Origin of the sequence: Bacillus sp. A260, from assembly GCF_009861435.1 — a bacterium.
Lineage (GTDB): Bacteria > Bacillota > Bacilli > Bacillales > Bacillaceae_G > Bacillus_A > Bacillus_A cereus.
The window spans coordinates 730,001-786,996 of the sequence record NZ_CP046398.1; the positions used below are offsets into that span (position 1 = coordinate 730,001).

A 56,996-nucleotide genomic window follows, 5' to 3' on the forward strand; every position below is an offset into this window, starting at 1 on the left:
TTAGAAGTGAGAATGCCGGTATGAGTAGCGAAAGACGGGTGAGAATCCCGTCCACCGAATGCCTAAGGTTTCCTGAGGAAGGCTCGTCCGCTCAGGGTTAGTCAGGACCTAAGCCGAGGCCGACAGGCGTAGGCGATGGACAACAGGTTGATATTCCTGTACCACCTCTTTATCGTTTGAGCAATGGAGGGACGCAGAAGGATAGAAGAAGCGTGCGATTGGTTGTGCACGTCCAAGCAGTTAGGCTGATAAGTAGGCAAATCCGCTTATCGTGAAGGCTGAGCTGTGATGGGGAAGCTCCTTATGGAGCGAAGTCTTTGATTCCCCGCTGCCAAGAAAAGCTTCTAGCGAGATAAAAGGTGCCTGTACCGCAAACCGACACAGGTAGGCGAGGAGAGAATCCTAAGGTGTGCGAGAGAACTCTGGTTAAGGAACTCGGCAAAATGACCCCGTAACTTCGGGAGAAGGGGTGCTTTCTTAACGGAAAGCCGCAGTGAATAGGCCCAAGCGACTGTTTAGCAAAAACACAGCTCTCTGCGAAGCCGTAAGGCGAAGTATAGGGGGTGACACCTGCCCGGTGCTGGAAGGTTAAGGAGAGGGGTTAGCGTAAGCGAAGCTCTGAACTGAAGCCCCAGTAAACGGCGGCCGTAACTATAACGGTCCTAAGGTAGCGAAATTCCTTGTCGGGTAAGTTCCGACCCGCACGAAAGGTGTAACGATTTGGGCACTGTCTCAACCAGAGACTCGGTGAAATTATAGTACCTGTGAAGATGCAGGTTACCCGCGACAGGACGGAAAGACCCCGTGGAGCTTTACTGTAGCCTGATATTGAATTTTGGTACAGTTTGTACAGGATAGGCGGGAGCCATTGAAACCGGAGCGCTAGCTTCGGTGGAGGCGCTGGTGGGATACCGCCCTGACTGTATTGAAATTCTAACCTACGGGTCTTATCGACCCGGGAGACAGTGTCAGGTGGGCAGTTTGACTGGGGCGGTCGCCTCCTAAAGTGTAACGGAGGCGCCCAAAGGTTCCCTCAGAATGGTTGGAAATCATTCGTAGAGTGCAAAGGCATAAGGGAGCTTGACTGCGAGACCTACAAGTCGAGCAGGGACGAAAGTCGGGCTTAGTGATCCGGTGGTTCCGCATGGAAGGGCCATCGCTCAACGGATAAAAGCTACCCCGGGGATAACAGGCTTATCTCCCCCAAGAGTCCACATCGACGGGGAGGTTTGGCACCTCGATGTCGGCTCATCGCATCCTGGGGCTGTAGTCGGTCCCAAGGGTTGGGCTGTTCGCCCATTAAAGCGGTACGCGAGCTGGGTTCAGAACGTCGTGAGACAGTTCGGTCCCTATCCGTCGTGGGCGTAGGAAATTTGAGAGGAGCTGTCCTTAGTACGAGAGGACCGGGATGGACGCACCGCTGGTGTACCAGTTGTTCTGCCAAGGGCATAGCTGGGTAGCTATGTGCGGAAGGGATAAGTGCTGAAAGCATCTAAGCATGAAGCCCCCCTCAAGATGAGATTTCCCATAGCGTAAGCTAGTAAGATCCCTGAAAGATGATCAGGTTGATAGGTTCGAGGTGGAAGCATGGTGACATGTGGAGCTGACGAATACTAATAGATCGAGGACTTAACCATATAATATGTAGCAAATGTTATCTAGTTTTGAAAGAATATAAAAAACTTGTTGACTTTCGAGGTCAAATGAGTTAAAATGATTCTTGTCTTAAATGAATACAGTCTGGTAATGATGGCAGAGAGGTCACACCCGTTCCCATACCGAACACGGAAGTTAAGCTCTCTAGCGCCGATGGTAGTTGGGACCTTGTCCCTGTGAGAGTAGGACGTTGCCAGGCAAAATGGAGGATTAGCTCAGCTGGGAGAGCACCTGCCTTACAAGCAGGGGGTCGGCGGTTCGATCCCGTCATCCTCCACCATATATGTCGGAGGGGTAGCGAAGTGGCTAAACGCGGCGGACTGTAAATCCGCTCCTTCGGGTTCGGCAGTTCGAATCTGCCCCCCTCCACCATTCTTAATTAATGGGCTATAGCCAAGCGGTAAGGCAACGGACTTTGACTCCGTCATGCGCTGGTTCGAATCCAGCTAGCCCAGCCATTAAGAGCCATTAGCTCAGTTGGTAGAGCATCTGACTTTTAATCAGAGGGTCGAAGGTTCGAGTCCTTCATGGCTCACCATTTTAATGAAATATGCGGGTGTGGCGGAATTGGCAGACGCACTAGACTTAGGATCTAGCGCCTTTGGCGTGGGGGTTCGACTCCCTTCACCCGCACTTTCAATAAAATAACTCATACATGTCTTGCGGAAGTAGTTCAGTGGTAGAATACAACCTTGCCAAGGTTGGGGTCGCGGGTTCGAATCCCGTCTTCCGCTCCAATTTTCAATATGACATGCCGGGGTGGCGGAACAGGCAGACGCACAGGACTTAAAATCCTGCGGTGGGTGACCACCGTGCGGGTTCGACCCCCGCCCTCGGCACCATATGCGCCCGTAGCTCAATTGGATAGAGCGTTTGACTACGGATCAAGAGGTTAGGGGTTCGACTCCTCTCGGGCGCGCTTTTATTAACGGGAAGTGGCTCAGCTTGGTAGAGCACCTGGTTTGGGACCAGGGGGTCGCAGGTTCAAATCCTGTCTTCCCGATATTCCCAAAAAACATGGGGCCTTAGCTCAGCTGGGAGAGCGCCTGCCTTGCACGCAGGAGGTCAGCGGTTCGATCCCGCTAGGCTCCACTTTATTTAATATATGTCTCGGAGGTATACCCAAGTTCGGCTGAAGGGATCGGTCTTGAAAACCGACAGGCGGTGAGAATCGCGCGGGGGTTCGAATCCCTCTACCTCCTCCATTTTTTCTTTAATGGTTTAGACATATAATAATAAAATATTTATTTTTTCCTTCATGGAGGTATACCCAAGTTCGGCTGAAGGGATCGGTCTTGAAAACCGACAGGCGGCGAGAGTCGCGCGGGGGTTCGAATCCCTCTACCTCCTCCATTTTTAAAACTTTATATTGTCGCGGGGTGGAGCAGCACGGTAGCTCGTCGGGCTCATAACCCGAAGGTCGCAGGTTCAAATCCTGTCCCCGCAACCAAATGGTCCCGTGGTGTAGTGGTTAACATGCCTGCCTGTCACGCAGGAGATCGCCGGTTCGACCCCGGTCGGGACCGCCATTTATGTTGGCTCGGTAGCTCAGTCGGTAGAGCAGAGGACTGAAAATCCTCGTGTCGGCGGTTCGATTCCGTCCCGAGCCACCATTTTTTTATGCCGGCTTAGCTCAATTGGTAGAGCAACTGACTTGTAATCAGTAGGTTGGGGGTTCAAGTCCTCTAGCCGGCATCATTTAGGGGCATAGTTTAAAGGTAGAACTGAGGTCTCCAAAACCTCCAGTGTGGGTTCGATTCCTACTGCCCCTGTAAAGTATATGGGCCTATAGCTCAGCTGGTTAGAGCGCACGCCTGATAAGCGTGAGGTCGATGGTTCGAGTCCATTTAGGCCCACCATATATTATTCCGCAGTAGCTCAGTGGTAGAGCTATCGGCTGTTAACCGATCGGTCGTAGGTTCGAGTCCTACCTGCGGAGCCATGGCCCGTTGGTCAAGTGGTTAAGACACCGCCCTTTCACGGCGGTAACACGGGTTCGAATCCCGTACGGGTCATACAAAAAAGAGTCAGCATTATGCTGGCTCTTTTTTATTTTGTTAATCCTTTTTATTACGTTACTTTCCAGAAATAAATAAAGGAATTTTGGAAAAGCTATGGTATGTATAAAAAGGAGGAAATCATAATGACACGAGTGAGAGACTTAATGAGTACCCATATTGTACATTGTACACCGCTAGACAATGTATATGAGGCAGCTGTAAAAATGAAGGAAGAATCGGTTGGATTAATTCCTGTTGTTGAAAATGAGCAAGTTGTTGGGCTTGTTACTGATCGTGATTTAGTCGTTCGAGGGATTGCTGAAAAACATCCTGGATCTAATAAGATTACAAATGTAATGACAACAAATATTATCTCAGTTTCTCCAAATGATTCTATTGAAAAAGCTACAGAGCTAATGGCACAGCATCAAATTAGACGATTACCAGTAGTTGATAGTGGTCAACTTATTGGCATGTTAGCACTAGGAGATTTAGCTATAAGGGAATCAGCAGATGATCAAGCTGGATTTGCCTTGAGCGAAATCTCAGAGCGTACAGAGTAAATTGAAACTTTCATTAACCGAGAGTTTAATGGTCACTCATAAAGAGCTAAATTATATATAAATTTCAGATACATTATTCTAGTATATATGGATTAAACTAATATGTTAGCGTGATGTATCTGAGACATTATATAATAAGTATGTGGTTAATAATTTCGACATTTTTTTAAAATTTGTTATTCTTAATTTTTAATAAGAGAAAAGATGATATACTGATAGATATAAGTCTTATGAGAGATTTTGAATATAACAATATTAATTTTTAGTGGTGCGATAATAAATTAATATTTCCTACATAGATGAAAAGGGAAGGGGAATTATATGAAGGCTGTACAGGGCGATCCAAATTGGAATTTGGTTACAGATACATATATAGAACCAAATAATTTCGCTGAATTATTTTCTTTGCTTGTACCTTGTCACCCAAAAGGTGAGGGGAAAGAACGAACTATATTAGTATGGAAAGAGAAAGAATTTTATAAAGAAGAAAATTTAGCGGCATTTATCGTATATGGCATGAATAAAGCAAAGAAATTACCGCAGTTTCATAAAGATGAAATTCCAACTTTAGTGCGTATTCTTCGCTTATGCCAAGAGATTGGTTGGTATGAAGAGGCAAATGATTTTATGATAGCGCAAGGATTAGCTGAGTTTGTTCATACTTCATTGGAATATGAAACATGGGATCTTTTGACGCAATCAGTTGCTTTAAATTATTTAATTATTAAATATCGTATAGGTGAATTGATAGATAGGGATATTGAAATTTGGGATAGAGTTAAATTTAATGAGAAGTGTATAACCGATTGTAAACATTTATTATCTCATAAAGAAGTATTGGAATTTACATTCTTTTATATGTGCAAGAGAGCGAAATCATTATCAAAAGAGCAATTAAATAGTGATATGATGAGTTTAGCAATGTATTGTAATACTTTTGTATATGATTTGTATACACATGATTTATTACGGAAATATCGTAAGTGTACAGATTTCCTATCATATTATGGACCTAGTCAGGCAGTTTTAGCATGTCAAAGAGCTGTATTATCTCAAATTTCCGATCGCTTAGACCCATTAAAGACAACGCATGTAGATGATTATTTATATGTGATGAAAGAAATGATGGAGCATATGACGATAGGAGTAATGGATCGATATGGTCATTTTATTGGAAAGCTACTATCTTATGTGCCATTTTTCGAAATGATACAAGTTCCACAGCATGCATATTATTGTGAAGAATTACTGTATATTTGTAAGGGGATTGAATATAAAGAAGAAACACTACGCAATTATATATTTATACAATTACATGATTGTTTACCATCATTCTTTAGGCTATTTCTTAAAAATAAGCGTTACGCAACGATTCATGATATTCTTTTCTATTGGTGCGATGACGAACAACGAATGAGCTTAGAGAAAAAATATAATCTGAGCTTTATTTATGAAAAATATGCTTGTGGATAAACAATATTTTCGATATGAAAAATTAATATAAATTAAAAAGGATCTCCAGTTTATGTGAGATCCTTTTTTGTTAGTAAAACAAGGAGAAAGTGATTAAGACAAGAAACAACATTCCATATAGGAGAAGTTGTGCAGTATAACTTCCTTGTATACCAAAAAAAGTATTGGCTTTCTTATACAAATGCAATATGTATTTTATTGGAGCATCTTTGAAAGATTGGTACACAGTGTCTCCTCTTTCTAAGCTTCTTGTTCTTGTTCTTGTTTTTGGTTATAAGGGACATTAATATATCTAGCTACAAATAATAAAACAGCCATAAAGAATACTGGAAATACAGTAGATAAATAAAAGCCATTACTAATTATATTTGTTATGAGAGCACTCAAAAGAAATATAGCGTTATAAATATGGGCAATTTTTTGTTTTAGTTGCACTTGAAATGATTCCATCATAATTTCTAATGCAACAAAAGCAATAATAATAGATAAAAATACAATGTTTGTATTGTAAATGATTAAACAACAGATTAAACCTAAAAAGGCTGCGTATTCAATTATAAGAGGTATATTGCGTGGCATACAATTTACCTAACTAAATATGGCAGTGGATTTACTGCATTTGTTTTTTCAAAATTCCATTCTCCATTATGTAATTCAAAATGAAGATGTTGCCCGTATGAATGACCTGTGTTTCCCATATGACCTATTAATTGTCCAGTTTGTACTTGATCACCAGCTTGTACAGTGCGATCCTTCATATGAGCATAAACAGTTGTATATAATTTCCCATTGATTTGATGCGCAATGAAAACAACATTGCCATAGCTAGCTGAATAATAAGATTTCACAACTTTACCTGCAGCAGCAGCTTGGATAGAGACGTTTCCTGGAGCGGCAATATCTATACCATAATGCATTTGTTCCCAGCGTATATCAAAGGTTGAGCTAATTCTTCCTTGAGCGGGGAATTTGAAAGCAGCTGGAATTGATGAAGGCTGATCTGTTTTAGCTTGTGGTTGATTTTGTACTACATAGTGTTTTGCTACATATCCGTATCCTGTGCCAAAACGAATTTTATACCAAGTACCTACAGTTTCTACTACTTGTACTTGTGTACCGTTTTGTAATGAACCGAGTAGAGCGCTACTTGTACTAGCGGTGCTACGTACATTTAGATTAGGTGTTGCAACAGTATATTTTGTATTATTTTGAACGGTGATTCCTTTTACTAAGGGTTGTGAACCATTAGAGATGAATGCTTTTTGTACGTAACCTGTTTGGCCATTATGTGATATTTTATACCATTCGCCTTGATCTTCTTGAACGGTAATAAACTTACCATTTGGTAATACATCTAAAATGGAAGATTCTAAATTAGGTTCAGAGCGAACGTTTAATGCATTAGCATTAACGATGTATTGATCATTAGTTTGAAGTTTGTTTTTTAGTAAAATAGCATCTTTTTGTACATAACCTACTTTATTATGAACAGATACTTTATACCAACCATTAGTTGTTTCAAGGATGTTCACTTTTGTATTAAAGCGAATTGTATCAATTGATGTGCTTTTTACGTTATCTTCTGTATGTAATGCTACTTGATCGACTTTGACATACCCAGTTTTAATATTAGATAATTGTTCAGCGTTTGCTTTTTGTACATTTATTTCACCCATAGAAGGAAGTAAAGAAGCAATCGCTACAGTAGTTGCTGTTAAAGCAGTAGCTTTCATATTCATGGAATAGAGACCTCCTCTAGTTGTATAGTTGTAATTTTATTATAGTATAAAGATATAATATAGTGGGGGTATTCACATAAATGTAATATGAAATCAATATAAAAATAAATTTTTTGAGGATAATGATTCCTTTTTATACAATTAATTGGGGTTTTATTTTCTAAAATAGAATGTATGTATTGTATAATTTTGATATTATGTTGATAATTAAGAAAATTAAAAAAGTTGATGATGTCTTATTAGGGTGTTATACTGACAGTGATAATTTTATAGTTTGCTAGGAGAGCTGGTGTTGCCAGCTGAGAGTAGGCCGTAAGCCTTTGATCCTTTTTATTACCTGATCTAGATTATGCTAGCGTAGGGAAGCAATTCGGACACTAACAATGAGTCCCCGTTTCTTTGCGTATAGAAACGGGGCTTTTTTATTTGAAAATTTCATATTGAAACCACTAGGGGTGCTTGACTTGCTGAGAGAGGAATAATCCTTAACCCTTACAACACCTGATCTAGGTAATACTAGCGAAGGGAAGTGGAACATCGAATAAATGTATAACTTTATTTGCTGTAACCACTTCTTATATATAGAAGTGGTTTTTTATTTAGATACATATATTGAAAGGAGATAGAGAAATGAAATTTTGCGATAGATTATTAGAAACTGTGCAACCGGTTTGGGAGATGAGTCATAATCATCCGTTTGTAGTGGGTATGGGAGATGGCACGTTAGAAAAAGATAAATTCCAGTATTATATTATTCAAGATTATTTATATCTGCTAGATTATGCAAAGTTATATGCGATTGGTGTTGTAAAAGCAACGAATCCACAAGTAATGGGAAAGTTCGCTGAACAAATTGATGGAATATTAAATGGCGAAATGACAATCCATAAACAATATGCAAAAAGACTTGGAATTTCTATAGAGGAGATAGAGTCTGCGAAACCATCTGCTAAAAATTTAGCTTATACAAATTACATGATGTCTGTATCTCAAAATGGCACACTTGCGGAATTAATAGCAGCGCTTCTTCCATGTATGTGGAGCTATTGGGAAATTGGAAAGCGTTTAAATGATATTCCTGGAGCAAGAGATCATGAGTTTTTTGGTGAGTGGATTCAAGGATATAGTTCGGAAGAATACGGTAATCTTTGTATTTGGTTAATAGATTTATTAAATGAAATGGCAGTTGGAAAGTCTGAGAAAGAACTAGAAAGATTAGAGGAGATCTTCTTATATTCCAGTCGATTTGAATATTTATTCTGGGATATGTCCTATCGTAAGGAGATGTGGGGATTTGAGGAGCAAGAACATACTACAGTTTCATAATGTTTCTTTTCATTACGATGAGAAACCAATCATCCATGAATTAAATGCTTCTATACATGAGAAAGAGTTTGTCAGTATTATCGGACCGAGTGGATGTGGAAAAAGTACTTTATTTCGCCTTATTACAGGTCTAGAAAAGGTAAGTACTGGACAGATAGAACTGACAGAAACAAAGAACCATCCTGTAGGATATATGCCGCAAAAAGATATGCTTTTGCCGTGGAGAACAATTATTGAGAATGCTGCCCTGCCGCTAGAGTGCCAAGGTGTACAGAAGAAAGAAGCAGAAGTAAAGGCAAAGGAACTGTTACATAAATTTGGTTTGCAAGGGTATGAGAAAAAATATCCGAAAGATTTATCTGGTGGTATGAGACAACGTGTATCTTTTATTCGAACTTTATTAACAGGCGGGGAGATATTGCTGTTAGATGAACCATTTAGTGCGTTGGATGCTTTAACGAAGACCTCTTTGCAAGAATGGTTGTTTGAACAATGGCAAGAGTGGGAAAAAACAATTTTATTCATTACTCATGATGTTGAAGAAGCGTTATTTCTTTCAAACCGAGTTTTAGTAGTGGAACAGCAGCCGATAACGACTTTGACTGAGCGGACTGTACCGCTTGATCATAACAGAACACGAAAAGATTTATATAAACCGGAAGTATTAGCGCTGAAAGATGAGCTTCTTAGTATGTTACAAAGGCAGGTACTTGTGTGATGAACCGATTGAAAGAATTAGTTCCTGCTATTACACTTTCTAGTATTTTACTAGCTGTGTGGGAAATAGGAGCAAGAATTGTAGATGAGATGTACATTTTACCGTCACCTTCTGCGATTTTAATGAAGATATGGAAACTAAAAGACATATTATTTACAGTTCATTTACCTGCAACGTTATACGTCGTTTTAATAGGTGTTGTTATCTCTATCGTATTAGGTGTAGGGCTAGCGATGTTAATGAATGCGAGTACATGGATGGAGAGAGCATTTTATCCATTATTAGTTGCTTCACAAACGATTCCGATTACTGCGCTTGCTCCGCTATTTGTTTTATGGTTTGGATATACAATTTGGAGTAAGGTTGTTGTCACAGTTTTAATTACGTTTTTCCCAATTGCGGTCAATACGTATGATGGACTGCGTAGTACGAAAAAAGAATGGGAGGAGCTCTTAGTTACATATGGAGCAACAAAAAGAGATATTTTTCTTAAATTAAAGTTGCCGTCTGCTCTTCCTTATTTTTTCTCAGCTTTAAAAATTGCAGTTCCGCTTAGTGTTATCGGAGCAGCAATTGGAGAATGGCTCGGTGCACAAGCTGGGCTTGGATATTTCAGTAAGAGAATGATGACGCAGTTAGATGGAGCTGGCGTATTTGCACCTATTGTATTGTTATCATTATTAGCTATTTTCTTCGTCGTAATTATTTCCATATTAGAAAAGAAATTCATTAGTTGGAGGAAGCATTCATGAAATTTTTAAAGCGCATCTTTGTGTTTACATTATTAATTGCAATAATTGCAGGATGTTCGAGTAATTCAGCATCAGACAAAAGTAAAAAAGAGAAAGAAATAACAGTCATGTTAGATTGGTATCCAAATGCGGTACATAGCTTTATCTATGCAGCAATTGAAAAAGGATACTTTAAAGAAGAAGGTGTAAAGGTAAATATTAAATTCCCTTCTAATCCGACTGATCCATTAACGCTGGCAGCAGCAGGGAAGGTGACAGTTGGCTTGTATTATCAGCCAGATGTTGTTATGGCGAAAGCGAATGAGCAAATTCCAGTGAAATCAATTGGGGCTGTCGTACGTTCACCATTAAATCATGTTGTATCACTGAAATCAGCGGGCATTCAATCACCGAAAGATTTAGAAGGAAAAACAGTAGGATACTCTGGAACACCATTAAGTGAGATGTATTTAAAAACGATGGTAAAAGAAGCTGGTGGTAATCCTGATACAGTGAAAGTAGTAGATGTTGGCTTTGATTTAGTACCAGCATTAATTACGAAGAAAGTAGATGCGGTAACAGGGGCATACATTAACCATGAAGTACCTGTTATGCGTCATGAAGGCCATGAACCAGCGTACTTTAATCCAGCTGATTACGGAGTACCAAACTATCATGAGCTTGTGTTTGTAACAGGTGATAAAACGTTGAAAAAAGATAAAGAGGCGTTGCAAGCTTTCTTACGTGGTACGAAAAAAGGCTATGATTTCATGAAGAAAAACCCAGATGAAGCATTGAATATTTTATTAAATCATCAAGAAAAAGAAAACTTCCCACTTGTGCCAGAAGTTGAAAAGGAAAGTATGAAAATTTTATTAGAGAAGATGGAAACGAAAGATGAGCCATTCTTATCAGATTCAAAAGAATCTTGGGAGAAACAAAATAAGTGGCTGAAGGACAAAGGAATGACGAATGAAACCGTCCCAGCCGATGAATTATTCGAAAATATTTTAAAGTAGGCGAATGAATATGAAAAATGAGCTCCACGTAATCTCAAATGGCCATATGCCATTCGAAGAGTTAGTGAATGTAGCGATGCAAATTGAGAGTGAGATTGATTATTTGCATATTCGTGAGCGTGAGAAGAGTACGAAGGAATTATATGAAGGTGTGGAAAGTCTATTAATGGAGGGCTTTCCAGCTTCTAAAATTGTCATAAACGATCGAATTGATATTGCAATTTTATTAAATATTCCTCGTGTTCAACTAGGATATCGAAGTACAGATGTAAAGTCAGTGAAAGAAAAGTTTTCGTATTTGCATGTCGGTTATTCTGTGCATTCGCTAGATGAAGCAATAGTAGCTTTTAAAAATGGAGCGGATTCACTCGTTTATGGCCATGTATTTCCGACAGATTGTAAAAAAGGTGTGCCAGCGAGAGGGCTTGAAGAAATTTCAGACATTGCAAGGTGTTTATCTATACCGATTACAGCAATTGGAGGAATTACCCCAGAAAACACAGTGGATGTTCTTACTAACGGTGTAAGCGGTATAGCAGTTATGTCTGGAATTGTAAGTAGTAGTAACCCGTATAGTAAAGCGAAATCTTATAAGGAATCAATAAGAAAGTGGGCGGAAAAACATGTGTGAGAAGTATGATGTAGCGATTATTGGTGGTGGTGTAATTGGTAGTTCAGTTGCACATTTTCTAGCAGAAAGAGGACATAAAGTAGCGATTGTGGAGAAGCAAAGTATTGCATCGGAAGCTTCAAAAGCAGCTGCTGGTTTACTTGGTGTTCAGGCAGAATGGGATGCGTATGATCCGCTATTTGAACTTGCTAGAGAAAGCCGAGCTATATTTCCACAACTTGCAGCAGTTTTACGTGAAAAGACGGGTGTTGATATTGGATATGAAGAAAAAGGAATTTATCGTATTGCTCAAAATGAAGATGAGAAGGAAAGAATTCTTCACATTATGGATTGGCAGCAGAAAACAGGTGAAGATTCTTATTTTCTAACGGGAGACCATGTGCGGGAAAAAGAGCCATATCTATCCGAATCTATTATAGGAGCAGTATATTATCCGAAAGACGGTCATGTTATTGCACCAGAGCTTACGAAAGCATTCGCACATTCTGCAGCGATTTCCGGTGCTGATATATATGAACAGACAGAAGTATTTGATATCCGTATTGAAAATAATAAAGTGACTGGAGTTATTACAAGTGAAGGTATTGTCACATGTGAGAAAGTCGTTATTGCAGGAGGTTCATGGAGCACGAAGTTACTCAGTTATTTTCACCGCGATTGGGGTACATATCCAGTTAAAGGAGAAGTGGTTGCGGTAAGAAGTAGAAAACAACTTTTAAAAGCACCTATTTTTCAAGAAAGATTTTACATTACTCCAAAGCGCGGTGGACGTTACGTAATTGGGGCAACAATGAAGCCACATACGTTCAATAAAACTGTGCAGCCAGAAAGTATAACTTCTATATTAGAGCGTGCTTATACAATATTGCCAGCTTTAAAAGAAGCAGAATGGGAAAGCACGTGGGCAGGATTAAGACCACAATCGAATCATGAAGCTCCTTATATGGGAGAGCATGAAGAAATAAAAGGTTTATATGCTTGCACGGGCCATTATCGAAACGGTATTTTATTAAGTCCTATTTCTGGCCAATATATGGCTGATTTAATAGAAGGAAAGCAAGAGAATCATTTGCTAGATTCATTGCTTTCTAGAAGAGTTTAGAAAGGGGATGGGAGTTTGAATTTAAAAATTAATGGTAACCAAATTGAAGTGCCAGCGAGTGTAAAAACAGTAGCTGAGCTACTTACACATTTAGAGCTAGATAACAGAATTGTTGTAGTAGAGCGTAATAAAGATATTTTACAAAAAGATGATCATACAGATACATCTGTTTTTGATGGAGACCAAATTGAGATTGTAACTTTCGTAGGAGGCGGTTGATTATGTTAAACATTGGACCATTTTCATTTCATTCTAGACTTTTATTAGGAACAGGTAAATTCCCTGATTTTGACGTACAGCAAAAGGCAATTGACGTTTCTGAAGCTGAAATTTTAACGTTTGCAGTACGTCGTATGGATATCTTTGATGCAAAGCAACCTAATTTATTAGAGAAACTTGATGTGAAAAAATATACGTTATTACCAAATACAGCAGGAGCAAAAAACGCTGAAGAGGCTGTTCGTATTGCAAAATTAGCAAAAGCTTCTGGGCTTTGTGACATGATAAAGGTAGAAGTTATTGGTGATGATAGAACGTTATTACCTGATCCGGTAGAAACGTTAAAGGCATCTCAAATGTTACTGGAAGAAGGATTTATCGTACTTCCGTATACATCTGATGATGTTGTATTAGCACGTAAATTACAAGAGCTTGGCGTGCATGCGATTATGCCAGGAGCATCTCCAATCGGATCAGGACTTGGTATTGTAAATCCATTAAATTTGAGCTTCATTATTGAACAAGCGACAGTACCAGTTATCGTTGATGCCGGTATTGGTAGCCCAGCTGATGCGGCATTTGCAATGGGATTAGGAGCAGATGGCGTGTTATTAAATACAGCTGTATCAGGAGCAAAAGATCCTATTAAAATGGCACAAGCAATGAAATTAAGTATTGAAGCAGGCCGTTTAGGATTTGAAGCAGGTCGCATTGCACGTAAGCGTTGTGCAACTGCAAGTAGTCCTTTAGAAGGAATGAGCGTAGTTGAATAATCGATATTCACGCCAAGAACTATTTTCTCCAATTGGAGAAGAAGGACAGCAAAAGATAAGAGAAAAGCATGTGCTTATTATCGGTGCAGGTGCATTAGGTAGTGCAAATGCAGAGATGTTTGTAAGAGCAGGTGTTGGCAAGATAACAATTGTTGACCGTGATTATGTAGATTGGAGTAATTTACAAAGACAACAATTGTATGCAGAGAGCGACGTAAAGAATAATCTTCCAAAAGCTATAGCGGCTAAAAAACGTTTAGAAGAGATTAATAGTGATGTAACAATAGAAGCTCTCGTTCAAGATGTAACAGCTGAAGAGCTAGAAGAACTTGTTATAAATGTTGATGTAATTATTGATGCGACTGATAATTTCGAAACGCGCTTTATTGTAAATGATATATCACAAAAATATTCTATTCCATGGATTTACGGTGCATGTGTAGGTAGTTACGGTCTTTCTTACACAATCCTTCCTAGTAAAACACCATGTTTATCATGTTTATTACAGTCGATTCCGCTTGGCGGGGCAACATGTGATACAGCGGGTATTATATCACCTGCTGTATCTCTTGTCGTTTCTCATCAAGTAACAGAAGCTCTTAAACTGTTAGTAGAAGATTACGAATCACTTCGAGATGGGCTTGTATCGTTTGATATGTGGAAGAATGAGTATTCATGTATGAATGTGCAAAAACTTCGCCAGCATAATTGTCCTTCATGCGGAGAGAATGCATTATATCCGTATTTAAATAAAGAAAACACATCAAAAACAGCAGTTTTATGCGGGCGAAATACAGTTCAAATTAGACCACCTCATAAAGATGAAATGAATTTTGAACAATATAAAGAGTTGTTGGAAGGTCGTGTAAATGATTTAAATATAAATCCATATTTACTATCATTTTCTGTTGAAGACAAGAGGTTAGTAGCCTTTAAAGATGGCCGTGTGCTCGTACATGGAACGAAAGATATAAGCGAAGCAAAAACAATTTATCATCGCTATTTTGGATAGAAAAGGATGAGTGGGATGAAAGTGAATAAAGCTTTAACAATTGCAGGGTCTGATAGCGGCGGCGGTGCTGGAATTCAGGCAGATTTAAAAACATTCCAAGAGCTTGGTGTATACGGAATGACGGCTATTACGGCAATTACTGCTCAAAACACGCTTGGCGTTCAAGGGGTATATCCTGTTCCGTTAGAAGGTATTACAGAACAGCTGAATTCAATTGGTACGGATTTAACACCAGATGCAGTGAAACTAGGAATGTTATTTAGTAGTGAAATAATTCAAATTGTTGCAGAACAAATTAAAAAATTTGGCTGGAATAATATTGTGCTAGATCCCGTTATGATCGCAAAAGGCGGTGCATCATTATTACAGCAAGAAGCAGTTCATGCATTAAAAGAATATTTATTACCAGTAGCAACCGTTATAACACCGAATGTTCCAGAAGCAGAAGTGTTAACTGGGGTGGAGATTCATAATGTTGAAGATAGTAAGGAAGCTGCAAAAGTATTGCACGAATTAGGTGCTAAATATGTGCTTATGAAGGGCGGACATGCAGAATATCAAGGTAATGAAGTAATTGATTTCCTCTTTGATGGAGAAGAATTTATTGAGTTTAGAAGCGAGCGAATTCCTTCAAAGCAAACGCACGGAAGTGGGTGCACATTTGCTTCAGCGGTTACAGCAGAACTTGCGAAAGGATACTCAATTGAAGATGCTGTTCAAGAAGCAAAACGATTTATTAGTATAGCAATTGAAGAGCCATTGAATATTGGTAGTGGTCATGGACCAACGAATCATTTTGCGTATAAAGTGAATAGAACGCGTGTATAGATAAGTGAAAAGCCAGTTTTATAACTGGCTTTTTTTCTGTTTACTTTTTCAAAATACAGGAGTAATATATCAGCCAGAATATATTTTTTTGTAAACGCTGAGTCCAATTATATGGAGCGGAGGAACCAATTTGTGCAGTGTCACTAGGGGTGAATCTTTCAAATTTGAAAGTAGGGCTACTCTCAAAGCCCGAATCCGACAGCTAACTTCGTAAGCGTCTTGAGAGAGGACGGTGCCATGATGGATACATCACTTCATCGATCTGATTAGTATAGGGGAATATCAATCTATGTTTGATTTCTTTTATACTAAGGAGGATGAGGTACATGGAACTAACACTTATTTGTGTTGGAGAAGAAAGTAAGGTAAATAGTTTAAGAGATCTAGTTGCATTTCAACATGAGTTAGTTATTTTTACAGCAAATGAAGAGGTAGCGGCTGAAGTTAGGAATTGTGGGTTTGATTGGACTTATAGTTGTAGTAAGGAGCAGGATTTTACTAGTATTTGTGAGTGTATTAAGAAGGTCATTTTACTAGGGGATGAGCTTCCAATCGTTAGTTTCTTCACAGAACACATTCGTTTTTCTTTTCAAGCACCTATTACTGTTGTTACAAGGAATAAACGATATCCAGCGAGGCTCTATGAAACCATTGGAGCTAAGTTTGTCGTGTTTACAAATTGTGATAATATTTCTTTTTTATTTTTTGAATAGGGCGGGGGAAGAAATGATGAAGGTACTATTACTTGGAGATATAGCAAATCGTTGGGCAGTATCGGTAGAGCGAGTTCAAGAATTGGTCCAGATTGATCCCCTTTTTCCAGGGCCATATATTATATTACCATCAAAAGATGCTTTGTATTTAGAGATGGATATTACCGAGTATGAGCAGCTACATGCAGAATTGACACAAGTTTATATTCGTGGGAGAAATTTACGTGCATTTTTACGAGGAGAATAAAGGTTGAATAAAAAAGAGCGAATGCTGAGTGCAACAAGCTATGCACTTCATGTCATTCGCTCTTTTTATTTCATATTTAAAAGGTCATTTTTAAGAAAAGAAAAGAGAAATAAAGAAAATAGATGAAATAACAGTAATAATCTTCAATGTAAGCGTTTAAATGAATGTAAATATTATTATTTTCAGTAATTTACCCCTTTACAAGTGAAATATAGAGGAGTATATTTACTCTCATAAATCATTCATAAAATTTCCAAAAAAACCTAAAATCGCTGAGTTCCAGAAATGGAGCGGGGGAACCAATTTTGTGCATCGTCACTTGGGGTGAATCTTTCAGTTTTGAAAGTAGGGCTACTCTTTAGGCCCGAATCCGACAGCTAACCTCGTAAGCGTTTAGAGAGGAGGTTTACTTTTTGTTGTTCATTTTTTGAACACTGAGTAGAGCTCAGTGTTCTTTTTCAATATTTAAATGGTAAATTTTAACAAAAAGAGAGGGGATAGTTATGTTAGATGTTGTAATGGTCGGGATTTTTATTTTATTAGTTGCATCGATGGCAAGTCTTGCAAGTTGGTCAGATAAAGTTGTGAAAGAAGGAAAACAATCATGATGATTGTCTTATCGGTTATTGTCGCAGCAATTACAGTGTATTTAGTGTATGCATTATTAAATCCAGAGAAGTTTTAATTAGGGGGAATCATTCATTATGATTTGGGTTGCAGTCATTATTACAATGCTCTTGTTTATTTTAGTAGCAAAGCCAACGGGGATTTATTTAGAAAAAGCTTTTCAAGGTAGCAAAACGTTAGATAAAGTATTCGTGCCTTTTGAAAAACTTATTTTTAAAATTACGGGTGTAAAAGCATACAATCAAACGTGGAAACAGTACGCATTATCATTAGTTTTATTAAATGGATTTATGATCGTTGTCGTATACTTCATTTTCAGATTACAAGGTGTGCTGCCGCTAAATCCAGCACATATTGAAGGGATGGAGCCTACGCTCGCTTTTAATACAGCGATTAGTTTTATGGCTGATACAAATTTACAGCATTATAGCGGTGAAAATGGTTTATCCTATTTATCACAATTAATCGGGATTACATTTTTAATGTTTGCGGCACCAGCAACGACATTAGCGCTCGTTATGGCTTTTATAAGAGGACTTGCTGGAAAAGAACTTGGTAACTTTTTCGTTGATTTTACGAGAGCGTTAACGAGAGTGTTTCTTCCTATTGCATTTATTGCGGCACTAGTTTTTGTCGCACTTGGCGTACCACAAACGTTAGATGGGGCGGTTACAGCACAAACGATTGAAGGTGCAAAGCAAAGTATTTTACGTGGACCTGTTGCATCATTCGTTTCCATTAAGGAACTTGGAAATAACGGCGGTGGATTTTTCGGAGCAAACTCTACGCATCCTTTCGAAAATCCAGGACAAATGAGTAATATTTTGCAAATGATGCTTATGATGTTATTACCAACAGCACTTCCATTTACGTACGGACGAATGGTCGGAAATAAAAAACAAGGCCGCATCCTTTTCGTGTCACTATTTATGGTATTTTTACTAGGGTTTATAACGATTACGACATCTGAACTAAACGGGAACCCGGCATTAAATGGAATGGGTATCGAACATGTACAAGGAAGTACAGAAGGGAAAGAAGTACGATTTGGAACAGTATTTTCTTCACTATACGCAACGGTAACGACAGCTGCTGAAACAGGCGCTGTTAATACGATGCATGATACGTTAACACCAATTGGCGGTTTAGTTCCGCTTGTAAATATGATGTTAAATACTGTGTATGGCGGCGTTGGAGCAGGTTTTGTAAACATTATTATGTATGCAATTATCGCGGTGTTTATATCTGGGTTAATGGTTGGACGGACACCAGAGTTTTTAGGTAAAAAGATTGAAGGTAAGGAAATGAAATTAATCGCGGTCACGATTTTATTTCATCCATTGCTCATTTTAGGATTTTCGGCATTAGCTCTTTCAACAAATTTAGGGACGGATGCTATTTCTCATTCCGGTTTCCACGGTTTGACGCAAGTGGTATATGAATATACATCGTCAGCTGCGAATAACGGATCTGGATTTGAAGGATTAGGAGATAATACACCGTTTTGGAATATTACGACTGGTTTAGTTATGTTTTTAGGACGTTACTTCAGTTTAATTACGATGCTAGCTGTGGCAGCTTCATTGAAAGAAAAAACGGTAGTGCCAGAAACAGTCGGAACGTTCCGTACAGATAATAGTTTATTTGGTGGCATCTTCATCGGAACAATTGTAATTGTCGGTGCATTAACATTCTTCCCGATGTTAGTACTCGGTCCAATTGCAGAATTTCTTACATTGAAGTAATGGAGGGTAAATGATGAGACCGGTAGTAGTAAAAGAAAAACAATTAAATGAGTCACAAATACATGCTGTAGAAGATGAAGTTAGACAAGCGAAAACGATGGATCGTGATATCGTAACACATGCGATGAAGCAATCCGTTGCGAAATTGAATCCGAAAGTCATGATAAAGAATCCGATTATGTTCGTTGTGGAAATTGGATTTATCATTACGTTCATTTTATCTTTTCTTCCAAGCAGTTTTAGTAGTATACCAGGATGGTTTAATATAACAGTTTCTCTCATTCTATTATTTACAGTTTTATTTGCGAATTTTGCAGAAGCATTAGCAGAAGGTCGTGGTAAAGCGCAAGCCGATTCTTTAAAGCAGTCGAAGAAAGATGTGTTTGCAAATGTAGTAAAAGAAAATGGAGACATTGTCCAAGTTTCAGCAACTGATCTTAGAAAAGGTGACGTTGTTATCGTAAAACAAGGAGAAATGATTCCAAGTGATGGCGAAGTAATCAAAGGATTAGCATCTGTAGATGAATCTGCAATTACAGGTGAATCAGCTCCTGTTATAAAAGAAGCAGGCGGTGATTTTTGTTCCGTAACAGGTGGAACGATGGTCGTAAGTGATGAAATTACAATTGTCATTACGAGTAATCCTGGTGAATCATTTATCGATAAAATGATTTCTTTAGTAGAAGGAGCTGCTCGTCAAAAAACGCCGAATGAGATTGCTTTAAATACAGTATTAACGAGCTTAACTCTTATTTTCTTAATCGTCGTTGTGACGTTGCCGATTTTTACAAATTATTTAGGTTTTCAAATTGATACTGCTGTACTTGTAGCGTTGTTAGTATGTTTAATTCCAACGACAATTGGTGGTTTGCTATCAGCGATTGGTATTGCGGGGATGGATCGGGTGACAAAATTTAACGTGCTAGCGATGTCAGGGAAAGCAGTAGAAGCTGCGGGCGATATTAATACAATTATTTTAGATAAAACAGGTACAATTACTTTTGGGAACCGAATGGCTCATACATTATTGCCTGTAGGAAATGAAACGATTGAGCAAGTTGGAAAGTGGGCCGCTATTAGTTCTGTTTTAGATGAAACACCAGAAGGTCGATCTGTTATCGAGTATGTGCAGGGAAAATCTATATCATATAATAGAGAACTTGCAGAACAAGGTGAGTTTGTTCCGTTTAAAGCAGAAACGAGAATGAGTGGTGTTGATTTACAAGACGGAACAAAAGTGAGAAAAGGTGCTGTAGGTGCCGTTATTGAATGGGTTGAGTCACAAGGCGGAACAATTCCGAAAGATGTAAATCAAAAAGCAGACTTAATTTCAAAAGAGGGCGGAACACCACTTGTAGTTGCAGTAGATAATCGTATTTACGGTTTAATTTATTTAAAGGATACAGTAAAACCGGGTATGCGTGAGCGTTTTGAACAGTTACGCCAAATGGGGATTAAAACGGTTATGTGTACAGGTGATAATCCGTTAACAGCAGCAACCATTGCAAAAGAAGCTGGAGTAGATGAATTCGTTGCCGAGTGTAAACCGGAAGATAAAATTGCTGTCATTAAAGCAGAGCAAGATAAAGGGAAACTTGTAGCGATGACAGGTGATGGTACAAATGATGCTCCAGCATTAGCACAGGCGGACGTTGGATTAGCGATGAACAGTGGTACGACAGCAGCGAAAGAAGCGGCAAACATGATTGATCTAGACTCGAATCCAACGAAAATTATTGAGGTTGTAGGAATCGGTAAGCAATTGTTAATGACGCGAGGTGCTTTAACGACGTTTAGTATTGCGAATGATATAGCAAAATATTTTGCAATCATTCCAGCAATGTTTACACTTGCGATTCCGCAAATGGAGGCATTGAACATTATGAAATTAACATCACCACTGTCAGCGATTTTATCAGCATTAATATTTAACGCTGTTATTATTCCATTACTCATTCCGTTAGCGATGAAAGGTATTGCATATAAACCGATGAGTTCTAATGCATTGCTTAGCCGAAACTTACTTATTTATGGGCTTGGCGGAGTTATCGTTCCGTTCATTGGAATTAAAGTAATTGATATAATTGTCGGCTTGTTCATATAAGGAAGAGGGGAAAAAGATGAAGAAGAAACAAAGTATACTATCACCAATTATCCGTATTACTTTTACATTTCTAGTGTTGTGCGGACTTGTATACCCGCTTATTGTTACTGGTATTGCACAAGCCGTGATGAAGGATAATGCGGATGGAAGTCTAATATATAATGATAAAAATGAAGTGATTGGTTCTAAATTAATCGGGCAAAACTTCACGGATCCACGTTATTTTCAAGGGCGTGTTTCTAGTATTGAATATAAGGCTGAAGCATCTGGTTCAAATAACTATGCACCATCTAATCCAGATTTAGAGAAACGAGTAGAGAAAAGTATTGAAGAGTGGAAGAAACAAAATCCGAGCGTTCCAGTTACAGAAGTACCGATTGATTTAGTGACAAATTCAGGTTCAGGGCTTGATCCTGATATTAGTCCGAAGGCAGCTTCTGTGCAGGTGGATCGCATATCGAAATTAACGAATATTCCGGAAGAAAAACTTAATCAATTGATTAAAGATCAAACAGAAGGTGCTGCGCTTGGTTTATTTGGAGAGACCCGCGTAAACGTCTTAAAGCTAAATTTGGCATTACAGGAATTAATGAAATAGTAACAGTGCTACCTCAATCTAACGGATTGAGGTAGCGTTGTTTCGAATGAAAGGTAGTGTTTATTTTGTATGCAGATGATTATGAACCGAAGTTTCAAAGGCGAACGCCAGAGGAATATTTAGAATATATTCGTCAGCAAAATCGCGGAAAGTTAAAGTTATATGTAGGAGCAGCTCCAGGCGTAGGAAAAAGTTATAAAATGCTCTTTGATGCAAGGGAAATGAAAAAAGATGGAATTGATATTGTAATTGGTTTAATTGAAACGCATGGAAGAAAAGAGACGGAAGAAGCAATTGCTGATTTAGAAAAAGTTCCTTTGAAAGAAATACAGTATAAAGGAAAGGTATTTTATGAGCTTGATGTGGAAGGAATAAAAAAACGCGCGCCTCAAGTAGTCGTAGTGGATGAACTTGCGCATAGTAATGTTCCTGGTTCTAAACATAAGAAACGTTATATGGATGTGCAGGAATTGTTAGAGGCTGGTATATCGGTATTATCAGCTTTTAATATTCAACATTTAGAAAGTGTTCATGATATTGTAGCTCAAATTACGAATGTAAAAGTAAGAGAACGAATTCCAGATTTTATTTTACAAAAAGCAAATGAAATTCAGCTCGTTGATGCAACACCGGAAGTACTTCGGAAGAGGTTAATAGACGGAAAGATATATAAAGAAGAAAAAATTCAGCAAAGCTTACAAAATTTCTTTACGCTTAATAATTTAGGAGCACTTAGGGAATTATCGCTTCGTGAAGTCGCTGACGATATGGACGAAAAGATTAGTCAAACAGTGATAGAACCAATCGGAGTGAAAGAAAAAATTCTCGTTTGTGTACAATACAGTTCAACAGCGGAGAAATTAATAAGACGGGGATGGCGCATGGCTGATCGGTTAAACGCTGAATTGTACGTATTAAACGTTGAGAGGGAAAATATAGATTCTATTTCAGCTGGAAAAAAGCAGACGATTGAAGAGTGGAAGTTGCTAACGAATCAATTTGATGCAAGTTTTGTATTAGAAGAAGCAAAGGGAAGAAAGCCAGCAGATGTTATTATTGAAGTGGCAAAAAGATTACAGGTGACGCAAATTTTACTTGGACAATCGGCTAGAACAAGGTGGGAAGAAATACGAAAAGGCTCTATTGTAAATGAAATTATGAGACAAACAAAGTATATTGATATTCATATTGTTGCGGATCAAAGAGGATAAATAGAGCCGACCTTTTTGGGGGCTCTATTTTGCTTTTTGTACAGAATGAAAACTTAGCATTTTCATTGTATATAAGATTACAAGTAAAAACATAATTGCGCCTAGGAAGAAAATCCAAAAGTAATTTTGGTTAAATAAAAGAAATCCACCTATAAGTGGCCCTGTGCCCATACCAAGATAGCGGATGAAGTTGTACATACCGATAGCTGTTGCGCGTTCTTGTACGAATTCTTCTGTTAATAAAGTAGTGTGAGTTGGCATAGAAAGTCCCATACTAAAACCGTACAAAGATGTAACGATAATGATGAATGGGATATTGATGTTATATGTGAAAGAGAATAAAACGACACATATAATATTGAAGAAACTCGTAATAAATAAAGCTTGCTTTGTTGTGAGTCGTTTTTGCAAAAACTTGTAGCAAAAACTTCCTAGCATGATAGAAAGAGACATTGGTACAAACATAAGACCAATTTTATTTACAGTTAAATGAAATGAATTTGTTAAAATACTCGGTAAAAAAACGAGAAAGCAAAAGTAAATACAAAATTGAATGAAGCCAATAAGAGTAATAGAAAATCCAGTTTTATTTTTTAAGATAAGAGAGTAATTCTTTTGTGCTTTAGATTGTTTAATTATATTTGGCTTTGTTTCTGGGAGTAGTGAAATGTTTATAATTAATAAGATAATGCCAAGTGTAGATAAAAAGAGAAATACAGATAAGTGACCATTTATACTGCCAAGATAACCACCTATGAGAGGAGCCATTGCAGGTGCGAGGGCAAGTAACATTTGGTATAGGCTCATCGCTTCTCCGCGTTCTTTTCCTTCAAATAAATCGCCGATAATCGTTGCTGAAACTACAGGTATAGCCGCTATTCCTATAGCTTGAACAGCTCTAAAAAAGAGAAATAAATAAATGTTTGCCGAAAAGGCACATCCGATTGAACCAATTGTACTAATGACTAAACTAGGGATAAGGACAGATTTTCTCCCTTTTGTATCAATTAAAGGTCCATATACGAGCTGCATAATTGCAAGAACGAATGTGAAAAGTGAAACTGTTACATTTACAAGATAAAGAGAAGTGTGAAAAGAATTTTGAATCATCGGTAAGATAGGTGTGTAAATATTTTGAGCGAAGGAACCGAGTAAGGCACTAATACAGACAACATATAAAATGAAAGTTAGTTTAGATTTTTTCATCTTGTTAACCTCCTTGTATTTTAGTTTCCTTGGAAACTAAATTTATTTTAACATGATTTTCTCACTTGTAAAGATGAAAAAATAATTTTAAAATGGTATATAGTTAAATTGTTTCTTTGGAAACTTAGGAGGCGAACGGATTGAAGCATACAACGAAGCAAATGGAAATACTGTCGGACATTCGTACACTTTTGCATAAAAAAGAAGAACATTTAAAACGACAAAACGAGAAGTTTCTTCGTGAGACAGGTGTAAGTAGTATGTCTTTATCTGAGTTACATGTAATCGAATGTATCGGAAAAAATGGTTTGATGAATGTAACGGCAATTACGACAGAAATGGGCATGACGAAGGGAGCAATCTCTAAAATTTGTACAAAGTTGTTTCAAAAGCAATTCGTTGAGAAGCTGCAAATGTTAGATAATCAAAAAGAAATCTTCTTCAGCTTAACGGAGAGTGGGAATGAAATATATAAAGCTCATGAAAAATTGCATAAGCAAGCTGAAGAAAAGTGGTTGTTACTTTTAGATGGATATACGAAAGAAGAGCAAGACTTTATTCAAAGGTTTATAAAGGATGTCTCCGGTCATTTGGAAATATAATTGGAAGAAAAAACTCCTTTTTCTCAAGTCTTTTAAATATAATTTCTGAAAGAACTCATATATAATAGAAAAAGATACTTAACATGGTGAATAATTAAAGAGTCAATATATATAGAGGAGAGAGTAACATGCTTGAAAATACGGGGTTAGTATTAGAAGGCGGCGGTATGCGTGGTGTATACACGGGCGGGATATTAGAATACTTTATGGAACAAGATTTATATTTTCCATATGTAATCGGTGTATCAGCTGGTGCTTGTCATGCAGCGTCGTATCTTTCCAGACAAAGAAATAGAAATAAAACGGTCAATATTGATTATGCATCACATCCGAAATATTTATCGTATAAAAACTTATGGAGAAAACGTCAGCTATTTGATATGGATTTCATTTTTCACGAAATCCCAGAAAAGCATGTGCCGTTTGATTTTGAAACATACTTTAATAGCCCGGAACGTTTCCTTGTAGGAACGACGGATTGTGAAACAGGGCAATCAGTTTATTTTGAAAAAGAAGGCACGAATGATGATGCGCTAAATTTATTACAAGCGTCTAGTTCATTGCCTTTCATTGCACCAGTAGTAAATTACCGCGGTAAACAACTGTTAGATGGCGGGATTTCTGATCCAATTCCAGTTCGTAAAGCGCAAGAGGATGGATTTAAAAAATCAGTCGTTATTTTAACGAGAAATCATGGCTACGCGAAGAAAAAATCAAAGTTTGGATGGGTTGCAGCGAAAGCTTATAAAAAATATCCGAACCTTGTTAACACGATGCTAAATCGTTATGAAGTGTATAATGAAACACTTCACTATATTGAAAAAGAAGAACAAGCTGGCAATTTATTTGTTATTCGCCCAGAAGTGCCGCTTCAAGTAGATCGTATGGAAAAAGATACAGCAAAACTACAAAATTTATACGAGCAAGGCTATGAAGATGCAAAGAGGCAATTTGCAGATTTGCAGGCGTTCTTGCAAAAATAAATATTAGGCTGTGGAGAAGAATTTCTCTGCAGCCTTTTTATATTGCTACTTATACGTTCCTTTTTAAAAATGTATGAATGTTTAAGTGTTTAAAGAGTTTGTAAAACATCGGGGTTTCTTGTTGAGGAGAATTTATTTGAAGGATATTATGATGATGTAGCGCTACTAAAATATTAGATTTATGAGGTGATTGTTAATGAAAGGAAAAGTTTTTTCAATTACGACTTTAGTATTATTAGCAACATCAATCTCAACAAGTGCATTCTATCCAACTCTAAGCGGTCACAAAAGCGGTAACCTACTATCTTATAGAGCTCAAACTACTACGAATCAAAATGCATCTCGTTGTTCAGTAGCAATTTCTTTTATTAAATCAAATGGAAATAATTCATATATTGAAAGCGCTTCAGACAAATTAGGGTCCCATGAATCTGGAAGAGCATTAAACGCAACTGTGAGTAATGGTGCATATAACGCCTTTGGTGCAAAAGGACTATACTCGGAGCATTATGCAAATGAGAATAATGACTATCAAGAAGATACACACAAAGGTACTTTTGATAGTAACGGTAACTTACGATTACAGTGGTAAAAAGCATTAAACAGTTGTCTTTATAAATATTTGGATAAGGAGAAGGGGATGTTCATCATCTCCTTCTTATTTAAAAGGAGCACAGACATGTACCTAGCTTTTAAAAATATAAAAAGCAATAAACTGTTTTTCTTAATTCTCCTTATGTCATTTTTTATTTCTTTTCTTTCTATATCAATAGCCGCACTTTTAACAGAATCTAAACGAAACTTTATATCTGCTTTTCAAATCGGTTTTCCAGAGAAGAATCAAATTTTAACTGTTCCGATAGCGAATGCAACTGAATTGGAAGAGATAATTCCTTTCATACAAGATATTTTTGTTAAAAGTGATATTTATGTAGAGCATTTAAAAGCATTAAATAGTTCAGGGGCAACAAAGATTATAGCTGTGAACTTAAAAGATGATTATTATTGGAAGCCATATATTTCTGAAGGACAATATTTTCATCGTGAAAATGTAAACAATATGGTTGTTGGCGATCAAACGAATGTAGAGGAGTTATATGAATTTGATGATACATATAAAAAAATAGGAACTATATCAAGAAAAGACAGTGACGTCGGTGTAGCAGGTATATACGTTCCACTTCAAAACTTACCTACTATATCTAAAAAAGGTATTATCGCGAGTAAACAATTACAATTAACAGTTGTTAATCCTACATCATCTATTCATAACGAAATAAAAAAGTTTATGGATAGGAGTAAAGAAGTGCTTTCGGGAGATGTTCAAATACTGAATGAACGAGATCTTCAGGAACTACATGTGACACATATAGATCCAGCAAATAAGTATTATTATAAATTCATTCTTGTTGCAATTGTTTCTGGCATTTCTGCGGTTTTATTTTGGATTTATAAAAAAGAAAGAGAGATTTCATTAAAAAAAGCAGTAGGTGCTTCTAATATATCTATTTACTGCGAACTATATATTCAAATTTTGTTTATTTCTCTAGTGGCGATGCTGTTGGTTTTTCTGGAACAATTCATACGTATTTTCAGACATACTTATTAAAACCGTTAACACCATATGTATTGGTATGTAATATTGTTTTTATAATTTTTCTTACAATGTTTGTTACTGTAATTCCAATCAAGCACATTATAAATATATATCCCGGAAAACATTTAAGAACGTAGGAGGTCTTCATGTTTTTTATATTTGATTCTATACGGTCTGTGAAAAAACGGTTGTTACCAAGTTTGATTATAGTAATTTCTTTAATTATTGCATTTTCTTCAGCAATAGAATTTGTTAGTAATCTTTCGGGATATCAAAAAATGATGACGGTAGCAAATAATTTATCGACTCATAAAAATTTTTATGAACTTTATGCGACGCAAGATATAACATTGTTTAGCGAAGAAAAAGCAAAAAGTGATTATCAACATTTCATGCAAGGGTTATCTAATACGATACCAATAACAAATAAAACAAATTATTTGTTCCATAACTATTCACTTAGTTTAAAAAAAGAAAATGGAACGATAAAGACTCTTATTGTTGATAAAGATATTAATAAGTACTTTCATATACGAATTTCACAAGGAAGATATTTTGAGGAATCGGAATTTCATAAATCAGTATTTGATATTAGACCTGTTATATTAGGAGCTAATTATATAGAAAAGGTATCTATTGGTGATGTTATACCATCTGGAAAAATGAAGCTAAAAGTAATTGGCTTTTTAGAAAAAAATTCACCATTTACATATCCTCGAAGTGGTGAAATATCGGATAATCGTATTACATTATTAGATGACATGGCGATTTTACCAATTGGAACAGAAGAAATAGAGTTCTATAGTGTAGAACTTTTATACAATGGGTTAATTATAGAAACAAAGGAGCAGATAAATATAAATGAATTTCAAAAGAAAGTATTAAAGGTAACGGAAGGTAAGGGTTATTCGTATTATGTTACAAATCCGAATAAATTGTTAGAAAATGAAAAACAAGGTATTGATAATATGTCATACCCCTTATTATTAAGCGGTACAGTCTTATTTTTTTCATTTCTATCTATTGTATTGACATCAATGGCAGCACTTTATATGGAACGTAAAAATATTTCTATTAAATCAGCGTTAGGTGCAAGCACTTTTCAAATATGTCTTCCATTTATTATTGAGTATATGTTGCTATTCGTTTTAGCGATATGTATAGGAATAATGTATTTTCAATGGGAGAATAGCGGAGTAATTGAAATTCAGAAAGGGCTAGAAAATAGTATAGTATCTTTCTTTGGAACGTTAAAAGTCTCTATAGAATCATTGGTTGTTATAGGTGCTTTATCACTTGTAATGATCCTCGTTATATATGCAATCATTTATTTCAATGTACTAAAAATAAAAAATACATATATGAAAGAGGTGTTATAGATGATTCAGCTCGCAAATGTGGCTAAGGGATTTGGAAAGAATAATTTTAGTGCTTTAAAAGATATTAATCTTACAATAGAAAAAGGCGAAATGATAGCCATTATGGGCCCCTCTGGTTCGGGGAAGTCTACTCTCCTTAACATTATTGGCTTAATCGATAGCCCCTCTGCTGGAAAGTATTTTTTAGATGGAATGGATACGAGTACATTAAAGCAAAACTATCATAAGTATAGAAACACGGAAGTTGGATTTGTGTTTCAAAACTTTTCGCTACTCGATGATTATACGATTATTGAAAATGTAATGCTTCCACTTGTATATAGAAGAATTTCTCATAAGAAACGTATGCAAATATCAAAAGAAATGCTGAAAATGGTAGGGCTTGAGAGGCATATTAACAAATATCCTTACGAGTTATCAGGAGGAGAACAGCAAAGAACAGCAATAGCAAGGGCTTTAGCACAAGATACAAAAATTATACTTGCTGATGAACCGACTGGTGCTCTTGATCAAGAAAATGGGGAAAAAATTATGAGTATTTTACAAGAGATTAATAAAGAAGGAAAAACAGTGCTAGTTGTTACACATGATCAAAAGGTAGCTGCATATTGTCAGAGGACGATACGGTTACTTGATGGTTGTATGGTATAATATGGATAATGTTATGTGAAGAGGTGATACATATGGAAAATGTATATAAAGGACTTAGGCATACCGGATTTACTGCAATGCTTATTTTTGGAGGGGTATTTCTACTTCGCTGGCTCATACATGATGAGATGCTACTGGATCAGCTTATTGGATTTAGTGTAGGAATGGTAATGGTTGTTTCGTCAGTTTCCATTCAAAAGTATAGTAAAGAATTACAGATGAATGAGAAATATTAATAATTTTTAATTGCTGTTATCTTTTTCATAGTTTAGGAATAGTGGAGGCTTTCGTGTGATTTTCTTATTTGTAGTATATTTTGTTTTCATTATGACGTTGGTAATTACGTTTCTTCTTTCACAAAAGTCATATAAGAAGCCTGTTATTAAATATATACCAACGTTAGTATTGTTTATTTTGGCTTTCATTTCTTCTGCTATGTTTGTATTGAATAATGGAATGGGAGAGCTGATGATATCGGTCTCTTTAGGGGTTGCAGCGATAGTGAACGGTCTTTTACTTCTTGTTTTGAAAGTAGTTCGTGTGATTGTTGCAAAGGGAAAGTAGAGCATCGAATTCGATGCTCTACTTTTTATTTACGCTTCTTTTTAATAAATGAAAAGGCTAAAGCTGTAATTAAAATGCTGCCTTTAATAATATCTTGTGCATAATAAGGGACGTTCATCATTGTGAGTCCATTCAATATAATTCCAATTAATACCGAGCCGAGGAATGTTCCGACTATATTTGGTTTCTTGGCACCGAACATTGCGTAACCGATATAGGCAGCTGCGACTGCATCCATTAATAATGGAGCACCAGCTGAAACTTGTCCTGTTCCAACGCGGCTGCATAGAATAATGCCGCCAATAGAAGCTAGTAAACCACTAATCATATAAGCATATACACGGTAACGATCAGTAGGAATACCGGCTAATCTAGCAGCTTCTCGATTCCCACCAGTCATATAAAAGAAACGACCGTACGTTGTTTTTTCTAAAAATAGATGTGCAATTAAAACGACAGTAAGCATGATAATGACAGGGACTGGAATTCCTAAGACGGAACCTTGACCGATAAATAAAAAAGATGGAATAAAATGTCCTGTTGCACCGGACATTCCTTCATAAATTGAAGATCCTTTTGAAAATGTTAAGTGTAGTCCATTGACGATATACATGATACTTAATGTAGCTAGTAAATCAGGTAGTTTAATTCGGATAACGAGTAGTGCATTTAATAATCCAACTAATAATCCGCAAAGAATAGGAACAAGGAGTGTAACTAATAGTTCTTGTCGATATAAAACGAGACAAGAAGCAGCTGCAATTGTTGCTAAACTAGCGGTGGAGCCGACTGATAAATCAAACCCATCTACAATCAATGTAAAGGTAACGCCGATTGCAAGTAACGTTACGATGGAAATAGAACGTAAAATATCACTAATATTGTTATATGTTAAAAAAGAATCATTGACGATAGAGAAAAAAATTGTAACACCTATAATAATAGCAATTGTACTAAATTGATAAAAAAGATGAGTAGGTAAATATAGTTTCTTAGTTTTCGTTTTATGAACGAGATTCAATGGAATAGCTCCCTTCAGATAAATGTAAAAGCTGTTCAGGAGATAGTTCGCTTGGTAAGTATTCACCTACAAATTCTCCGTTTGCCAGTATAAGAATGCGATCAGCGATATGCAACGCTTCATCTTGTTCTCCTGTGAAATAAATTACGGAACTTCCGTTTTCTGTAATGTTGCGAATGAATTGAAAAATGTCTTGTTTCGCAGCGATGTCTACACCTTTAGTTGGCTCGTCTAAAAGAAATAGATTAGGTTTGAATCCACTCCACTTTGCAATTGAGACTTTTTGTTGGTTTCCACCGCTAAGTGAATGAATAAGTGCCTTTGGGTCATTTGGTGAAATACCGAAAGAAGAAATTGCTGTAGTAGCATCATTTAATTCGGTTTGTTTTCGTTTCCAACCTGATTGATGTAAATTTGTGTGACTTATAATATCTTCCGAAAGAAATACGCCTTGTTTTCTTCTTTCTTCTGGTACAAGTGCGATTTTCGCTTTAATCGCATCTCGTGGTGTTTTAATCGTTAGTTTTTGACCGGCTATTTCTGCGTGATAAGTATGAAGAGCACCAAATAACGTTTCAGCAAGTGTTGTTTTTCCACTTCCAATTAATCCGTATATCACAACAGTTTCTCCTTTTCGTATTGTAAGAGAAAGGGGAGAATGACCTTCGTGTAATAGAAGCTCTTGTACTTTAAATAGTTCCTCGCTCCCGGTTTTTGGTGCTGTATTAATAGGAAGTGTAAGTTGTTTTCCAGTCATCGCTTCCACAATTTGTTGATCTGTAATCGTTGTAATGGTTTCAGAAAGGGCAACTTGACCGTTATGTAATACAGTTACATCATCCGCGAAATTTCGAATCTCTGATAAACGATGAGAAACTAAAAGGATGCCAATTCCTTTTGATGTTAAATCTTTTAATAGTTTCCCAAAGGTTTCAACTTCTTTTGGTCCAAGAGAAGAAGTAGGTTCATCTAATAAAAGGTAATTTGTATTGTTAGATAAAGCTCTTGCGATAAGAAGTAATTGTTTTTCATGTAATGAACAGTTTGAAACATCTTCCGAAACATTTAAATTTACCTGTACAGTTTGCAAATGTTGTTTAGCAAGTGCGACTAATTTGGACTTTGAAAATAGTACTTTATTTTGCATTGCTAAATGATCGATTAGTACATTTTCTAATACAGATAATCCGGGAATAAGTCCGTGATCTACTTCTTGTGTTACGAAAGAAATGCCATGCTTTTTTGCATCGCGCGGTGAAGTAAAGGAAACAGACTGAGTATCAATTTTTATATCGCCAACAACTGGTTGAATTTCACCAGTTGCTATTTTTAGTAAAGTACTTTTTCCTGCACCGTTCATGCCTAGTAAAGCGTGTACTTTTCCTTTTTGAATATGAATAGAAACATCTTCTAGAACAGGTGTAGCGACATGATAAGAATGTGTAATGTTTTGAAGAGAGAACGTCATCATTTTTTCTCCTTCTCTAATTTTTTCATCCAAGGGGAATATGCATCTTTTGAGTCTCCCCAACCGTTTATATATTTTGATAACTGATCCATTGTTATATTTTCTTTTGGTAAACTATTTTTCTTTACTAAATAAGGTTCTAGTGAATAAATATCTGGCGTTTGTTCACCAGCAATTTTTTTGTATAAAAATCGTACTTGAACCTTACCTACTTCAGCTGGATCAGTTGCAGCTGTAGCAGTCCAAGGTGAGTTTTCTTTTTGCATGAGTTGTAAATCCTCATTACTTAAGTCAATGCCATATACTTTTATATCTGTACGACCAGCTTGTTCAAGTGCTTTAACAGTCCCTTTAGCAAACTCATCCCACGAAGCGAAAATAGCTTGTAAATCGCCTTTTTTCGGATATTTCTTTAGTAAAGCTTCTACTTGTGTTTGTGTATCGAGTGGCGTGTTATTACTAGCAGTACCGAATCTTGCGACTTCTTTTATATTTGGATACCGTTTATAAAAAGCATCAATGATAACATTGCGACGTTCCATTGGAGCAAATCCGCCGACCCATACAACTGCGATATTTCCTTGTCCATTCAAATCTTCCGCTAACGTTTTTAATGATTTCCATGCAAGACTATAGTCATCTTGATCAATAATTGTCACACCTGGCAAGCGTAGATCGTTATCGAACGCAACTACGGGAATGTTCGCTTGTAACGCTTTTTCTACTCCAGGTTTTAGTGCTTCAGAACGGCCATGATCAATTAAAATACCATCCACTTTTGAATTAATAGCAGTATCTAAATTTGCAGCCATTTTTGCTAAATCGTTATCAGAATTGTAGACTTGTACACTGCCGCCAAATAGCTCAACTTGTTTTTTGACACCCTCAATATATTGAGAGGAAAAAGTTCCGATGGACATTTGCATAATTAATGCGATTTTTAATGGCTTCTTCATTTGGCTTGGAATTTCTGTTTGTAATTGATTTTCTACCGTTGTAGTCGCCTTTCTCACAGTTTGTTGCTTTTGTGAAGAGATAGTATCTTGTTCATTTGTACAAGCTGCTAATGTAAATAAGAGAAAAATAAGTACGATGGAACATAATTTTTTCATAAAAAAATCCCTCCTAAACTAAAAAGAGAGAGGAGGGAGTGAAAATAAAAAACGCCTTTTCATATAGAAAAGACGCCTTATCATATTACTCTTATCTTTCAACACAATGTGTTGTAAGAATTAGCACCGTGCCCATAAATGGGTCGGTTGCCGGGCTTCGTAGGGCTCATCCCTCCACCTGCTCTTGATAAGACATCCGATATTTAACTATTTTGAATTATTCCACAAACGAATGGTATTGTCAAACAGTATTTATAAAAAAATCCCTCAGGAAGAGGGATTTTAATGTGGTAAGAATATCAATTGATAAGCAAACAAAATTCCAAATACATATACAAGTGGGTGAACAGCACGGAATTTACCTTTTGCCACTTTCATAAGTGGGTATGAAATAAATCCAAGTGCGATACCTGTTGCGATACTTGATGTAAGTGGCATGCTTAAGATTACTAAGAATGCTGGGAATGCTTCATCAAATGCGTCCCAATCGATGTGGCGAACTGAACCCATCATAAGACTACCAACGATAATTAATGATGGTGCAGTAATAGCTGATACACCAGAAACAGCACTTACTAATGGGCCGAAGAATGCTGCTAGTGCGAATAGAACCGCTACTGTAACAGTTGTTAAACCAGTACGACCACCAGCTGCAACACCAGCAGATGATTCAATGTAAGCTGTTGATGGTGTCGTTCCGAACATAGAACCAATAGTTGCTGAGAATGAGTCAGATAGAAGAGCTCGTCCTGCTTTTGGAAGCTTTCCGTCTTTCATAAATCCACCTTGTTGTGCAACGCCAAGTAATGTACCTGTTGTATCGAATAGTGTAACAAGGAAGAATGAGAATACAACGCCGTATAATCCGTAGTTAATTACGTCAGATACAGCAGTAATTGGATTTGAAACGATAATTCCTTCTGGTAAACCAGGCATTGATGTAACACCGTTTGAGAATGATAATTGTCCCGTGAAGAAAGCGATAATACCAGTTAATAGCATCCCGATAAATAGTGCGCCATTTACATTTAAAGACATAAGGACAATTGTAATTCCAAGTCCAGCTAATGCTAGTAGTACTGGAGCAGAGTGAAGATCACCAAGTCCAACTAAGTTTGCATCATTTTTTGTAACGATACCTGTTAAACGTAAACCGATAAAGGCGATAAATAGCCCGATACCAGCAGTAATTGCATGTTTTAAGTTTTCAGGAATTGCTTCCATTAATTTTGTACGGAAAGATGTAAATGATAGCAAAATTAAAATCATACCTGCTACGAATACAGCAGAGAATGCAATTGCGAAAGTCATGCCTTCATGCGCTTTTACAACAGAGTAAGAGAAGTAAGCATTTAATCCCATACCTGGCGCGATTGCGATTGGTAAGTTTGTAAAGATTGCCATAAATAATGTTCCGACAACAGCAGCGATAATTGTTGCTGTAAATGCTTGTTCAAATGGAACACCTGCATCTCCAAGGATAACAGGGTTTACGACAATGATATATGCCATTGTTAAGAAGGTAATAATACCTGCCATAATTTCAGTTTTAATAGAAGTTTTATGTTTTGAAAGGTTAAACATATAAACATCCTTTCTGTTTACGAATAATTTTCACAACAGTTATATATAATATTCGTTTTTTATCTATTTTGCAATAGTTTTGCATAAAAAGTTTATAACAATTCATATTTTGTGTCTTAAATTCGAATATTAATCGTAAAACGATGTGTGAATTTCAGCTTTTTATTGTGCACATGCTAAGGAAAAGGAGTTGAAAGCAGCTATGCCACAGCAAAAAAACTTTATAACAATGCCTGCGCAACATCAAAATAAGCAGCCAGGTATTGAATCATTAATGAGCCCCCTTCCGCAGTTTGAAGATGCAAACTATAAAGGAAGTGAAAAGTTAAAAGGGAAGAATGTGTTAATTACGGGAGGAGATAGCGGAATTGGACGAGCAGTTTCCATCGCTTTTGCAAAAGAGGGAGCAAATGTTGCGATTGCTTATTTAGATGAGGAAGAAGATGCAAATGAGACGAAACAACGTGTTGAAAAAGAAGGTGTAAAGTGTGTATTGTTGCCGGGGGATTTGAGTAATGAACAGCATTGTAAAGATATTGTGGAAGAAACCGCCCGGCAGTTAGGTAGTTTAAATATTTTAGTGAATAACGTTGCACAGCAATATCCGCAGCAAGGGCTAGAGTATATTACAGCAGAACAGCTAGAAAAAACATTTCGTATTAATATTTTTTCTTATTTTCACGTTACGAAAGCAGCCCTTTCTCATTTGAAGAAAGGGGATGTCATTATAAATACGGCATCTATCGTTGCATATGAAGGAAATGAAACGTTAATTGATTATTCCGCAACGAAAGGAGCAATCGTAGCTTTTACAAGATCACTTTCTCAATCGTTAGTGCAAAAAGGGATTCGGGTAAATGGTGTTGCACCAGGCCCGATTTGGACACCGCTTATTCCATCGAGCTTTGATGAGAAGAAAGTCTCTCAGTTTGGGAGCAATGTCCCGATGCAACGGCCTGGTCAACCATATGAATTAGCGCCGGCATACGTATACTTGGCATCTGGTGATTCATCCTATGTTACTGGGCAAATGATACATGTAAATGGGGGCGTTATTGTAAATGGATAGTTTTCATTTATAAGAGCAAAGTAATGTTAATTCCACTTATTATAGGGAGCGCTAGGGGGGATATAGCTGAAAAAGTTATGTTTCATCATACTATTATTTTTCATCCTACCGGTTAGTGCTTTTGCTAATACAGATCATTTAATATTAGTAAATCTTACGACGAACCAGTTGTCTTTTTTTGAAAATGGAAATTACACAAAAACATTTCCAGTAACGACTGGAAGAGATCGTACACCTACGCCTGAAGGTAATTTTTGTATTATAACTAAATTTAAAAATAAAGAATACCATCGAAAAAAAATACCTGGGGGTGCACCGAATAACCCTCTTGGTACGAGGTGGCTTGGACTAGATAAGAATGAATATGCAATTCACGGGACGAACCGGGAATGGACGATTGGAAGTAGGGAATCAAATGGCTGTATTCGTATGCATGACAGGGATATACAATGGTTATATGACCGAGTACAATTACAAACAAAAGTAATCATTTCTCGTTTTCATACGAGCCCCGAATATGAAGCGAATAAACTTGGTTATCGCGTTGTGAGCTGGAATGGTCGAAAAATAGAAAAAGAACAAATTGGAGTACTTACGTTAGTAGACCGCGCGGATATATATTGGCAAGAACCAAATGGACAGTTAACGAAAGTGAAAACGGTATTGCCAAATGAAAGATATCCAGTGTACTCAAAACGAAAAGATGGAATATATTATATAGGAAACAATTCGTATATTATAGATGAAACAGGAGAGAAAGTTCGTTACGAGCAAATTCCTTCTTCGATTTTAAGTAATATATATAAACGGAAATACAATGTTCCGTAATGGCTACCGTATTATAGACGGTAGCTTATTTATACTTGGAGTTTAACTGCAACTATTGTATTTTGCTGAATATAATACAGTACAGATAGGGGGCGGTTATATTATGAAAAGTGAATTTGCGTTTAAAGTTTTCTTAGTAACGACCTGTTTATTTATCGTGTATTTATATGCGTTTCTCGTCTTTTCTTTTTATGTTCCATATGTTGATTTAATATTATTCTTCGGATTTATTTGGGCGTTTGTGAAAGCGAGGGAAGGAGAGAAGAGTATATATCGGCGCATTACCCTATGCGGGACGGCCGTTCTCGTTATTTTGTACTTTTTTATTATGCATGATTTTTGGAGAGGAATGTAAAAAAAGCATACGATTAATCGTATGCTTTTATATCTGTTAATGATGGAAGAGAGGCAATTGCACCGTAATTTGTACATGTGATAGCGCCTACTTTATTTGCAAAGGAGATAAATGCTGTTAAGTCTTTGAAATGATACGAAAGTGTATGTTCACTTTGGGCAATCTGATATAACATTGCTCCAACGAAAGCGTCACCAGCACCAGTTGTATCGACTTGTTGAATGGAAATAGAAGAGACAATAGTTTGACCTTCATTTGTCGCAAGAAGGGTACCGTCTTTTCCAAGTGTAATAGCTACTACTTTTGCGCCATAATTTAATAATTTGAGTGCAGCTTGTTGTAAATCACTCTCTTTAGAGAGCATAGTAGCTTCCTCTTGACTTACTTTTACGAAGTGTGCATGTTTTATAAAGGTTAGACAATCTTGAGAGAATTGTTCTGTATTTGTAATGAGTGCACTTCGATAATTTGGATCAAAAGAAATGAAATGGCCTTTATCTTTCGCATATTGTAACAACTGAAAATACGTTTCTTTTAATGGGCTTGATAGTAAAGCTGTCGCTGAACCGAAATGTATTAAATCATTCGTTTGTATTTTTGATAAATCAATGCTATTGAATTGATATTCACCATCTGCACCACGCATAAAAGTAAAATCACGTTCGCCATCTTGATCGATGGATACGAATGCAAGTGTTGTTTGTTTATCTTTTATGAGCATGGATGTATCGACTTGCGCACGCTGTAAAGTTTGTTCAAGAAACTCACCAAATGGGTCGTTTCCTACTTGCCCCATAAATGTAGCGTGTCCACCTAATTTTGTAATCGCAGCAGCAACGTTAGCGGGTGCTCCACCAGCTTTTTTTTCGAAATCTGAACCGTTTACTAAAGAAACATTAGTATTTCGGCACACAAAATCAATTAATAGTTCACCTATACAAAAGACATTTCTCATACAATCCCTCTTTTCAGCTTATATTGTGTGATGGTAAAGTTTAGTTTTGCATCTGAAAAGATTGCGATATGATGTTTCATGTCTTTTCGAGGAAAAACTCGGGACGTAAAGACTGTTGAACCATCGTATAAGAAAATTTCCACGATGCTTTTATCTACAAATATTTGTAGTTCTATCGTATCTTGAATATCGATTTTTTTACAGCGTTCAAATCCATATTCTCCGCCAAATTGATGGTAGAAGTTGCCCCTGTCTATAGAAATAGTACCTTGTTCCCGATTAAATGTAATGGGGAAACATTCCTCCTCATTGTGGAAGAGAGAAAGACCAAAACGTTTTGCATCTTCTGTTTTAAGTGTAACAATTAATTCATAGGAGTCTTCATCATCAAGCGTTGATAATACATTTAATCCAGCTGTTATATCTCCTGAAATGTCTTTTTTTGTTGTTCGTAGTTTTGTTAATTCTGAAACTGGTTTTTGTTTTAAGATGTTATCTTCTAATGTTAATTCACGTGGAAGTGTTAGGCAATGAGCCCACATATAATCATCAGAAGGATATGTGATTTCACTTGATCCTGCCCAAGCAAACAATAGGCGACGACTAGTAGAGTCTTCTAAAGTTTGAGGGGCATAAAAATCGAACCCTTTATCAGCTTCGTAATAGGAATCAACATGGAAATATAAATTTTTAATATCGAAATGGCCTATAGCATAAACGACATTGTATACATTGTGAAAGTTTTCTCCGTCTTTTTCAATTCCTTGCGGTGAAAAGAGAAGTACATCTTTCCCTGATAATTGGAAGTAATCGGGGCATTCCCACATAAATCCGAATTCTTTTAAGTTTGTTGTAATTTCGCCTTGGAAATGCCAATTGTATAGGTCTTGTGATTTGTATAGTAATAGAGTTCCTGTTTTATTTTCACGTTGGGCACCGAGTAACATATAGTACATATCATTATGTTTCCAGACTTTTGGATCACGTACATGTTTTGTATATCCGTCAGGAATTATATCAATAACAGGATTATTACTATATTTCGTCATCGTATATTGTGAATCCATTGTTGCCATACATTGTTTTGCATCACGGGAATCATCAGGCTTTTTTATATTCCCTGTATAAAGTAGATGAAGAAGGCCATCTTTTACGATAGCACTACCAGAATATGCACCGTGTGATTCATAGCTTTCAGTAGGGATGATGGCTACAGGCATACGCTCCCAGTTAATAAGGTCTTTTGACCTCACATGCCCCCAATGCTTCATTCCATGAATGGGACCAAATGGATACCACTGATAAAAAACGTGATATTCATCATTGTAGTATGATACACCGTTAGGATCATTCATTAATCCAAATGGTGGGTGGATATGATAAATTGGTTTCCATGAATCTTGGTTTGCAATTTCATATAAAGAATGTAATTCGTCTTTATTAGATTGCAGTATTGTTTTATATTTTGACATAGGTTTTCACCCCGTTATTATTTACTTTCTTTATATAAAATGAATGTGGCAACAAAAGCAGTGATAACTGCAATAGCGAAACCAATTATATAGTGAATCATGTTCATCATGCCAAGAGGTGCAACAATTGTAAGCATCGGAATACCTGTTAAACCGTATGCATTAGCCGCTACTTGCATCCAAACAACGTAAGCGCCTCCAATTGCGCCGCCAATAGCTGCTGCAATAAATGGTTTACCAAGTTTTAAATTGACACCAAAAATAGCTGGTTCTGTAATTCCTAAAAATGCTGAAGCTGCTGCTGGAATTGCAATTTCTTTCGTTTTTTTGTTTTTTGTTTTGAAATAGACAGCTAAAGTAGCACCGCCCTGTGCAACGTTCGCCATTGACCAAATAGGGAGTAAGAAATTGACACCGATATCTTTATTTGCGAGTAAGCCCGCTTCAATAGCGTGGAAGCTATGATGTAAGCCAGTAAGAACAATTGTTGAATACAACCCACCGAATATAAGTCCAGCTACTGGTCCTGCAAATTGATAAATTGTATTTAAAAGGTACGTAATGCCGTCACCGATTTTATATCCAATTGGTCCGATAATAATAAGTGATAAAAAGCCAGTTATAATAATTGTTAAGAATGGTGTAACTAATAAATCTAAAGAGTTCGGAACACGTTTTCGAAGTTCTTTTTCAATTGTACTCATAACATATACACATAATAAAATAGGTAAAACAGTACCTTGATAGCCAATCATATCAATATCCATACCAAGGAAATGTAAAACTGTGGGTTTTGCATTTGAAAGAGTCCAAGGATTTGTTAAGCTTGGGTGAGTTAATATACCACCAACAACTGCACCTAAGAAAATGTTTCCACCAAATTCTTTAGCGGCACTAACTCCAATTAAAATGGGTAAAATGATGAAAGCTGCACTTGAGAACATATCAAGTAATTGGATAAGTGAGTGATCTCCAGGAACTAATTTAAACGCTTTCAACATTCCGAGTAGACCCATAAGTAAACCGCTTGCAACGATAGCTGGAATAATTGGAACAAAAATATTAGATAGTGTCTTTGCTAGGCGGGCGATAGGATTCATTTTTTTCTTAGGTATATCGTTTGATGTTGTAGAATCTAGTTCGGCTATTCCAATTAGTTTTGAGAATTCATCATATACTTTGTTTACTATGCCAGTTCCAAAAATAATTTGATATTGCTCGGTCGTTGCAAAAGCACCTTTTACTCCATCGATGTTTTCGATTTCTGCAGCGTTTATTTTCGTATCATCCTTTAATATAAGACGAAGGCGAGTCGCGCAATGTGTGGCACGAACAATGTTTTCCTTTCCACCAATATTCTGTATTACTTGAGTTGCAATTTGTTTCATATCCATAAAAATTCCCCCTTACTATAAATTCTCTTTTATGGAACCGGTTCCGTAATAAGTTAAAATAAAAAACAGGGAAATGATGTTGAAAATCCTGTTTTTAAAATGTGGAACCGGTTTTAATTTTATTATAGAGTGCCTTTATATTTTGTCAACGCTTTCTTGGATTTTTAATGTATAACGGGAGTGTAATATTTTTGGTATAGTTTTGTTTTCAACAAGCTGTGAAAGAGAAGTGGCAGCAAGCTTTCCAGCATACTCATAGTCAAACGCAATTGTCGTTAAACTAGGGTGTACCATTTCTGAAATATCATATCCACCGAATCCTGTTACAGAAATATCACCTGGTACAGAAAGAGAGTGGGAGTGAATGACTTTCATTGCGCCAAGAGCGATGTTATCTGTAGCACATACGATAAGAGTTGGGCGATTATTATCTAAAATATGTTGTACTTGTTTCATGGCATCTTCTATGCGGAAAGTTGTTTCGTAATATGAAACGTTGCAAGTCGGTTCTAAATTTTCAATTGCTTTTTGAAAACCATTTTTTCGATTTATTCCAACAGAAATATCATCTTTTTCTATCCCTAAATAGGCAATATGTCGATGGCCTTGCGATAAAACGTATGCCCCTAACTCATAAGCTGCATCATAATCATCGTGAACGAGGCAATATTGATCTTTATATTCTTGCCCGACGAATAAAATAGGGGTGTTTGAATTAGCCATAATTTTTTGATGTTCATTCGTCAATGTTTTTGTTAATAAAATAATGCCAGCTACCTTTTGTTTTATAAAGTTTTCAATTGCTTGTATTTCAGTTCCGGTTGTTTGATTTGCATTTGCTACAAGCATTTGATAGTTATTTTCCTGTAATGTTTTATCGATCCCGATAAGTGTTTTCATTGTAGCGAAGGAGTCTAATCGGGGGATGATGACACCAATTAAATTTGTTGTTTTTGCTTTTAAACTTTGAGCAAATGTATTGGGAGAGAAATTTGTTTCTTGAATAATACCTTCGATTTTAAGTTTTGTTTTATCACTTACATATCCGCCGTTTAAGTAACGAGAGACTGTGCTTTTTGCAACTCCAGCCAATTTGGCGATATCTGCAATTGTTTTAGCCATAGTATTTCACCTTCGTATTCATAAAAATGTTAACTTTATTATAGGGAGAATTAGAGATGACGTAAACAAGAAGAGGGAAAGAAAAAACCACCTCACGTATATGAGGTGGAATAATTGTTAATATCTAGGCTTAAATGTATGACAACAAGTCTCTACACTCGTTGCTACAGAACTTTCTAGCGTCTCGTTTGTTAAAACAGCAGCTGTATATGAATCATTTTCAGTTTGACCAGTTTCATCTGCATCAGGCTGAACGATGATCGCACTTGCTTGACAAAAGTTACCTTGTCCCCAAAAAGAACAGTTGGAAACAGAACATCTTACTTCTGGCATAAAACCCCCTCCTTATACATTAGTGTGGGATTTTACGCCCATTTCATGTGTAGAAGGAGTTTCCTTTTCTAATTACTTTTTCGTTTGTTCAAGCCATTCTTTTAATTTGTCTTTCGGCTGTTCACCGCTAATACGGCTCACTTCTTTGCCATCTTTAAAATGAATGATTGTTGGTGTACCTTGAATTTTATATTCATCCCAAGGAGCATCTAATTTTTCAATATCCATAACTTTCATATCAACGTTCAAGTCTTTAGCCATTGGCACTACGACAGGAGATAATTTTTGGCAATGAACGCAAGATGTTTGATAAAAGTATACTGTTTCTTCTTTTTTCTCTTTTAAGTTCTTTTGAAGATCTGAAAGAGAAATTTTATTTGTGTAGTAGTCAGGACCATCTGTTTGACTACCAGTAGCATTATCAATTTTTTGGCTAGTTGAAGCGTTTTTTTCTTCCATTTGTGTTACAGCGAAAATTGCCGCAAACAAGGCGATAATAATACCACCAAATATAAGCATTTTTTTCATTCTTTCATCTCCTTATTTGTTTTTGATGACAATAAAGCTACAAACAGCGATTGTAATAAAGCCGATAAGTGCTAAAAACGGGATTGTCACAAAACCGAACCAGTTTATGTATTCTCCCGTACATGGTACACGTCCACAAGCTGCCCCAGCAGCTGAAAATGCTGCGACTTTTTGAATTGCATAGTGATATAAAGAAATACAAGCACCAATAGTTGCGATTGGTAAAGAATAACTTGCAATGCGATAATCTTTCTTTGCTACAGCGATACCAAGCCATAAAACGAATGGATACATAAAAATACGTTGATACCAACAAAGAACACAAGGCTCAAATTTCATGATTTCGGAAAAGTACAGACTTCCTAGTGTAGCGATAAAAGAAGCTCCCCATGCGGTAAGTAAAGCATATTCTTGCTTTTTTTCTCGTCCCATATTTTATACCTCTCTTATAATAGTTACATACTAAATTATAGTATGAAGTAGTATGGAAAAGAAAGAAAAAATATGTTTATCAATAAAAGTTTTATAAGGAGAAACTTTTATTGATATAAACATTTTAAAAAAGCGCCATTCTCCGGAAGAGAATAGCGCTATATTTTACATTTGAATTTGTTCTACTTCTTCTACATGCGACTTTTGGGATGCGTGGTCAATATATTGAAATAGGAGCTGCAATTGTTTATCAACTTCTGGAAGTTCTTTACTGTATTGATAAGCGTGTAAAAAATGCTCAATACGTTTAGAAAATAATTGATCGTTCGTTTGAACCATGAGAACGAGTAATTTATCCCAATTACAGCAATACGTGTAATAGAGAGCTTTATCATAGTCGTTATATGTTTGCACTGTGTACCCTCCTTACCGAGAGTTATATATAGTGTGTGATAAGTAAGGGGAAATACACTTGAAAGAATTTGTTAAGAAAAAAAGTGAATGAAAAGAAAAAACGAGGAGTTTCCTCGTTTTTTAAGCTTTTGGCATTGGCGTAGGTGTTGGTTTGCCATAGCCTTCTTTGTATTTATTATCGATATAGTTACGAATTTCAAGCGTTGATTTTCCTTTTTGTTTCATGGAAGCAGATTCAACTGCGATTTCTAGGCAATTGACGCAAGTCGTTGCATGGGAGTCCCAAACAACTTCACCATTCTTTTTAATTTCACGAATAAAGCAGTTTTTATTATTTTTATGTCCTACACTTTCACCGCAACCACAATAGCATGGAATCCAATCTAATAGTTCTGCATTTTGTCCAGCGACAGTGTAGATATCTTTCATTTGTGGATCAAGCTTGTCTAGGAAGGTAGGAAGTGTGTCGACTCCTTTTGTTTTCTCTTGAATGTCAGCTTGCTGAGTGTGCGATGCGTGGTCATGTTCTTCTTTTTTTGATTCAGAAGATTTTTGGTCATTTGTACTAGTACTTCCGCATCCAGCAAGAATTAAGCTTAGTACTGCAAGTAAAGAAAATACATACTTTTTCATTCGCTTGTCCCCTTTACAAATGTATTAATCAAATTGTATCAGACTAAGGGACACCTAGGGAGAAGTTTTTTTTGAACGATTTTTGAAGTACCATCTTAGTGAATGAAACAAAAATAAAATTGGGATATAAGCGTATACAATATATAAACCCGCTTGAGATAGTACGGTATTTAATGTGTTGATACTTTCACGGTTTGTGAAAAGTAGAGAAGCTGAAAATATGATGAAAATAAACAACGGTAATGTAAATTTAAATGAAATATGAAAGGAACGCTTCATCGTTTGACATGATGACCAAATGGTTAAGCAGAGGTTTGGTAAAATAATTAAAAACCAAACGAAAATAATAATATATTCAAAGCGCTGGATAAAAGGAACTTTAATTATTTTTAACATCGTTAAAGTAGGCCAAATAGTACGGTTTAATTGTCCCTCGCTGTAATACATAAAAGATACGATAGCTAAAACTACATAAATTAAGGTGCTAAAAGCAATTCCAGCATGGGCCCATCGCTTTAAAGATTTTCCTTTTTCAATAAAGGGATAAAAGATAAGAATTGTTTCAAACCCCAGAAATTCCAATGCGGATTGTTTTGCAGATATAAGCATGTCAAAAGGTGAATGTGTAAAAATAGGTAAAATATTACGAAAATGAGCATATTTCATTGGATAGATTAAAAAGAATACAACGAAAATAGGAAGAACAATACCCCAAAAACATATCCCTGTCACAGAACGGAAGCCACCTTTTATAATGTAGTAAGTGACTAATAAAAACATAAGCGTAAGTTTCCATAACTTAATGGTAGGGAAAATCCAAACTTGTATCACTTCCATATACGTACGAAGAACCGTAAGGCAAAATAATAAGCAATAAAGAGTGAAAATTACAGAAAATATAGAGCCAACCCATTTTCCAAAGGTTGTTGTATGAATGCTAATTAAATCTCCGTCTTTTTCAAGCATTTTTAACATACAAAACAGCACAATATGAGTTGCAATTCCCGCAATAATAAGAGAAATCCAGGCATCATAACCAGCGTTTTTTAAAATTACACGTTGATATCCGAGAATTCCTATACCAATCTGGAGAGAATGCAATAAAATAAATGCAAAATATGGAGAGACTGTCTTTGTTTTATTCATTGTATTCATTGCTTATTTCACCTCACTATTCTCCGATTCCAGATTGTACAATATTAAGATCTAAATTTACATCCACCGCTACATTTTTATACATATTTCGAATTTGTGTTATATTCCATTTTCTCGTATGGCTTCTAATTTCATCTCGTATTCCTAAAGGATCAATTTCCTTTTCTTGAAATTGTTTTATTAGATCTTCACAGTCTTTTTCAACATTTCGTTCAATTTGTTTTTTTATATAGTTGATATTTGTTTCTTTTCTTAAATCAATCCAATTAGGAGAGTTTTTAATTAATCCATTTAATTTTAAATGGATTTTTACTTTTGGTATGTCGCCAGTTTGATCTATATTATACTTATTTTCCCCAGCTAAGTTTTGTATAACAACCATACCTTTATGTTTATCCTTTTTTATCGCTGCTTCGTAACGTCCATTTTTCGTAGGATTAATAAGTAATTTTGCTAAAACAGAATGTCTTTTATCCGTATACATGACGACTTTATCGCCTTTTAAAAAGGCAAGCCCTTTGACAGCGACAGAATGATTATCGTCCATTTTAATATAAGGAACATAGGCATCACATACGGAAGAGTAATAATTATATAAAAAAGTGTTTAATTCGGTTTGTGGAATGTTTTCATTTCTTATATTTTGTTCGAGTAAGTCAGCAATATATAAAGACCCATTTTTTTTTCCGTAATTTAAAAGCTCTTCAGCTGATCCATCTACAATTGCTAGTTGTACATCACGCCCGATATTTGGGTCACGTTGTAAGTTAGTAATAATCTCTCCCATTCCGCGTTCTCCTAGAGCTTTTCCAAATAGGACGACACGCATTTGACCTACAACGACATTGTGAGGAGATTTTGCATTTAATCGTGAAGCGATTGTCTCAAGTGAACGGGCAGATGTTGATTGCGTTTCTGGTTTAGACTTTACACCATGTGTGTACTCTGGGAATAGAATAGTTCCTTGGAATCTTTTCTTTTTTGTGATGTCAAATCCAGCGATATGAATAATACGCTGCGTATCCACTATATAGGTTTGTGTACAGCCAGTTTGTAAAATGAAGAAGATAATGATAATAAGGTGCAATAAACATTTTTTCATTCATTCTCACCATCACGTTTTTGCTTCGCTTTGTTTGGATTATAGCGCCATTTTGATTTTGGTCTAAGAAAAGAAGGTCTTTGAGCTGTTTGACTAAATGGTAATCGAAGAAAACCTTCTGCTGTACCTAAACCACGAAATGGATATAAAGGTAATAAATAAGGTGATCCAAGTGATTTTAATTTAATTAAATGAGCTAAAATAAATACAAATCCGACAATAAGACCTAATCCTCCGAATGCACCGGCTAAAAGAATAAGTGGAAAGCGTAATAACCGGATAGTAGAAGACATCTTTACGGTCGGTGTTGTGAAAGATGCAAGAGCGGATAAAGCAACTGCAATTAATAAAATTGTACTAGTCAAAGCTGCCTCCACGGATGCTTGGCCAATTACAATCCCCCCAACAATACCAATCGTTTGTCCGACTTTTGTCGGTAAACGCGCTCCAGCTTCACGAAGCAATTCAATTGTAATTTCTAAAAAGAGTGCTTCTAGAATGGGAGGGAAAGGTACGTTAGCTCTCGAGAAAATAATAGGACCTAGTAAATCAGCTGGAATCATTTGATAATGATATGTTAAAGCCGCTGTATAAATAGCGGAGGAAAAAAGAGAAAATATAGCTCCGAAAAAACGAATAATACGAAAGAACGATCCAATCATCCACGGTAAATAATAATCTTCTGGTGAAATGAAAAAATCCAGTAACGTTGTTGGTCCTGATAAAGCATATGGAGAGCCATCTGTTAAAATTAAAACTTCCCCGTTAATTAATGCAAATACAGCTCGATCTAATCGTTCTGTAGGTAATAGAACTGGAAAAGGTGAATTGCTATTATCACTAATAAATTGCTCAATCATAGTTGAATCAAACGGGACATCAAAGTCAATGTCTTCTAGCCGTTGTATTGCGGTGTTGATAAATTGTTCATTTGTAATTCCTTCTATATAAGCAACTGCTACTTTCGTTTTTGACATAGATCCGACGGTAACTTCTTTAAAAATGAGTTGCTCCGTTACGATATTTCGGCGTAATAAGTGGATATTTGTATCAAGGTTTTCAACGAAACCGATTTTAGGCCCGATTACGCTATACTCATTTTCTGTATCGTTATATAATCGTGTTCCTAAAACAGTACTTTCGGCACGAATTAAAGCATATTGATCAGGATTCGAATTGTTTTTTAAGCGTATTAAAATATATCCACCTAATAATTTCTCACGAATATCATCAATAGAAGGGGAGGTAATAATGTCTTCAATAGAGACGATATTACATAAATCAGAGATGTTTTGGATTTGTTCCGATTCCTTTTTTAGAGGAGTTAAAATGAATTGTTTAATAATAAGTGCTTCCACGACAGATTTATAATAAAACAAGCACAATGTTTCATTTTCAAGTACGTTATGAGAAACAAAGTCGCTTGATTCTTTCATGGTTTGTATAAATTCTGGAATAGAACAAAGTGTTTTTGTATTAGTCTTTTTTGATTTTTTAGATGATAAACCGAACATTTTCTCACCCCTAACTTACATCATTTACTTGTGTTAGTTTTTGGGAAAGACGGGAATTTATACTTAAAAATTGAAAGTTCATAAAGAAAAGGAAGAGTGGTGAATGCCTCTTCCTTTTTAGCATTTTAATTTGTTTTTTGTTCTTTAATAGACTTCACTAATTTCATCATTTCCGCTCGTATATCTTCTCTTTTTACATTTAATTTTTCGGCAATTTGTTTAATGTCCATTCCATCTTTTTTCATCTTTAATACATCATCAAGAGGAGTATTGCTTTTTTGAGAGATGATTGTTAACACAGTAAGATGACGCAATTTGATGTTATATTCTTTCATTTTTTGCTTTAGCTGATCCGGTGTGGATTTTTGCATAGTTGCTAACTGTTGTAGCAGTTCTTGCTTTGTTTCTTTATTCATATGATGCTTTTTCAGCTTACTTGGATCTATACCGAAATGCTCGGCTGTTTTCTCCCAAGATTTATTTTGCTTATAGTAAGCTAAAACATCTTTTATTTCTTTATTACTAATTCTTGCAATATGAGCAGCTTTCCAAATTTCATGTTTGTTATAGCCGAGTTTTTCTAGCGATTGCATTTCTTCTTCTGAAATTGGGTTATGGTGATGCAGTGTTACTTCTTTTGGCGTGGCAGCGGATATAGGGAAGGTGGATATCCCGCATAATAATGCTGCCATAGTCATACAAACAGCGATTTTTTTGTACATGTAAACTCCTCCTAGATGGATAATGTAGAAAACTGTACACATATCATTTCCATAAAATGTGAAATACTTGTGAACAAGTTAAGTTTTTTTATTCACAGCATGGAATGACGTTTTTAGAAGTTTTCCAACATAAAACATTGATTAATAGTAAAAAACTAAGGTATAATCGAAATTGAAAATCAATATCAATACTAATGATAAACTTATACATATAGATAAAAATAAGGGAGAGATAAATATGACTACATATACTTCCATCGCTAATGTGATTAAAGAAAGACGCTCTGTTCGTACATTTACAGACAAAGCAGTAGAAAAAGATTTATTAATTAAACTATTAAACGACGCAACATGGGCACCAAATCATAAGCACCGTGAACCATGGAATTGTAAACTATACATCGGAGAAGGCCGCAAGAAATTAGTAGATGCGGTATTAAACTCTTTCACGGAAGAAGAAAGAGCGAAACGCGGTAAAATTTTATCAGATCGTTTCTTAAGCACGCCTGCACAAATCGTTGTATATATAAATGAAGATCCACGTCAAATTCAACGTGATGAAGATTACGCTGCAACATGTGCATTTATGCAAAACTTCCAACTTCTTGCTTGGGAACGTGGATTAGGTTGCGTTTGGAAATCAGGCGGATTAAACTACAATCCATTATTTATAGAAGGAATCGGTTTAACAAGAGGCCAACGTATCGTTGGAATTCTTCATATCGGCTATTTCGATAAAGCACCAGAAGGAAAAGCTCGTACTCCGATTACGGAGAAGATGGAGATTATCGAAGGTTAATAGATGAGACATTCTCGTTTTTGCGGGGGTGTCTTTTTATTATGCAATCAATCCTCATGAAAGCTTGTTTTTCATCATACACTTTCTTAAGGGAAAGTGTAAGGAGGGAAAATAATGAGAGCAAGTGATGATAAAGCACTGCAATATGCGATTGCGGAAATTACGGAAATTGCGACTGGATTTGGGCTTGATTTTTATCCGATGCGTTATGAAATATGTCCAGCGGAAATTATTTATACATTTGGTGCATATGGGATGCCGACAAGGTTTTCACATTGGAGTTTTGGAAAACAATTTTTCAGAATGAAATTACAATACGATTTAGGACTTAGTAAAATATACGAACTCGTTATTAACTCTGATCCATGTTACGCCTTTTTATTAGATACGAACTCTTTAATTCAAAACAAATTAATTGTAGCGCACGTTTTAGCACACTGTGATTTCTTCAAAAATAATATTCGTTTTTCAAATACGAAGCGAGACATGGTGGAGAGTATGGCGGCAACAGCGGACCGTGTGAAAGCGTATGAGCATAAGTACGGAAAGGCAGAGGTAGAAACATTTTTAGATGCCGTACTTGCCATTCAAGAGCATATTGATCCGTCGCTTATGCGTCCGAAGCTCGCATGGAGTATTGATGATTTAGAAGATGAAGAAGTAGAAAAGAAAAAGGTGTCGCAATACGATGATTTATGGAATTTAGATAATCGCAATAAAAAGCAGGAACGTTCTAATGTGCGTAAAAAGAAGAAAATTCCACCACAACCAGAGAAAGATTTACTGCTCTTTATTGAAGAATATAGCCGTGAGTTAGAAGATTGGCAGCGTGATATATTAACGATGATGCGCGAAGAAATGTTATATTTTTGGCCACAGCTTGAAACGAAAATCATGAACGAAGGCTGGGCATCCTACTGGCATCAACGCATACTTCGTGAAATGGACTTAACCTCTGATGAAGCAATTGAATTTGCGAAATTAAATGCAGGTGTTGTACAGCCATCAAAAACAAGTATTAATCCATACTACCTCGGTATTAAAATCTTTGAAGATATTGAAGAACGGTACAATAATCCGACTGAAGAAATGAAACGACGAGGCGTAAAACCAGGATCTGGCCGTGACAAAATGTTTGAAGTACGCGAAATTGAATGGGACGTATCGTTCCTAAGAAACTACTTAAATAAAGATCTTGTTATGCGAGAAGATATGTACTTATTCCAGCGCCAAGGAAAAGAATATAAAGTAATAGATAAAGAATGGGAGAATGTGCGTGATCAACTCGTAAATATGCGGACAAATGGTGGGTTCCCGTACTTAGTAGTAGAAGATGGAGACTACTTAAAGAACGGAGAATTATACATTAAACATAGTTACGAAGGAATCGAGCTCGATTTAAAATACTTAGAAAAAGTATTACCATATCTTCATCAGCTATGGGGAAGAACGGTGCATATGGAGTCGATTGTGGAGAGTAAGGGCGTTGTGTTTTCTTATGATGGGAAGATGGTGCATCGGAAGTATGTGTGAGGGGAAGAACGGACATAGGATACTGTGTCCGTTCTTTTTTATTTAAAATAGGAAAAATATGCTATTCTTGAAAAAAGGGAGTTACATAGAGAAATGGAGTGATTTAAATGAGCAAAGTAGGGATATGTAAGGTTGATATTACGCCGCCTGTAGGTATTGATTTTGTCGGATATCATAGAGAGACAGGCATAAATAATGTTGAAGAACGTATTTACGGGACAGTTTTTGTATTTGAAAAAGATGAAATGAAGACTGTGTTTATAAGTATTGATAATATTGGGATGCTAGTAGAAGATACGAATATGATTCGTGAGCGAGTAGCAAGTAGGCTTCATGTGCCATTTGAGCGAATAACGGTTGTTTATACTCATACGCATTCCGGTCCAGAGACAGTCGGTGATAATCCGCTAGTGCAGTCGTATAAAACGATTTTAGTAAATAATGTAGTGCATGGTGCTATTACTGCGAATAACAACTTGAAGCTATGTGAAGTTGGCTGGGGTGTTACGACAGGTGATATTGGGGTAAATCGAAGAGAGAGAACATGTGATGGAAGAGCGAAGATGGGAACAAATATAGATGGTGTTGTAGATAAGCGAATTGGTATGTTAGCAATAAGAGATGCTGAAACGAAGGAGTTATCTGGGATTTTAGTATTTTGTACTGCGCATCCTAATATTTTAAAAGGTGATAGTGATGAATTATCAGCGGATTATCCTGGAATGACGAGAGAGATTTTAGAGCAGATAGTGAACTGCCCTGTTATTATCGTTCAAGGTGCCGCTGGAAATGTGAATGCGAAGTACCGCGGTTCAAGTGAAGCGTTAAAACAAATGGCCTATTTACTTAGTGGACATGTATTAATGATGTTGCCAACAGTTACATATAGCTCAATTGTAAATTTAAGGACAGTTTCGAGTATGATGCAAATGAAGTTGAAGGATATTCCTGAATTTGATGAGATACGAAGCATGGCTCGATTAGCCGAGAAGCAGTGGGGCGTGAATACGGATGAATGGCTTACTATCGTTTTAGAGAAATATGAGCAAGGTATTCGGCGGTTAAGTATTGATTTAGAAGTGCAGTTATTTCAAGTTAATGATGGTATGTTTTCAGGTTTACCGATGGAACCTTTTTCGGAAACGGCATTAGAAGTGAAAGAGAATCTTCAAAATGAATTAGCTTTCTTTGGTGGATATACGAATGGATATATTGGTTATTTACCAACGAAGGAAGAATTCTTATATGGTGGGTATGAAGTGGAATTAAGCCCTGTTGTGTATGGACCGGTTACGAATTTATTGATACCACCGGAGGAGAATACTGCGGAGTTGGTTGTGAAGAGAGTTATGGAATTATATAACGCGTAAAAAATATATTTAGTAGAATAAAATTTAAAGAAATTAATGATTTTTAATACATCTGTAGAAAACGAATCCATTTTGAAGAAGATGAATCAAAATGGATTCGTTTTTTGTTTACCAGACAGGTCGTATATTTGATGATAATTTCTCTGTATTTTCTTTAGTAACGAATGTTGTTAAATCCTCTTTCAGTATTTGCATTCGTTCTATACCTATGTTTTCAATCCATCGCTGTTCTATTTCAGCTACTATTTCTTCTTTTACTTTCATTACTGACAAACCACGTTCGGTTAAAACGATGATTTTACCTCTTTTATCAGTAGGATGTGTTTTGCGTGTAACGTAGCCATTACTCTCAAGAGAATCCACCATTTTACTTACAGCTTGTTTGGAAATCCCCAAATACTCAGCTAGCTCTATACCAGTTGCCCCATTAGGAAGGATGCGTTTGAACATAAAACCATGTGCTGGCCTAATATCTTCAAATCCTAATTCACTTAATTTGTCATGTAGCTCAGTGATTAATGTGCTAAATGATAATGATAAAAGCGATGTAAGATCTAACTCGTTAAATGTTTGATCCATGTATATAACCTCCGCGCTTGTAGTCAATTAAGTTGACTATATGTAATGCCTATTGTACTATACATAATATAGTCAATCAAATTGACTATATTATGTCGGTAGAACAAATAATGATTTATATAATATAGAATCAATGGAGGTTTCACATGGTTAATATCGTGAAAATTAGAGGGAGTGTATTTGCACCGTATGCATCGCTGGAACCTATTAAGGACCCTGCAACAGGAAGAGTGTTTGAATATGCTGGAGATGCACGTGAGTTTACACCACAAGCTGTGAACACAAAGCGTTCAAGGTTAGAACAAGAAGTGAATATTGATTTTTATAAAAGAGAAATTTTCACATATGCAGATGCTTGTATCGTCACCGTGAAGATTACAAATTCAGATGGCTCAATTGAGTATCAAAAGGGAGAAACAAGTACAGAAAACATTGTATGTACAAATATTGTATGGAGTGAAGATGAAGTTTCATTTGAAATGAGAGCAAGTGCAAGTAATCCTTTAAACGCAGCAGCACCTGCAGCTGATTATTTTTTGACTATACGAGCTAATGAAAGTGGCACTGTGAATATTGAAGGTGTACATGATGGTTTCCCTTGCTATGAATTTTATAAACAAGTAGATTTTGGTTCGTTTGAATTGATATACACACATGATTTCAGAAAAACGGATGATACCCCAGCAGCACTAGCTGGAGAGATGGAATATAGCTTTAAAACGACAGTCTAAACATAAATATAGCGCTATTTTTTAGAAGGAAATAGAAAAGTAAAAGAGAAATCTATTGGTTTTAGGATTGAAATTATGGTCTGTTTTATTTAATAAGCATTCAGCATCTAAAATAAAATTATAGAGGTGTTTCTTATGACTAATATCGTGAAAATTAGAGCCAGTGTATTTATTCCAATGTCTTGGACTGAGGCTAAGAAGGATATGGAAACAGAAAAAGTAATTCAATTCGAAGGTGATTCACGTGAATTCACACCGTATGCGGTAAATGCGATGCGCTCTAGAGTTGAGCAAGAGGTAGTAGTTGATTTCTATAAAGAAGAAGTGTTTTCATATGCGAACACGGGTATTACGACCGAGAAGATTACAAGTCCAGATGGTTCTGTGAGTAAAAGAACAGGGAAAGCAAGTACAGAAAATATTGTGTGCACTGATATCACATGGAATTCTGAAGGTGTGCAATTCAAAATGAGTGCGAGTGCAAGTAATCCATTAAATGTATATGCACCTCCTGTGGATTATGTATTAAATGTATGTGTGAAACAGGATGGTAGTATTGATATTCAAGGGGAGCATGATGGATTCCCTTGTTTTGAATTTTATAAGCAAGTAGATTTCGGTTCATTTGAAAAAATATATACACATGATTTTAGAGAAACTGGTGATACAGCGGCAGCCCTAGGCGGGAACATGGAGTATAGTTTTACAAAGAGATTATAGGAAGTATGATAATAGAACGATGGATTGATTCATTCGTAAAGAACTTGGAAATATCTAAGTTCTTTTTTTGTTTCAAATTTGTGAAAGACATATTGATTGAAATTAAATTTTTTATAATTTATTATATACCCGTACAGGTATAGGTTTTATATGTGTGATATATGAGGGAATTAAATAATAAATAGTATGGAGGTTTGACATATGTCTAGAAAAATTGTTGTAGTAGGCGGAGTTGCTGGCGGGGCATCAGTAGCTGCAAGGCTTCGTCGTTTAAGTGAGGAAGATGAAATTATTATGTTTGAACGCGGTGAATACATTTCGTTCGCAAACTGTGGATTGCCATATTATATTGGCGGTGTCATTACAGAAAGACAAAAGTTATTAGTACAAACTGTTGAAAGGATGTCAAAACGTTTTAATTTAGATATACGTGTATTGAGTGAAGTTGTAAAGATTAATAAAGAAGAGAAAACAATTACGATAAAGAATGTAACTACAGATGAAACATATAACGAGGAATATGATGTTTTGATTCTTTCACCAGGGGCGAAACCAATTGTTCCACCTATTCCGGGCATTGAAGAAGCGAAGGCGTTGTTTACGTTACGAAATGTACCTGATACAGATCGTATAAAAGCGTATATTGATGAGAAGAAACCACGTCATGTGACGGTTATTGGTGGAGGATTTATTGGAGTGGAAATGGTTGAGAATTTAAGAGAACGCGGGATTGAGGTTACTCTTGTAGAGATGGCAAATCAAGTGATGCCACCAATTGATTACGAAATGGCGGCATATGTACATGAGCATATGAAGGTGCACAATGTTGAGCTTGTTTTTGAAGATGGTGTAGATGCGTTAGAAGAGAATGGGACTGTTGTACGTTTAAAAAGTGGCTCAGTTATAAAAACAGATATGATTATTTTAGCAATTGGTGTACAACCAGAGAGTAGTTTAGCGAAAGATGCAGGATTAGCATTAGGAGTTAAAGGAACGATAAAGGTAAATAAGAAATTTCAAACATCTGACCCATATGTATATGCAATTGGTGATGCGATTGAAGTGAAAGATTTTGTTACAGAAACAGAAACGATGATTCCTTTAGCGTGGCCAGCTAATCGTCAAGGTCGCATGTTAGCAGATATTATTCATGGGCATACAGATTCTTTATATAAAGGTACGATGGGAACTTCTGTGGCTAAAGTTTTTGATTTAACAGTTGCTTCGACTGGAGTAAATGAGAAAATATTAAAACGATTAAATATACCCTATGAGGTAGTACATGTACAGGCAAATTCTCATGCGGGATACTATCCGAATGCTACGCCAGTGCTAATAAAATTAATCTTTAATAAAGAAAGCGGAAAAATTTACGGAGCACAGGCTTTAGGGCGTGATGGAGTAGATAAGCGTATCGATGTTATTGCAACGGCAATGAAGGCAAATTTAACTGTAATCGATTTACCAGATTTAGAATTATCATATGCCCCGCCGTATTCTTCTGCAAAAGATCCAGTAAACATGGTGGGGTATGCCGCAAGTAATATAGTAGATGGTTTTGTGGACACAGTGCAATGGCATGAAATAGATCACATTGTTGAAAATGGTGGGTACCTTATTGATGTTCGAGAGCCTAACGAACTAAAACAGGGAATGATTGAAGGCTCTATTAATATTCCGTTAGATGAATTACGTGATCGATTGGATGAAGTGCCAATGGAAAAAGAAATATATATCACTTGCCAACTTGGTATGAGAGGGTATGTTGCAGCGCGTATGTTAATGGAAAAAGGATATAAGGTAAAGAATGTAGATGGTGGTTTTAAATTGTATGGGACAGTATTGCCAGAACGTGTTGTATATTGATATTTTTCATCTTCTACTTCAAGATTTAGTGAAAGATGAAAACCTATAGATTAAGGTTTTAATTTTTGTTTCGCGAACATATAAGACAAAAATTAAAAATAGGGGTTTACAAAATACCCTATAGGGTATAATATATTGTCATAGGTTATAAATGGTGACATAATGGTA

At 36.3% G+C, this 56,996-nt stretch carries 58 protein-coding genes, 20 tRNA genes, 2 rRNA genes, 1 pseudogene and 5 riboswitches (1 of these 86 cut by a window edge); of the genes and pseudogenes, 60 read left to right on the plus strand and 21 right to left on the minus strand.

Annotated features, from left to right (window positions below; genetic code table 11):
• The 24 genes from GD442_RS03630 to GD442_RS03745 all read left to right on the plus strand — a co-directional run.
• Positions 1 to 1,637, plus strand: a 23S ribosomal RNA gene (locus tag GD442_RS03630); it begins 1,285 nt to the left of the window's first position.
• Between the two features lie 102 nt (positions 1,638 to 1,739).
• Positions 1,740 to 1,855 (plus strand): 5S ribosomal RNA (gene rrf / locus GD442_RS03635).
• 5 nt (positions 1,856 to 1,860) lie between these two features.
• A tRNA-Val gene (locus GD442_RS03640) sits at positions 1,861 to 1,936 on the plus strand.
• Positions 1,937 to 1,944: 8 nt separating this feature from the next.
• Positions 1,945 to 2,028, plus strand: a tRNA-Tyr gene (locus GD442_RS03645).
• A gap of 11 nt (positions 2,029 to 2,039) precedes the next feature.
• A tRNA-Gln gene (locus GD442_RS03650) sits at positions 2,040 to 2,114 on the plus strand.
• A 4-nt stretch (positions 2,115 to 2,118) separates the two neighbouring features.
• Positions 2,119 to 2,194, plus strand: a tRNA-Lys gene (locus GD442_RS03655).
• Between the two features lie 14 nt (positions 2,195 to 2,208).
• Positions 2,209 to 2,289, plus strand: a tRNA-Leu gene (locus GD442_RS03660).
• A 29-nt stretch (positions 2,290 to 2,318) separates the two neighbouring features.
• Positions 2,319 to 2,393 (plus strand) — tRNA-Gly (locus GD442_RS03665).
• A gap of 16 nt (positions 2,394 to 2,409) precedes the next feature.
• Positions 2,410 to 2,498 (plus strand) — tRNA-Leu (locus GD442_RS03670).
• 3 nt (positions 2,499 to 2,501) lie between these two features.
• A tRNA-Arg gene (locus GD442_RS03675) sits at positions 2,502 to 2,575 on the plus strand.
• A gap of 10 nt (positions 2,576 to 2,585) precedes the next feature.
• Positions 2,586 to 2,659: transfer RNA gene (locus tag GD442_RS03680), tRNA-Pro, on the plus strand.
• Positions 2,660 to 2,675: 16 nt separating this feature from the next.
• A tRNA-Ala gene (locus tag GD442_RS03685) sits at positions 2,676 to 2,748 on the plus strand.
• A 20-nt stretch (positions 2,749 to 2,768) separates the two neighbouring features.
• Positions 2,769 to 2,861, plus strand: a tRNA-Ser gene (locus GD442_RS03690).
• A gap of 55 nt (positions 2,862 to 2,916) precedes the next feature.
• Positions 2,917 to 3,009: transfer RNA gene (locus GD442_RS03695), tRNA-Ser, on the plus strand.
• A 20-nt stretch (positions 3,010 to 3,029) separates the two neighbouring features.
• Positions 3,030 to 3,106, plus strand: a tRNA-Met gene (locus GD442_RS03700).
• Positions 3,107 to 3,109: 3 nt separating this feature from the next.
• Positions 3,110 to 3,185: transfer RNA gene (locus GD442_RS03705), tRNA-Asp, on the plus strand.
• Positions 3,186 to 3,193: 8 nt separating this feature from the next.
• Positions 3,194 to 3,269 (plus strand) — tRNA-Phe (locus GD442_RS03710).
• A gap of 9 nt (positions 3,270 to 3,278) precedes the next feature.
• Positions 3,279 to 3,351: transfer RNA gene (locus tag GD442_RS03715), tRNA-Thr, on the plus strand.
• A gap of 6 nt (positions 3,352 to 3,357) precedes the next feature.
• Positions 3,358 to 3,428, plus strand: a tRNA-Trp gene (locus GD442_RS03720).
• Positions 3,429 to 3,438: 10 nt separating this feature from the next.
• Positions 3,439 to 3,515, plus strand: a tRNA-Ile gene (locus GD442_RS03725).
• 8 nt (positions 3,516 to 3,523) lie between these two features.
• Positions 3,524 to 3,598, plus strand: a tRNA-Asn gene (locus GD442_RS03730).
• 1 nt (position 3,599) lies between these two features.
• Positions 3,600 to 3,671, plus strand: a tRNA-Glu gene (locus GD442_RS03735).
• Between the two features lie 128 nt (positions 3,672 to 3,799).
• Entirely contained in the window at positions 3,800 to 4,219 is a 420-nt protein-coding gene (locus tag GD442_RS03740) for a CBS domain-containing protein (RefSeq protein ID WP_000199011.1), read from the plus strand.
• A gap of 321 nt (positions 4,220 to 4,540) precedes the next feature.
• Positions 4,541 to 5,692: a DUF3965 domain-containing protein gene (locus tag GD442_RS03745; RefSeq protein WP_074554253.1), complete on the plus strand. Its 1,152-nt coding sequence runs from the start codon at positions 4,541 to 4,543 to the stop codon at positions 5,690 to 5,692.
• Positions 5,693 to 5,932: 240 nt separating this feature from the next.
• Here the strand turns inward: GD442_RS03745 and GD442_RS03750 are convergent, their stop codons facing one another.
• Complete coding sequence (locus tag GD442_RS03750) at positions 5,933 to 6,271, minus strand: hypothetical protein (RefSeq protein WP_159365042.1); 339 nt, start codon at positions 6,269 to 6,271, stop codon at positions 5,933 to 5,935.
• A gap of 5 nt (positions 6,272 to 6,276) precedes the next feature.
• A complete protein-coding gene (locus GD442_RS03755; RefSeq protein WP_159365043.1) occupies positions 6,277 to 7,431 on the minus strand; it encodes an SH3 domain-containing protein in 1,155 nt (384 codons plus the stop codon).
• 269 nt (positions 7,432 to 7,700) lie between these two features.
• Positions 7,701 to 7,812, plus strand: a riboswitch (TPP riboswitch).
• A 60-nt stretch (positions 7,813 to 7,872) separates the two neighbouring features.
• A riboswitch (TPP riboswitch) is annotated at positions 7,873 to 7,976 on the plus strand.
• An 85-nt stretch (positions 7,977 to 8,061) separates the two neighbouring features.
• On the opposite strand from GD442_RS03755, the gene tenA reads away from it, so the two are divergent.
• The 19 genes from tenA (at position 8,062) to kdpDN (ending at position 23,035) form a co-directional block, all read left to right on the plus strand.
• A complete protein-coding gene (tenA, locus tag GD442_RS03760; protein ID WP_000666827.1) occupies positions 8,062 to 8,757 on the plus strand; it encodes a thiaminase II in 696 nt (231 codons plus the stop codon).
• The gene (locus GD442_RS03765; protein ID WP_001256797.1) at positions 8,726 to 9,475 is read left to right on the plus strand and encodes an ABC transporter ATP-binding protein; all 750 of its coding nucleotides are present in this window, start codon (positions 8,726 to 8,728) and stop codon (positions 9,473 to 9,475) included. Before tenA ends, GD442_RS03765 begins: the two co-directional genes overlap by 32 nt.
• Positions 9,475 to 10,227 carry an ABC transporter permease gene (locus GD442_RS03770; protein ID WP_001080853.1) on the plus strand — a complete coding sequence of 251 codons (753 nt, stop codon included), beginning with the start codon at positions 9,475 to 9,477 and terminating at the stop codon, positions 10,225 to 10,227. The genes GD442_RS03765 and GD442_RS03770 overlap by 1 nt, the downstream gene beginning before the upstream one ends.
• Entirely contained in the window at positions 10,224 to 11,225 is a 1,002-nt protein-coding gene (locus GD442_RS03775) for an ABC transporter substrate-binding protein (RefSeq protein ID WP_000670415.1), read from the plus strand. Before GD442_RS03770 ends, GD442_RS03775 begins: the two co-directional genes overlap by 4 nt.
• Before the next feature lie 10 nt (positions 11,226 to 11,235).
• Entirely contained in the window at positions 11,236 to 11,856 is a 621-nt protein-coding gene (gene tenI, locus GD442_RS03780) for a thiazole tautomerase TenI (protein WP_000787170.1), read from the plus strand.
• Positions 11,849 to 12,958: a glycine oxidase ThiO gene (gene thiO / locus GD442_RS03785; protein ID WP_000333313.1), complete on the plus strand. Its 1,110-nt coding sequence runs from the start codon at positions 11,849 to 11,851 to the stop codon at positions 12,956 to 12,958. Before tenI ends, thiO begins: the two co-directional genes overlap by 8 nt.
• A gap of 15 nt (positions 12,959 to 12,973) precedes the next feature.
• Positions 12,974 to 13,177, plus strand: coding sequence for a sulfur carrier protein ThiS (thiS, locus tag GD442_RS03790; RefSeq protein WP_001049502.1), 204 nt, complete (start codon positions 12,974 to 12,976; stop codon positions 13,175 to 13,177).
• A 2-nt stretch (positions 13,178 to 13,179) separates the two neighbouring features.
• The gene (thiG, locus tag GD442_RS03795) at positions 13,180 to 13,950 is read left to right on the plus strand and encodes a thiazole synthase (RefSeq protein ID WP_078187014.1); all 771 of its coding nucleotides are present in this window, start codon (positions 13,180 to 13,182) and stop codon (positions 13,948 to 13,950) included.
• Positions 13,943 to 14,962, plus strand: a complete 1,020-nt coding sequence (gene thiF / locus GD442_RS03800; RefSeq protein ID WP_001065417.1) for a thiazole biosynthesis adenylyltransferase ThiF — start codon at positions 13,943 to 13,945, stop codon at positions 14,960 to 14,962. The genes thiG and thiF overlap by 8 nt, the downstream gene beginning before the upstream one ends.
• Before the next feature lie 15 nt (positions 14,963 to 14,977).
• Positions 14,978 to 15,790, plus strand: a complete 813-nt coding sequence (thiD, locus tag GD442_RS03805; protein WP_075677808.1) for a bifunctional hydroxymethylpyrimidine kinase/phosphomethylpyrimidine kinase — start codon at positions 14,978 to 14,980, stop codon at positions 15,788 to 15,790.
• An 85-nt stretch (positions 15,791 to 15,875) separates the two neighbouring features.
• Positions 15,876 to 16,023: riboswitch (cyclic di-AMP (ydaO/yuaA leader) on the plus strand.
• Positions 16,024 to 16,116: 93 nt separating this feature from the next.
• Positions 16,117 to 16,503 carry a hypothetical protein gene (locus GD442_RS03810; RefSeq protein ID WP_000424087.1) on the plus strand — a complete coding sequence of 129 codons (387 nt, stop codon included), beginning with the start codon at positions 16,117 to 16,119 and terminating at the stop codon, positions 16,501 to 16,503.
• A 13-nt stretch (positions 16,504 to 16,516) separates the two neighbouring features.
• On the plus strand, positions 16,517 to 16,750 hold the full coding sequence (locus GD442_RS03815; protein ID WP_002025339.1) for a hypothetical protein: 234 nt from the start codon (positions 16,517 to 16,519) through the stop codon (positions 16,748 to 16,750).
• A 3-nt stretch (positions 16,751 to 16,753) separates the two neighbouring features.
• Positions 16,754 to 16,876, plus strand: a complete 123-nt coding sequence (locus tag GD442_RS28245; RefSeq protein WP_001034421.1) for a hypothetical protein — start codon at positions 16,754 to 16,756, stop codon at positions 16,874 to 16,876.
• A gap of 134 nt (positions 16,877 to 17,010) precedes the next feature.
• Positions 17,011 to 17,156: riboswitch (cyclic di-AMP (ydaO/yuaA leader) on the plus strand.
• 97 nt (positions 17,157 to 17,253) lie between these two features.
• Positions 17,254 to 17,358, plus strand: a complete 105-nt coding sequence (locus GD442_RS03820) for a SipW-dependent-type signal peptide-containing protein (RefSeq protein WP_000887894.1) — start codon at positions 17,254 to 17,256, stop codon at positions 17,356 to 17,358.
• A complete protein-coding gene (gene kdpF / locus GD442_RS03825) occupies positions 17,358 to 17,435 on the plus strand; it encodes a K(+)-transporting ATPase subunit F (protein ID WP_223153441.1) in 78 nt (25 codons plus the stop codon). Before GD442_RS03820 ends, kdpF begins: the two co-directional genes overlap by 1 nt.
• Positions 17,436 to 17,454: 19 nt before the next feature.
• Complete coding sequence (gene kdpA, locus GD442_RS03830; RefSeq protein ID WP_086408029.1) at positions 17,455 to 19,122, plus strand: potassium-transporting ATPase subunit KdpA; 1,668 nt, start codon at positions 17,455 to 17,457, stop codon at positions 19,120 to 19,122.
• A gap of 13 nt (positions 19,123 to 19,135) precedes the next feature.
• Positions 19,136 to 21,226, plus strand: coding sequence for a potassium-transporting ATPase subunit KdpB (kdpB, locus tag GD442_RS03835; RefSeq protein ID WP_139362470.1), 2,091 nt, complete (start codon positions 19,136 to 19,138; stop codon positions 21,224 to 21,226).
• Positions 21,227 to 21,242: 16 nt separating this feature from the next.
• The gene (kdpC, locus tag GD442_RS03840; RefSeq protein WP_159365044.1) at positions 21,243 to 21,824 is read left to right on the plus strand and encodes a K(+)-transporting ATPase subunit C; all 582 of its coding nucleotides are present in this window, start codon (positions 21,243 to 21,245) and stop codon (positions 21,822 to 21,824) included.
• Positions 21,825 to 21,880: 56 nt separating this feature from the next.
• Positions 21,881 to 23,035, plus strand: a complete 1,155-nt coding sequence (gene kdpDN / locus GD442_RS03845; RefSeq protein ID WP_003269552.1) for a KdpD-like non-kinase potassium sensor — start codon at positions 21,881 to 21,883, stop codon at positions 23,033 to 23,035.
• 24 nt (positions 23,036 to 23,059) lie between these two features.
• Here the strand turns inward: kdpDN and GD442_RS03850 are convergent, their stop codons facing one another.
• The gene (locus GD442_RS03850; RefSeq protein ID WP_000748727.1) at positions 23,060 to 24,241 is read right to left on the minus strand and encodes an MFS transporter; all 1,182 of its coding nucleotides are present in this window, start codon (positions 24,239 to 24,241) and stop codon (positions 23,060 to 23,062) included.
• A 140-nt stretch (positions 24,242 to 24,381) separates the two neighbouring features.
• On the opposite strand from GD442_RS03850, the gene GD442_RS03855 reads away from it, so the two are divergent.
• The 8 genes and pseudogenes from GD442_RS03855 (at position 24,382) to GD442_RS03890 (ending at position 30,017) form a co-directional block, all read left to right on the plus strand.
• Entirely contained in the window at positions 24,382 to 24,843 is a 462-nt protein-coding gene (locus GD442_RS03855) for a MarR family transcriptional regulator (protein ID WP_000683326.1), read from the plus strand.
• Positions 24,844 to 24,971: 128 nt separating this feature from the next.
• Entirely contained in the window at positions 24,972 to 25,826 is an 855-nt protein-coding gene (locus GD442_RS03860) for a patatin-like phospholipase family protein (RefSeq protein WP_000892677.1), read from the plus strand.
• Positions 25,827 to 26,022: 196 nt separating this feature from the next.
• Positions 26,023 to 26,418: a hypothetical protein gene (locus GD442_RS03865; RefSeq protein WP_000676983.1), complete on the plus strand. Its 396-nt coding sequence runs from the start codon at positions 26,023 to 26,025 to the stop codon at positions 26,416 to 26,418.
• 87 nt (positions 26,419 to 26,505) lie between these two features.
• Positions 26,506 to 27,560 (plus strand): annotated as a pseudogene (locus GD442_RS03870) (ABC transporter permease).
• Between the two features lie 9 nt (positions 27,561 to 27,569).
• Complete coding sequence (locus GD442_RS03875) at positions 27,570 to 28,802, plus strand: ABC transporter permease (RefSeq protein WP_000465069.1); 1,233 nt, start codon at positions 27,570 to 27,572, stop codon at positions 28,800 to 28,802.
• Complete coding sequence (locus tag GD442_RS03880) at positions 28,803 to 29,453, plus strand: ABC transporter ATP-binding protein (protein ID WP_000615281.1); 651 nt, start codon at positions 28,803 to 28,805, stop codon at positions 29,451 to 29,453.
• Positions 29,454 to 29,461: 8 nt separating this feature from the next.
• Positions 29,462 to 29,689, plus strand: coding sequence for a hypothetical protein (locus GD442_RS03885; protein ID WP_002195168.1), 228 nt, complete (start codon positions 29,462 to 29,464; stop codon positions 29,687 to 29,689).
• Between the two features lie 55 nt (positions 29,690 to 29,744).
• On the plus strand, positions 29,745 to 30,017 hold the full coding sequence (locus GD442_RS03890; RefSeq protein WP_000576483.1) for a hypothetical protein: 273 nt from the start codon (positions 29,745 to 29,747) through the stop codon (positions 30,015 to 30,017).
• Positions 30,018 to 30,042: 25 nt separating this feature from the next.
• On the opposite strand, the gene GD442_RS03895 is transcribed toward GD442_RS03890, so the two are convergent.
• The 4 genes from GD442_RS03895 to GD442_RS03910 form a co-directional block, all read right to left on the minus strand.
• Complete coding sequence (locus GD442_RS03895; protein WP_001054980.1) at positions 30,043 to 31,038, minus strand: ABC transporter permease; 996 nt, start codon at positions 31,036 to 31,038, stop codon at positions 30,043 to 30,045.
• Positions 31,022 to 32,509 carry a sugar ABC transporter ATP-binding protein gene (locus tag GD442_RS03900; protein WP_002164630.1) on the minus strand — a complete coding sequence of 496 codons (1,488 nt, stop codon included), beginning with the start codon at positions 32,507 to 32,509 and terminating at the stop codon, positions 31,022 to 31,024. Before GD442_RS03900 ends, GD442_RS03895 begins: the two co-directional genes overlap by 17 nt.
• Complete coding sequence (locus GD442_RS03905; protein ID WP_000732065.1) at positions 32,506 to 33,618, minus strand: sugar ABC transporter substrate-binding protein; 1,113 nt, start codon at positions 33,616 to 33,618, stop codon at positions 32,506 to 32,508. Before GD442_RS03905 ends, GD442_RS03900 begins: the two co-directional genes overlap by 4 nt.
• Before the next feature lie 88 nt (positions 33,619 to 33,706).
• Positions 33,707 to 33,812: riboswitch (SAM riboswitch) on the minus strand.
• Positions 33,813 to 33,900: 88 nt separating this feature from the next.
• Entirely contained in the window at positions 33,901 to 35,202 is a 1,302-nt protein-coding gene (locus GD442_RS03910; RefSeq protein WP_000482713.1) for an NCS2 family permease, read from the minus strand.
• Positions 35,203 to 35,404: 202 nt separating this feature from the next.
• On the opposite strand from GD442_RS03910, the gene GD442_RS03915 reads away from it, so the two are divergent.
• The 3 genes from GD442_RS03915 to GD442_RS03925 all read left to right on the plus strand — a co-directional run bounded on the left by GD442_RS03915 (position 35,405) and on the right by GD442_RS03925 (position 37,454).
• Positions 35,405 to 36,271 (plus strand): SDR family oxidoreductase, encoded by an 867-nt coding sequence (locus GD442_RS03915; RefSeq protein ID WP_001136261.1) that lies wholly within the window; start codon positions 35,405 to 35,407, stop codon positions 36,269 to 36,271.
• A gap of 66 nt (positions 36,272 to 36,337) precedes the next feature.
• On the plus strand, positions 36,338 to 37,099 hold the full coding sequence (locus GD442_RS03920; protein ID WP_025921749.1) for a L,D-transpeptidase: 762 nt from the start codon (positions 36,338 to 36,340) through the stop codon (positions 37,097 to 37,099).
• A 103-nt stretch (positions 37,100 to 37,202) separates the two neighbouring features.
• Complete coding sequence (locus GD442_RS03925) at positions 37,203 to 37,454, plus strand: hypothetical protein (RefSeq protein WP_000834195.1); 252 nt, start codon at positions 37,203 to 37,205, stop codon at positions 37,452 to 37,454.
• Positions 37,455 to 37,467: 13 nt separating this feature from the next.
• On the opposite strand, the gene GD442_RS03930 is transcribed toward GD442_RS03925, so the two are convergent.
• From GD442_RS03930 to GD442_RS03990, 13 genes are all read right to left on the minus strand, one after another.
• A complete protein-coding gene (locus tag GD442_RS03930) occupies positions 37,468 to 38,409 on the minus strand; it encodes a carbohydrate kinase family protein (protein ID WP_001246640.1) in 942 nt (313 codons plus the stop codon).
• The gene (scrB, locus tag GD442_RS03935; protein ID WP_000049750.1) at positions 38,406 to 39,881 is read right to left on the minus strand and encodes a beta-fructofuranosidase; all 1,476 of its coding nucleotides are present in this window, start codon (positions 39,879 to 39,881) and stop codon (positions 38,406 to 38,408) included. The genes GD442_RS03930 and scrB overlap by 4 nt, the downstream gene beginning before the upstream one ends.
• A gap of 17 nt (positions 39,882 to 39,898) precedes the next feature.
• A complete protein-coding gene (locus GD442_RS03940) occupies positions 39,899 to 41,275 on the minus strand; it encodes a sucrose-specific PTS transporter subunit IIBC (protein WP_000367320.1) in 1,377 nt (458 codons plus the stop codon).
• A gap of 135 nt (positions 41,276 to 41,410) precedes the next feature.
• Entirely contained in the window at positions 41,411 to 42,397 is a 987-nt protein-coding gene (locus tag GD442_RS03945) for a LacI family DNA-binding transcriptional regulator (protein WP_159365045.1), read from the minus strand.
• Between the two features lie 117 nt (positions 42,398 to 42,514).
• Positions 42,515 to 42,730 (minus strand): DUF1540 domain-containing protein, encoded by a 216-nt coding sequence (locus GD442_RS03950; protein ID WP_001115482.1) that lies wholly within the window; start codon positions 42,728 to 42,730, stop codon positions 42,515 to 42,517.
• Between the two features lie 72 nt (positions 42,731 to 42,802).
• Entirely contained in the window at positions 42,803 to 43,258 is a 456-nt protein-coding gene (locus GD442_RS03955) for a thioredoxin family protein (protein ID WP_000738435.1), read from the minus strand.
• A 12-nt stretch (positions 43,259 to 43,270) separates the two neighbouring features.
• Positions 43,271 to 43,690 (minus strand): disulfide formation protein C, encoded by a 420-nt coding sequence (locus GD442_RS03960; RefSeq protein ID WP_000532265.1) that lies wholly within the window; start codon positions 43,688 to 43,690, stop codon positions 43,271 to 43,273.
• A gap of 165 nt (positions 43,691 to 43,855) precedes the next feature.
• Positions 43,856 to 44,104, minus strand: coding sequence for a YhdB family protein (locus tag GD442_RS03965; RefSeq protein ID WP_001195459.1), 249 nt, complete (start codon positions 44,102 to 44,104; stop codon positions 43,856 to 43,858).
• 120 nt (positions 44,105 to 44,224) lie between these two features.
• On the minus strand, positions 44,225 to 44,737 hold the full coding sequence (locus GD442_RS03970) for a PCYCGC domain-containing protein (RefSeq protein WP_000761036.1): 513 nt from the start codon (positions 44,735 to 44,737) through the stop codon (positions 44,225 to 44,227).
• A gap of 54 nt (positions 44,738 to 44,791) precedes the next feature.
• Entirely contained in the window at positions 44,792 to 45,892 is a 1,101-nt protein-coding gene (locus tag GD442_RS03975) for a GerAB/ArcD/ProY family transporter (protein WP_159365046.1), read from the minus strand.
• 16 nt (positions 45,893 to 45,908) lie between these two features.
• A complete protein-coding gene (locus GD442_RS03980) occupies positions 45,909 to 46,994 on the minus strand; it encodes a Ger(x)C family spore germination protein (RefSeq protein ID WP_159365047.1) in 1,086 nt (361 codons plus the stop codon).
• Positions 46,991 to 48,508: a spore germination protein gene (locus GD442_RS03985; protein ID WP_000467483.1), complete on the minus strand. Its 1,518-nt coding sequence runs from the start codon at positions 48,506 to 48,508 to the stop codon at positions 46,991 to 46,993. The genes GD442_RS03980 and GD442_RS03985 overlap by 4 nt, the downstream gene beginning before the upstream one ends.
• 125 nt (positions 48,509 to 48,633) lie before the next feature.
• A complete protein-coding gene (locus GD442_RS03990; protein WP_000276966.1) occupies positions 48,634 to 49,230 on the minus strand; it encodes a hypothetical protein in 597 nt (198 codons plus the stop codon).
• A 238-nt stretch (positions 49,231 to 49,468) separates the two neighbouring features.
• Between GD442_RS03990 and GD442_RS03995 the strand changes: the two genes are divergently transcribed.
• The 3 genes from GD442_RS03995 (at position 49,469) to GD442_RS04005 (ending at position 52,932) form a co-directional block, all read left to right on the plus strand.
• Positions 49,469 to 50,029: a nitroreductase family protein gene (locus tag GD442_RS03995; protein WP_159365048.1), complete on the plus strand. Its 561-nt coding sequence runs from the start codon at positions 49,469 to 49,471 to the stop codon at positions 50,027 to 50,029.
• A 114-nt stretch (positions 50,030 to 50,143) separates the two neighbouring features.
• Positions 50,144 to 51,562, plus strand: a complete 1,419-nt coding sequence (gene spoVR / locus GD442_RS04000) for a stage V sporulation protein SpoVR (RefSeq protein ID WP_001202693.1) — start codon at positions 50,144 to 50,146, stop codon at positions 51,560 to 51,562.
• Between the two features lie 107 nt (positions 51,563 to 51,669).
• On the plus strand, positions 51,670 to 52,932 hold the full coding sequence (locus GD442_RS04005; protein WP_159365049.1) for a neutral/alkaline non-lysosomal ceramidase N-terminal domain-containing protein: 1,263 nt from the start codon (positions 51,670 to 51,672) through the stop codon (positions 52,930 to 52,932).
• A 108-nt stretch (positions 52,933 to 53,040) separates the two neighbouring features.
• Here the strand turns inward: GD442_RS04005 and GD442_RS04010 are convergent, their stop codons facing one another.
• The gene (locus GD442_RS04010; RefSeq protein WP_000372891.1) at positions 53,041 to 53,511 is read right to left on the minus strand and encodes a MarR family winged helix-turn-helix transcriptional regulator; all 471 of its coding nucleotides are present in this window, start codon (positions 53,509 to 53,511) and stop codon (positions 53,041 to 53,043) included.
• Between the two features lie 146 nt (positions 53,512 to 53,657).
• Here GD442_RS04010 and GD442_RS04015 point away from each other — a divergent pair, with 146 nt between their 5' ends.
• The 3 genes from GD442_RS04015 to cdr all read left to right on the plus strand — a co-directional run bounded on the left by GD442_RS04015 (position 53,658) and on the right by cdr (position 56,828).
• Complete coding sequence (locus tag GD442_RS04015; RefSeq protein ID WP_000247265.1) at positions 53,658 to 54,242, plus strand: DUF3238 domain-containing protein; 585 nt, start codon at positions 53,658 to 53,660, stop codon at positions 54,240 to 54,242.
• Positions 54,243 to 54,377: 135 nt separating this feature from the next.
• Entirely contained in the window at positions 54,378 to 54,962 is a 585-nt protein-coding gene (locus tag GD442_RS04020; protein ID WP_000182101.1) for a DUF3238 domain-containing protein, read from the plus strand.
• 201 nt (positions 54,963 to 55,163) lie between these two features.
• Entirely contained in the window at positions 55,164 to 56,828 is a 1,665-nt protein-coding gene (cdr, locus tag GD442_RS04025) for a CoA-disulfide reductase (RefSeq protein WP_078187585.1), read from the plus strand.
• Positions 56,829 to 56,996: the final 168 nt, after the last annotated feature.

Bases quoted from the DNA above. Each gene is read 5' to 3' on its own strand.
- GD442_RS03865 (WP_000676983.1), top strand. From the start codon at position 26,023: ATGAAAGGAAAAGTTTTTTCAATTACGACTTTAGTATTATTAGCAACA.
- GD442_RS04010 (WP_000372891.1), bottom strand. From the start codon at position 53,511: ATGGATCAAACATTTAACGAGTTAGATCTTACATCGCTTTTATCATTA.
- kdpC (WP_159365044.1), top strand. From the start codon at position 21,243: ATGAAGAAGAAACAAAGTATACTATCACCAATTATCCGTATTACTTTT.
- GD442_RS03815 (WP_002025339.1), top strand. From the start codon at position 16,517: ATGATGAAGGTACTATTACTTGGAGATATAGCAAATCGTTGGGCAGTA.
- GD442_RS03860 (WP_000892677.1), top strand. From the start codon at position 24,972: ATGCTTGAAAATACGGGGTTAGTATTAGAAGGCGGCGGTATGCGTGGT.
- GD442_RS04015 (WP_000247265.1), top strand. From the start codon at position 53,658: ATGGTTAATATCGTGAAAATTAGAGGGAGTGTATTTGCACCGTATGCA.
- GD442_RS03925 (WP_000834195.1), top strand. From the start codon at position 37,203: ATGAAAAGTGAATTTGCGTTTAAAGTTTTCTTAGTAACGACCTGTTTA.
- spoVR (WP_001202693.1), top strand. From the start codon at position 50,144: ATGAGAGCAAGTGATGATAAAGCACTGCAATATGCGATTGCGGAAATT.
- GD442_RS03970 (WP_000761036.1), bottom strand. From the start codon at position 44,737: ATGAAAAAGTATGTATTTTCTTTACTTGCAGTACTAAGCTTAATTCTT.
- GD442_RS03740 (WP_000199011.1), top strand. From the start codon at position 3,800: ATGACACGAGTGAGAGACTTAATGAGTACCCATATTGTACATTGTACA.
- GD442_RS03945 (WP_159365045.1), bottom strand. From the start codon at position 42,397: ATGGCTAAAACAATTGCAGATATCGCCAAATTGGCTGGAGTTGCAAAA.
- GD442_RS03750 (WP_159365042.1), bottom strand. From the start codon at position 6,271: ATGCCACGCAATATACCTCTTATAATTGAATACGCAGCCTTTTTAGGT.
- thiG (WP_078187014.1), top strand. From the start codon at position 13,180: ATGTTAAACATTGGACCATTTTCATTTCATTCTAGACTTTTATTAGGA.
- GD442_RS03880 (WP_000615281.1), top strand. From the start codon at position 28,803: ATGATTCAGCTCGCAAATGTGGCTAAGGGATTTGGAAAGAATAATTTT.
- thiO (WP_000333313.1), top strand. From the start codon at position 11,849: ATGTGTGAGAAGTATGATGTAGCGATTATTGGTGGTGGTGTAATTGGT.
- tenI (WP_000787170.1), top strand. From the start codon at position 11,236: ATGAAAAATGAGCTCCACGTAATCTCAAATGGCCATATGCCATTCGAA.
- GD442_RS03910 (WP_000482713.1), bottom strand. From the start codon at position 35,202: ATGTTTAACCTTTCAAAACATAAAACTTCTATTAAAACTGAAATTATG.
- GD442_RS04020 (WP_000182101.1), top strand. From the start codon at position 54,378: ATGACTAATATCGTGAAAATTAGAGCCAGTGTATTTATTCCAATGTCT.
- GD442_RS03960 (WP_000532265.1), bottom strand. From the start codon at position 43,690: ATGGGACGAGAAAAAAAGCAAGAATATGCTTTACTTACCGCATGGGGA.
- GD442_RS03915 (WP_001136261.1), top strand. From the start codon at position 35,405: ATGCCACAGCAAAAAAACTTTATAACAATGCCTGCGCAACATCAAAAT.
- GD442_RS03875 (WP_000465069.1), top strand. From the start codon at position 27,570: ATGTTTTTTATATTTGATTCTATACGGTCTGTGAAAAAACGGTTGTTA.
- GD442_RS03745 (WP_074554253.1), top strand. From the start codon at position 4,541: ATGAAGGCTGTACAGGGCGATCCAAATTGGAATTTGGTTACAGATACA.
- kdpF (WP_223153441.1), top strand. From the start codon at position 17,358: ATGATTGTCTTATCGGTTATTGTCGCAGCAATTACAGTGTATTTAGTG.
- GD442_RS03810 (WP_000424087.1), top strand. From the start codon at position 16,117: ATGGAACTAACACTTATTTGTGTTGGAGAAGAAAGTAAGGTAAATAGT.
- GD442_RS03905 (WP_000732065.1), bottom strand. From the start codon at position 33,618: ATGAAAAAATTATGTTCCATCGTACTTATTTTTCTCTTATTTACATTA.
- cdr (WP_078187585.1), top strand. From the start codon at position 55,164: ATGTCTAGAAAAATTGTTGTAGTAGGCGGAGTTGCTGGCGGGGCATCA.
- GD442_RS03930 (WP_001246640.1), bottom strand. From the start codon at position 38,409: ATGAGAAATGTCTTTTGTATAGGTGAACTATTAATTGATTTTGTGTGC.
- GD442_RS03775 (WP_000670415.1), top strand. From the start codon at position 10,224: ATGAAATTTTTAAAGCGCATCTTTGTGTTTACATTATTAATTGCAATA.
- kdpA (WP_086408029.1), top strand. From the start codon at position 17,455: ATGATTTGGGTTGCAGTCATTATTACAATGCTCTTGTTTATTTTAGTA.
- thiD (WP_075677808.1), top strand. From the start codon at position 14,978: ATGAAAGTGAATAAAGCTTTAACAATTGCAGGGTCTGATAGCGGCGGC.
- GD442_RS03980 (WP_159365047.1), bottom strand. From the start codon at position 46,994: ATGAAAAAATGTTTATTGCACCTTATTATCATTATCTTCTTCATTTTA.
- GD442_RS03975 (WP_159365046.1), bottom strand. From the start codon at position 45,892: ATGAATACAATGAATAAAACAAAGACAGTCTCTCCATATTTTGCATTT.
- GD442_RS03770 (WP_001080853.1), top strand. From the start codon at position 9,475: ATGAACCGATTGAAAGAATTAGTTCCTGCTATTACACTTTCTAGTATT.
- GD442_RS03990 (WP_000276966.1), bottom strand. From the start codon at position 49,230: ATGTACAAAAAAATCGCTGTTTGTATGACTATGGCAGCATTATTATGC.
- GD442_RS03985 (WP_000467483.1), bottom strand. From the start codon at position 48,508: ATGTTCGGTTTATCATCTAAAAAATCAAAAAAGACTAATACAAAAACA.
- GD442_RS03940 (WP_000367320.1), bottom strand. From the start codon at position 41,275: ATGGATATGAAACAAATTGCAACTCAAGTAATACAGAATATTGGTGGA.
- GD442_RS03755 (WP_159365043.1), bottom strand. From the start codon at position 7,431: ATGAATATGAAAGCTACTGCTTTAACAGCAACTACTGTAGCGATTGCT.
- GD442_RS03885 (WP_002195168.1), top strand. From the start codon at position 29,462: ATGTTATGTGAAGAGGTGATACATATGGAAAATGTATATAAAGGACTT.
- GD442_RS03995 (WP_159365048.1), top strand. From the start codon at position 49,469: ATGACTACATATACTTCCATCGCTAATGTGATTAAAGAAAGACGCTCT.
- GD442_RS03955 (WP_000738435.1), bottom strand. From the start codon at position 43,258: ATGAAAAAAATGCTTATATTTGGTGGTATTATTATCGCCTTGTTTGCG.
- GD442_RS03950 (WP_001115482.1), bottom strand. From the start codon at position 42,730: ATGCCAGAAGTAAGATGTTCTGTTTCCAACTGTTCTTTTTGGGGACAA.
- GD442_RS03900 (WP_002164630.1), bottom strand. From the start codon at position 32,509: ATGATGACGTTCTCTCTTCAAAACATTACACATTCTTATCATGTCGCT.
- scrB (WP_000049750.1), bottom strand. From the start codon at position 39,881: ATGTCAAAATATAAAACAATACTGCAATCTAATAAAGACGAATTACAT.
- kdpB (WP_139362470.1), top strand. From the start codon at position 19,136: ATGAGACCGGTAGTAGTAAAAGAAAAACAATTAAATGAGTCACAAATA.
- tenA (WP_000666827.1), top strand. From the start codon at position 8,062: ATGAAATTTTGCGATAGATTATTAGAAACTGTGCAACCGGTTTGGGAG.
- GD442_RS04005 (WP_159365049.1), top strand. From the start codon at position 51,670: ATGAGCAAAGTAGGGATATGTAAGGTTGATATTACGCCGCCTGTAGGT.
- GD442_RS03850 (WP_000748727.1), bottom strand. From the start codon at position 24,241: ATGAAAAAATCTAAACTAACTTTCATTTTATATGTTGTCTGTATTAGT.
- GD442_RS03820 (WP_000887894.1), top strand. From the start codon at position 17,254: ATGTTAGATGTTGTAATGGTCGGGATTTTTATTTTATTAGTTGCATCG.